This is a genomic window from Agaribacter flavus, from assembly GCF_042646125.1.
Lineage (GTDB): Bacteria > Pseudomonadota > Gammaproteobacteria > Enterobacterales > Alteromonadaceae > Glaciecola > Glaciecola flavus.
Map to the genome: position 1 here is coordinate 1 of NZ_JBHRSW010000023.1, position 57,671 is coordinate 57,671.

The window sequence follows — 57,671 nt, forward strand, 5'->3', positions numbered from 1 at the left end:
CCACACTTGAGAAATTCATCAAATTCCTTTTCAACATGATATGGCAGCGATTTACCTTGCTGTGACAGCATCTCCTTAAATGCTGGATAGTGGCGCTCAACCAATTGATACAGTAATGTATGCTCTGGTCGGTGGCGTTTGTAGGTATGTTATTCAGCGATCTGCATCGATGTTATTGATTTGCTCACTTTCTAGTCAATAGGTTTGATGAATCGTTACTCTGTCGTTTTGAACAAACGAGAGTAACCATACCTATTACAATGAAAAAATTAAAAGACATATTAAGACTTAAATATGGTCAGCAACTGACTCATCGGCAAATTGCCGCCAGTTTATCCATATCAGCGTCAGCCGTATCTCGTTATACCGCGAAAGCCGCTCAAATGGGGATAACTGACTGGCCTCATAGTGAAAAGTGGGACGACGTCACTCTCAAACGGACATTTTTAAAAACAAAAAAGCGAGGGCGAATTGATGCAGTGGCAGGTAGTTCTCTTGTGTTGCGTTATCAGCTCAGTATGCATGAAGGCATGCAGTACGTGGACTTTAGCAAAAGACTGGTAATTGACTATAAGGAGCAGTGGTTGCATTTGTCTAAAAAGTCTAAGCACATTGACAAGCTACTTCCATTGAGGAAAGCACTGATTCGCTTAAAAGAGGCGGGAACCTTAGATTCGGTAATGGAAAAATATTATGATCACGACTGGCGTAGCTTTAGTCGTGAACTTGCAATAATACACTAGGGTCTGCGTTTTTATTTGCATTTTCGATCAATTGATATTAAAGTGATATCAATATGATATCACTTTAAAGGTTTCTTATGATTGCTGAAAAACAAGGGTTTTCCTTAAATGGCTATGTAGTATTGGTTGTTATGCTGGTTGTTGTCGGGCTTATTTCGCAGTTAGCGATGATTTCTCACGCTTCTGCTGTGGTTGGGCTAACAGTGGTTATCTTGACGATTCTGGTTTTAGCCTCATTCGCAGGCTTTTTCATGGTTCAGCCCAATCAGGGCAAAGTACTTTCTCTCTTTGGCAGTTATGTAGGAACGGAGAAAAGGCATGGCCTGCGTTGGACTATTCCTTTCTTTTTACGTAAGTCTGTATCTCTAAGAGTGCGAAACTTTGAAAGTGCAAAAATCAAGGTCAATGACAATCAAGGTAATCCTATTGAGATTGCAGCAATCGTTGTGTGGTCAGTGACAGACACCGCTGAGGCTGTCTATGAAGTAGATGATTACGAGAGCTATGTCACTATCCAAAGTGAAGCTGCGCTTAGAAACTTGGCGAGTATCTACCCCTATGATCCTCGAGATGATGCCGAGGCTGAAATTGCGCTACGCAGTCATCCCAGTGAAATTGCAGAAAACTTACGGAAAGAAATACAAGAGCGCTTGGGGAAAGCGGGTATTACCGTGCTAGAAGCTAGGATCAGTCATTTGGCCTACGCACAAGAAATTGCCAGCGCCATGTTACAGCGCCAACAAGCCTCGGCGATTATTGCAGCTCGAAATCGCATTGTTGAAGGGGCGGTGGGTATGGTTGATATGGCACTAAAACGTTTGTCTGAAAAAGAAATTGTGGAACTGGATGAAGAGCGCAAAGCAACGATGGTGAGTAACTTGCTGGTTGTATTATGTGCAGAAAAAAGCACGCAGCCCGTTGTTAATACTGGTTCGATATATTAGTGTTTTCTGTTTGGTTGATTGTCATTTCAGTGTTAGTAGTGCGAGTAACAGTATTTAATGAGTAAAAAAGCGTACCCCTTGCGTATCAATGAACAAGTATTGTCTGCTATGCAACGCTGGGCGGATGATGATTTAAGAAGTTTAAACGCGCAAATTGAATATGTCTTGCGACAAGCATTGGTAAAGTCCGGACGAGTAAAAGTCACTCAACGCGTCGTTACTGAAATTGAAGAAGTAGACAAACTCGCGCCCAAAAAGTAGTTAGTTGTGTTTTGGGGGATAGCATACAAGGAGCTAGGTGAGGGGATTGAATAACAAAGCCTCAAAGGCATGGATGCCTTTGTGGAGCACCCATGGATGGGGTTCAAAGCGCCTTTGTTATTCAATCCCCTCACCTAGCTCCTTGTGTGCTATCGCTCAATTCGCAATGGCTACGAGGTTCTGACTAACACTGTGATAACTTGGCATAGGCTAACATTAGCCATTTTGTGCCAAAATCATCAAAGTTTACTTGTACCCTTGCGTGTTCATTCGCGCCTTCATAATTGAGCACTGTGCCTTCACCAAACTTTTTGTGTGATACGCGTTGCCCGAGTGTAAAACCACTGTCTGTAAAGGTTTCATGCGAAGCGGCGCTATCAAAGCGGTTGAAAACGGGCTGGCTAACTTGTGAACGTAAACGGATTTCTTCGAGGTATTCCGAGGGAATTTCTCGGATAAAGCGAGAAGCCGTATGGTATTTATCTTGACCATACAATCGTCGGGTTTCGGCGTAAGTGATAATCAGTTGTTGCATCGCTCGGGTCATGCCCACATAGGCTAAGCGGCGCTCTTCTTCAATACGCCCAGGCTCTTCATTGCTGATTGTACTGGGAAACATACCTTCTTCTACTCCCGCCATTACAACCAAAGGAAACTCTAAGCCTTTCGCAGTATGTATCGTCATCATTTGCACGGCGTCTTGATCCGCTTGAGCTTGCCCTTCTCCGGCTTCTAGTGAAGCATGAGCTAAAAATGCTGATAAAGGCGTCATGTCCTCTGCTTCATCAGGTATCTCAAATTGTTTGCAAGCAGTGACGAGTTCTTGCAGGTTTTCTACCCGAGCTTGCGCTTTGTCGCCTTTCTCTGCTTGATACATGGCATATAAGCCACTGGATTTGATCACAGCATCGGCTTGTTGTTCTAAGCTAAGCACAGATGTTCGCTCAGTAATACCATTGATTAAGTCGATAAAGCTCTTTAGGGCATTGGATGCTCGGCCAGTCAGTCTTTTCTCGTTGACCATGGTTTCACTGGCTTGCCACATAGAATAATTGTTTTCCCGAGCAAATAAACGAATATTACTGAGTGTTTTGTCGCCTAAGCCTCTTGCAGGTGTATTTACTACCCGTTCAAAAGCCGCGTCGTCAATTACATTGTTCACCAAACGCATGTAACTGAGCGCGTCTTTGATTTCCTGGCGCTCGAAAAAGCGCAATCCACCATAGATTCGATAGGGTAGGCCTTCATGAATGAGAGCTTCTTCGAGCACGCGCGATTGTGCGTTGTTGCGGTATAGTATGGCTGTGTCCTTCAGGGCGTGGCCGTCTTCAAAAAACTGCTTAATACGAGACACAATAAAACGCGCTTCGTCGAGTTCATTAAACCCTGCATAGAGGGCGATTTTATTGCCTGCTTGGCCTTCGGTCCACAGATCTTTTCCTAAACGTCCGCTATTGTAGGCAATGACGGCATTAGCTGCATTCAGGATGGTACTTGTAGAGCGATAGTTTTGTTCAAGCCTTATGGTTGCTGCGCCATGGTAGTCTTTTAGAAACTTAGAAATATTGGCAACATTTGCGCCTCGCCAACCGTAAATACTCTGATCGTCATCGCCTACAATCATCATACTGTTTTTGGCGCTTTTGAGGAGTTTTAACCAAGCATACTGGATGTTATTCGTATCTTGAAACTCGTCTACCAAAATCGCGCGGAAACGCTGCTGATAATGTTCTTGTAATTCGTCGTTGTCGCGAATGGTTTCATAGCAACGAAGCAGTAATTCGGCAAAATCAACCAAGCCTGAACGTTGGCAGGTTTCCTCATACGCGGCATAAATCTCTTTCATTTTTTGTTGGTTAGGATCGTTGTTGGTAACAACATGTTGCGCACGTAAACCTTCGTCTTTATTGCCATTAATGAACCACTGTATTTGTTTAGGAGGCCAATGTTTTTCGTCTAGGTTCATTGCGCGTAACAGACGCTTTATCAGGCGGTATTGATCATCAGAATCGATGATAGTGAAATTTTGAGGGAGGCTGGCCTCTTCGTAATGCAAGCGCAATAAACGATGGGCCAGTCCGTGGAAAGTGCCTATCCACATCGCATTTAATGCGCCGCCAGAGAGTGCCTCTACGCGTCCTCGCATTTCTTTTGCTGCCTTATTCGTAAAGGTCACCGCTAGGATGCTATATGGCGAAATGTTTTCAACTTCCATCAACCAAGCAATACGGTGCACTAATACGCGAGTTTTGCCACTGCCTGCACCTGCTAAAACCAGCATGTCACTTTGGGGAGCGGCTACGGCTTCGCGTTGCTTATCGTTCATTTGATCTAAAAGTCTAGATACGTCCATCTTTATTTTTGTTGTGTTGTTTTTAGTGCACTATAACAAATTCGTAGTAAAAAAGCTGTGTATTTGTACAGCATGGATATTTGACACGGTCTATATTTTTATTAGACTTAGCGCCATCAGTGTCAAATGGGGTCAGTGTCATGTCACATCATCCTGCAAAAAATCAAGTGCTCGCCAGTGATGAGTTTTGGAAGGCGTTAAAGTCCGAGGCCAAAGAGGTCTCTGAACGCGAACCGCTGCTAGCTAGCTACATACATTCTTGCGTTTATGGACATCACAACTTTGAGACATCCTTAAGCTTTATACTATCGAACAAAGTCAGTGACGATGTGATGCCTGCCATGGCGGTAGGGGAAATCTTTAATGAAGCGTATTTGTTGAATCCCGCGATGGTTGAAGCTGCGATTTATGATGTGCAAGCTGTGGTCGCACGTGATCCCGCCGTCTCGACTTTTTTACCGGTATTGACTCACTTTAAAGGGTATCAATCTCTCCAAGTACATCGTCTTGCTCATTATTTATGGCAAAACGGGCGCAAAGAGTTGGCTTTGTTCATGCAAAGTCGTAATTCGGAAGTGTTTTCTGTCGATATTCACCCAGCGGCAAAGATTGGGCAGGGCGTCATGCTTGATCACGCTACCGGCATTGTAATTGGTGAAACTGCAGTGGTGGAAGACAATGTATCTATTCTTCAAAACGTTACCTTGGGCGGAACAGGGAATGAACAAGGTGATCGTCATCCAAAGATCCGTGAAGGTGTGATGATTGGATCAGGTGCAAAAATTCTTGGCAATATTGAAATTGGAAAAGGCTCTAAAGTTGGCGCAGGCAGCGTTGTATTAAACAACGTAAAATGCGGTGTGACTGTGGTAGGTGTACCCGCAAAAGTAGTCGGTAAGCCTGATTGCAAAATGCCTTGCGATTCAATGGAGCAAAATGTACTTCAAGATAAAGCTAAATAACCTGAACTCGGGATAAGCAACTCCGTCCAGCAGCGCCCTAAATCCCGATCTCTGCGTTACTCAAGCTTAAAATAACTCGTTATTCCTTCACTTGAGCGCCTTGATATCGAGCTTTAGGTCACTACTGGATAGTGGATTAAACGAAAGAAAAATAAATTCAAGAGTTTACAGAATTGCTTATCCCGAGTTCAGGTTAAATAACCTTTACTCAGAATAAAAATCTTCACAACTTGAGAAGCAAAATCAATATGGCTAACAGAACCTAGATTTTACCTTCGAAGTCTTCAGCGCTGTGGCGTTCAGGCAGTTGCTCGCTCTCTTCCCCCCACGAGCGGTTAACAATTCTTCCTCTTTGTACACTGGGACGCGCGGCAAGTTGTTTTGTCCAACGTTGTAAGTGGGTGTAGTCTTGCACTTGTAAAAACTCACCTGCTTCATACAGTTTGCCTTGCGCCAATACGCCGTACCACGGCCAAATGGCAATATCTGCAATACTGAATGTGTCACCGGCTATAAACTCATGTTGACTGAGTTGTTTGTCCAATACATCCAACTGACGTTTTACTTCCATTGTGTAGCGGTTAATGGGGTATTCAAATCGCTCGGGTGCATAATGATAGAAGTGACCAAATCCACCACCCAAAAATGGCGCACTGCCCATTTGCCAAAATAACCAGTTTAGGGTTTCGGTGCGTTTGTCTCCCGATGAGGGGAGGAGCACACCAAATTTTTCTGCTAGGTAAACGAGTATGCTGCCAGATTCAAATACGCGTTGCTTGTGGCCAGTACTATAGTCAAAGAGCGCAGGGATCTTTGAATTGGGATTGGCTTCTACAAAGCCGGAACTAAATTGATCACCTTCAGATATATCGATTAGCCAAGCATCATATTCTGCTTCATTGATGCCAAGGGAGAGTAATTCTTCGAGCATAATCGTGACTTTCACACCATTGGGAGTAGCTAACGAATACAACTGAAAGTCGTGTTCTCCTCGGGGAAGCGCTTTTTCGTGTGTGCTACCTGATATGGGACGATTTATGTTTGCAAATTTTCCGCCGCTTGCTTGATCCCAAGTCCAAACGGTTGGTGGAGTGTATGTACTATCGGACATATTTTTCGCGCCTTAAAATAAGTTGAGTAGAGTAAGAGCGGTGATTAACAGGATAACTTTCATACTGCTTTAGGAAGGGCTTTGATCACCGGTTAAAGCGGTAATGAACTTTTTGTATGGTTCTGCATAACTAGTTGGAAAACGAACAGACAGAGACACGTGTGCCGAATATGTGGCGTCTATTACGGTACCTTGATGGAGTAATAGCCAGTGCCTGACTTTTTGTTCATCACCAAAAGATACATGGCATTGCGTCTCAATGGCTTCGACTAAAACTTGTGTATCTAAGCTACTAAGCACAAGGTTGGTGGCATTTGAATATGCGCGAATCAAGCCGCCTGCACCAAGTTTAATACCGCCAAAGTAGCGACTAATTACGACAACAACATTCCCAACCTCACCGTGTTGTAAAACATTTAGCATCGGCTTGCCAGCAGTACCGCTGGGTTCCCCGTCGTCATTCATGGCGACACTGATTGGTTTGTGTGGGGAGCCTAACAAATATGCCCAGCAATGATGCCTAGCGTCTGGGTATTTCATTTTGCAGGTGTTTACTGCCGCTATTGCGCTAGCACGACTTTCGGCTTTTGCGGCATAGGCATAAAATTTACTTTTCTTTTCTTCAAATAAGCGTTCGCAGGGTGAGGTGGGAATACTATAGCTCACGATTATTTAAGCTTGGCTCTTGATGATTCGCTTTAGCTCTTTTAAATGTTTGAGCTGGACGTTGGGTAAGATTGTGGCGTCACGCTCATCACGCAAGTTCATCTCGCGATCCGCGGCATACCACGCCGTATTGTAGCCAGCATCTGAGGCACCTTTGATATCTTTTTCTAAGTTGTCACCAACGTGCAACATACTGTCCGGTGCGATGCCCAATAGAACCGATGCTTTGTTGAACATATCGGCGGCAGGTTTCATTCTGCCGTCTTTCCCAGCAAGCAAAATATGTGAAAAATACTTACTAATACCTATTTTTTTGCAGTCGACATTGCCATTAGTAATAGCAACGATTGGCAAGCGGTTAGACAAACTTCGCAACAACCGTCGAATACCTTTGGGCACGATAAAGTCACTTCGTTTGCCGTAAAATGCATCAAAACACTTGCTCACCGCATTGGGGATGTCGTCTGCGTTCATTTCAGCAAAAACAAATGCCTTGGTGAGTGTGACTTCTCTGAGGGCACTGACGTGATGAGCAAGTTCTGGTTGCTCTTTTAGCGCTTTTAACTTGAAAAGCGTCCAATCTTGTCTAGAGTAATGTGCGGCCTGAGGGTAGTGTTCACTGATGTAGTGTAATAGGTGTTGCTCAGCTGCCCGAATGTAAGGCCAGTTGTTGTAAAAAGTATCGTCTAAATCGAAGCTGATGGCTTTGATTTTTGGTAGTGGTTTGTGAATAATCACTTCTTCTTTGCCCTAGGGTGTGCTTTGTCGTAGACTTCTGCGAGATGTTGAAAGTTTAAATGAGTATAGACTTGGGTGGTGGATAAATTTGCATGCCCCAACAATTCTTGTACGCCTCTGAGATCTTTACTACTTTCTAATACGTGAGTCGCAAAAGAATGGCGCAATGTATGTGGACTGATCTTTTGGTACAAGGTTTGTGATTGTGCCCATTTGGTTAATCTGTTCGCGACTTGTCGTTGGCTCAGTCGCCGGTTTTGTTTGGATAAAAATAGCGCATTGTGATCGTCAACTGGCTCGACTAATTTGCGTTGCGCTAGGTATTTACTGAGTGCTAGTTTTGCTTTTCTACCGATGGGAATGATACGCTGTTTGCTTCCTTTTCCCGTTACTTTAAGGTCTCCCGAATCTAAAATATCGGTCAAATTTAGTTGGGTTAGCTCGGATAAACGCAATCCACAGCCGTACATTAATTCTAACATTGCCTTGTCTCGTAAACCCAAAAAGCTGTCGTCATCAAAATTGAGTAGCACAGCCATTTCGTCGGCATTTAGCTGCTTGGGTAAGGGCTTTTTTTCTTTTACTGAATGTACTTGTTTGGCTGGGTTGTAGCTTAGCTCGTTGTTTTCTACCAGATATTGGCAAAAGTTTCGAAAAACGCTTAAACGAAGATTAATACTGCGTGGCGATAAGCCTTGTTGCTTGCTCGTGTGCACGACTTTTTTGACCATTTGCGTATTCAACTGAGCCCAAGAAATATCGCCAATAATGGTTAAGCAGGCTTGTAGCTGACGTGTATAGTTACCAATCGTATGCGAAGATAATTGGCGTTCTATAGTCAGTACTTTTAAAAATCGTGTAACAGCTTCATAAGCCGTGAAGTCTTCAACCGATACCTCGTTCATTATCATTAGCTATATAGATAATCAGACTTAGCTGCGTAGTATACGAGGTAAATGGTATTCAAGATATTGTTTTAGATAGTCGAGTAAGCTGGTATCCATGCTCGGTGTAAAGTGCGAAGCGTCTGGACTTGCAACGGCTAATACCACGACCATCTGCTCATTCATGATCTTAATCAATGCTACCGAACCAATGTTTTCGGTATTAAACAATATCTTTTGCTCATGTGGACTAATCCGGCCAAAATAATAGGGCGTATTCGCTAGTTTTTTGTCCAGCAAACTGCGCTGAGGTAGTTCAGGTAGTGATTGTTTTGTATCGTCGTTGATAAAAACAAGATTGGCTTCCAACATGCCCAATTCTTCACATAGGCTTTGGTGCAAAGCAGATTCGACTTGAGCCAGTGTTTGTGCGCAAGATAAGACAAAATTAAGAGAGGCATAACTTTTATAAATGGTTTCGTTTCGCTTGGCGTTGCCTACCAAAGATTCGAGTTGCTTTTTTTGGTGTTTGACTTTTTCTCGGTATTGCTCCAATTGGATTTGCGTGAGAGACACTACGCCTTGATTTTCATGCGAGATTTTTAGGCTCGTTAATAAGGACTTGTGTCGCAGAAAAAAATCAGGGTGCTTCTCTAAATACTCAGCTATTTCGTGTTCTTCCAATGGCTTGCTAGTTTCGTCAAGTCTGTCGGCGGAGGCATGGTTTGTCATAACTGGATCTGCCCATCATAGACGTGTTCTGCTGGTCCCGTCATTTTTAACATAGCGTCGCTCCCTTGCCATTTGATTTTCAATTTACCGCCAGGTAACTCGACTTCGACTTCTTGATCAAGCTTGCCTTGTATCTGTCCAATGGCTGCGGCTGCGCATGCGCCACTGCCACATGCGAGTGTTTCACCTGCGCCGCGTTCGAACACTCTAAGCTTAATTTGTTTGCGATTGATGATTTGCATGAAGCCAACATTCACGCCCTCTGGAAAACGTTCATGTTGTCCCAATAATGCACCAATACCATCAACATCGGCAGTGTCGATATCCGGCACTTCAAGTACGCAATGGGGATTTCCCATTGACACTACGCCACAGAAAAAAGTTTGTTCTTGGTCGCGAATAATATAAGTGTTTTCTTTCTTATTTGCCTTAAATGGAATATCCGCAGGCGAAAAGTTAGGGCGCCCCATGTTAACGGTGACTAAACCCTCGCGCTCAAGGTACAAAATCATTTTACCTGCTTTGGTGCTGACAGTGATTTTGTTCTTGTTGATGAGCCCCTTATTTTTGACAAACCGAGCAAAGCAGCGAGCACCATTTCCACATTGAGACACTTCTGAGCCATCAGCATTAAAAATTCGATAGTGAAAGTCTTGTTCAGGGTCGTAGGGCGGTTCAACGACTAGCATTTGGTCAAAGCCAATCCCAAAATTTCTATCTGATAATTGTTGAATGCGCTCCTTCGAAAAATAGGCATTTTGGGTAATATTATCAATGACGACAAAATCGTTACCTAAGCCGTGCATCTTAGAAAATTGCAGAGTAGCAGTTTTTGGAGCTTTATTATTTTGTGGCATCGCTTACCCGTCCACGGTGTATTCATTTTCGAACAACTGTTCCACCGTCTCACGCGCGCGCACTAGCATTGCTTTGTCGCCATCGACCATGATTTCAGGGGGGCGGCATCGAGTGTTGTAATTGCTTGCCATCACAAAACCATAAGCCCCTGCACTGCGAACAGCAAGTAAGTCATTTGGAGCAATGTTAAGGCTACGGGCTTTTCCAAGGAAATCCCCAGTTTCGCAAACAGGACCGACAACATCGTATATTTCAGTATCGCCTTCACGTACTGAAACCGCTTCTATTTTTTGCCATGCGCTGTAGAGAGCGGGTCTAAGCAAATCGTTCATTGCCGCATCCACTATGGCAAAGTTTTTTTCTTCACCTTGTTTTAAGAACTCGACCTTAGTAACGAGTATACCTGCATTGGCGGCTATCGCTCTGCCCGGTTCTAAAATGAGGGTAAGGTGTTCCCTGCCTTTCATGCAATCTGCCATGGCCGCTGCGTATTCATTGGGATGTGGGGGGGTTTCGTCATCATAGACAACGCCCAAGCCACCACCTACGTCTAGATGGTCAATGTGTATACCCAATGTCGCCAGTTCGTCAATAAGCGAAAGCAATTTGTTTAAGGCGTCAACAAAAGGGGATATATCGGTGAGCTGAGAACCAATGTGACAATCCATTCCTTTTATGTCTAAATGTGAAAGCGTTTGCGCTTTTAGGTATGTTGCTATGGCATCTTCGTGCGCAATGCCAAATTTGTTAGCTTTTAAACCTGTGGAAATATATGGATGTGTTTTGGCATCTACATTTGGGTTAATGCGCAATGAAATAGGTGCTTTTTTATCTAGCGATTTCGCCACGGCATTGATGCGTTCAAGCTCGGGAATGGATTCTACATTGAAGCACTTAATGCCGACGTCTAAAGCATAGGCAATTTCTTCAGGGGTTTTTCCGACGCCAGAAAATACTACCTTTGCTGGATCACCGCCGGCAGCGATAACGCGTGCAAGTTCGCCTGCAGAAACAATATCAAAGCCTGAGCCGAGTTTTGCCAAGACAGACAACACACCCAAATTTGAATTGGCTTTTACCGCATAGCATATTAGGTGTTTGTGGGTACTTACTGCCGAATCAAATGCACGCCAATGCCTCTCAAGCGTGGCTCTAGAATATATATAACATGGGGTGCCATACTCGGCGGCAATATCTGCAACGGCAGTATCTTCTGCAAAGAGTTGTTGGTCTTTGTAATTAAAAAAATCCATTAAGGAGAAACCTCTGCGCTATCGTCATTAGATGCATCAGATTGTGGCGATGTGCGATTGGCTTCAAGTAGGTCTTGGTTTTGACTTTGATTACTTGTTGCCTGTTCGGGTAAATAAAGTGGACCTCGCTGTCCACAAGCACACGCAAGTATCGCAAAAACGAAAATACAGCACACTCTTTTTAGACGCATTTTTAGTCGATAACATTATCATTCAAAATTTCCCTAAAGATGCACGTCATACCGTGAAAAAGCAAGTACTTAGCCTAGATAAAAGTAGATAATTTGGAACATTTGGGCATAAACAGGGATAGATATGTGTATTTTATGGTCTGATGTGGCATTGTAGACCATTGAGAGTCAAATAGACTATGTTTGAGGATATCTTATGAAAATACTTAGGAATCGACCTTTTCTATTGCTTCTAGCGATATGGACCTGTTTTACAGGCATCGTGAGCAGCAATCTTCACGCGGCTGCCATGGATGAAAAGGCAAAAGTCATCGCAGATAAGACTGTAGAGGCTATGGGCGGAAGGGAGAGCTACAACAATACTCGTTACATTTCTTGGGTTTTCTTTGGGCGCAATTTTCATGTGTGGGACAAGTATACCGGCGATGTGCGCATCGAAGCGAATGATGGTCACTTAGTGTTAATGAATATTCATTCTAAAAAAGGCAAAGTGTGGAAAGATGGGGTAGCACTCACGGATTTAGCTTTGATTGAGGAAAAGCTGGAATGGGGATATCGCACTTGGGTGAATGATTCTTATTGGTTGGTTATGCCGTATAAGTTGCATGATGACGGTGTTGTACTGTCTTACTCGCGCGAAGACAAGACAGCAGAAGGAAAACTAGCTGATGTACTTACTATGACTTTTGAAGGGGTAGGGGTCACACCAGATAACAAATATGAGCTATTTGTTGAAAAAGATTCAAACATGATCACGCAGTGGAAGTATTACCCTAAAGCTGAGCAAGAAGAAGCAAGATTTACCATTCCTTGGAAAAACTGGCAGTACTATGGCGATATCATGCTATCTGACGATAGAGGGCAGATGAGTTTGCGCCCTGTAAAGGTATACCAAGATCTGCCGGAAGAAGTAATGCGTTCGCCACTTCCAACTAAAGATATACCAGGCGCTTTTTTACAATAGGAAGCAGTTCAAAATTGGCTTGTTTTTAATATTGATTTCGATGTCGACAAGCCAAACGAGCCTTAAACTTTTTTTCGACACTTACATTCTTTTGAATAACTTAGTGGTACTCTATTGTTACTACTTTGTAAACAGAGAGATAACTAATGCGTTGGAAAAAATGGACGTTCGTCGTGTTCCTTATGACCTTCGGTTCTGTGGGGGTTACCGAAGCGCTAGCTAAAGCAACCCCTAATATTGTACTAATAATGACGGATGATCAGGGATATGGAGACATTGGTGCTCACGGTAATCCTTACCTCAAAACGCCAAATATTGAGAGCATAGGTGCGCAGGGCGTGACAATGCCCACTTTTGTTACCTACCCAAATTGCTCCGCTACTCGCGCAGCACTACTTACTGGGCGTTATCCATATCGAGTAGGCGTGACTGCTGTGGTAAATGTTGATCATTTTATGCATGCTTCTGAAGTAACGTTAGCAGAAGTGCTGAGAGATAACGGGTATCGCACGGGTATATTTGGCAAATGGCACTTAGGCGACAGCTATCCAATGCGCCCATCTAACCAAGGGTTTGAAGAGGTATTAGTGCATAGAGCCGGTGGAATTGGTGCCCCAGGCAATGACATTGCTGGGCCGCCGGGTAATAGTTACTTTAACCCAATCCTCTATCACAATGACGTAGAAAAGACCTTTGAGGGCTATGTTGATGACATATTTACAGATGCCGCAATCAATTTCATAGACCAAAAAAGTAAGGATAACGAGCCTTTTTTTGTTTATTTGGCTAGTAATCTTCCACATTGGCCCCTACAAGTGCCTGACCATCGCGCTGAACGATTCAGGGAAATGGGCTTACACGAGGACAATGCGCTGGTTTACGGCATGATCGAGAACATCGATGATAATGTTGGCCGCGTACTCAAAAAGCTGAAAGACAACAATATTGAGAAGAATACCATTGTTATTTTTATGTCAGACAATGGGCCTCGTCACCGTCGAACAAAAAATGATCCGTTTCCTGGGCGATGGGTGGCAAATTTACGTGGAACTAAAACCAGCGTTTACGAGGCAGGTATACGTGTTCCATTTTTTGTTAGTTGGCCAGGCACGTTACCAGAAAACATAAAAACTGAAACAATGGGGACTGCTCTAGATATTTTTCCGACCTTGTTAGAGATGGCAGGTATTGCTGTGCCTCCTGAACTCAATATAGATGGGCATTCTCTGTATTCAGAGTGGCAAGGTGAACCAGACAAAGGTTTAAATGAGCGGCTTTTTTTCACGCAATTGCATTATGGTTCAACCCCTTTTCAATACATGCATTTTGCAGTTAGAGGCCAAAAGTATAAGCTCGTTGGACCTCACGACAATCCTCACCAAATTTACACACAGCCTACAGATGCAGAAATTCAGGATGTTATTCGTCGTTTGCAACTGTTCGACTTGGAGAACGATGAAAGCGAACGTATAAACATAGCGGCTCAACACCCTGAGATCGTTGATACGTACTTAGAGGCATATGAAAATTGGTTTGATGATGTCACTGATGAGCTATCGAAAAAAGGCATTCAACGTATTTATCTTGGCACCAAGGAAGCGCCGAATGCGTATTTATCTCGATATGATTGGGGTGGTCCAAGAGGTGTCTTTACGCGAGGAAATGCTGGGTTTTGGCGAGTGAGCACAGTAGCAGGAAAATACCAAATCAAAGTAACTTTGCCCTTTATCAAAAAAGATGGCTTTGTCCATCTGAAATATCAAGATTTGCATATAAAAAAGAAGGTAGCCAAGGGGCAAACAACGCTTACTTTTGAAGATGTCAAGCTACAGGCCGGTGAGGGTAATCTGCGGATTTATGTAAAGACAGAGCGCTTACCGGTTGGTCCGTTGTTTGTGAAAGTTGAAAAACGCTGATAGATGGATGAATATAGAATGTAGCTAGGCAGGGTAAATGCATCTAGGCTTGTGTAAAAGTACACAAGCCTAGATATATACCATTAGTGTTTAGCTACCGGATACATTGCTAAATTAAAGGCTGTCTCTATCTGTGAACGTCGTTGCAATTTGCGGGTTGCTGTTCTTAATAATGAGAAGCTATATCTAGCACTCTTCCTCTTATCTTCCGCGCAAAACTGTTAGCTTCTTCGTGCGTTTGCATTTGGTTTTGATTACGGCTTGGAAATATCCCCATACCGGCCAGCAAGACATACCAAGAAGGTTCTGAATAATACATGGTTATGTTTTGTCGTTTTAATTCAGCGTCAAGGTCTTCCCCTTGGCACCATACTTCCATGATTGCTTGCAAGGAATCTGAGAGTTTAATTTCGTTTCTGCATGTCGCCCAATACGTCGAACCGGCTCGGCTATTGGTCAAGTAGTGCAATACTATGTAGTCGCGAATGTGCTCAAAAACGTTGTTTACGCCATTATTGAAGTACTCTTGGTACTGAGTGGTGTAGTTTCCGCGCTGATATTGTGTGAGGAACTCTTCGATACTGATTTGCACAATTTGTAGTGCTGTTGCTTCGAGCGGTTCAATGAATCCTTGGGACAAGCCAATCGCTACACAGTTTTTGTGCCAGTGTTTGTCCATCCTGCCAACGCGCATATCAACATGATGTGCTTGTGCGTCCTCTAATATTGTGTCGCCCAATATATGACGAAGCTCAGACTCAGCCGAGGATTTTGATTGAAATTGGCTACTGTACACATAGCCATTTCCCTTGCGTTTGGTTAATGGTATTTCCCAACGCCAGCCATTGCTCATCGCCGTTGATATAGTTTGTGGCGAATAAGTGTTGTCTATCTTTGTGGGTATTGCGACGGCAGCGTCATTTAATAAATTGTCTTTAAATGAGTGGAAAGGTACACCAAGCGTTTTGCCAATTAACATGGCGCTAAAACCTGTGCAATCGACAAAAAGGTCGGCTTGAATTTCACCAGAGTGCTCAGTTTCAACGGATAAAATATCACCAGATGCAGCAGTATTTACGCGAATTACGTGGTCGACTATGTGTTTCACGCCAAGTGATCTTGCCACCTTTGCAAGGTAAAGACCGAGTTTAGCTGCATCAAAATGGTAGGCATAAACATTTTGTCCTGACTCGTCATGTTGTAAAAACGGTAATTTACCTTGTTTAACCAGTGTCGCTTGCAAAAAATAGTCGTTGGGGTGAACAGGCACATCGTAACCGTGATGCCTAAGGCGAGTGATCTGTTTAAAGGCCTCTATAGCCTCGCTATCATGCTGACTATAAAAGGGGTGAAAATATTGTGTAAAGCCAGGAGTAGTTGACCATTCAGCAAAGGTAATACCGCTTTTGTAGGTAGCATCGCACTCGGGCATCCACTCTTGTTCGGAAATATTTAGGGATTCGAACAGGCGTTTGATATAAGGAGTAGTGCCTTCTCCCACGCCTACTGTGGGTACATTGTCAGATTCAATAAGTGAAATTGAAAAGCCTTTGTCAGAAAGTTGCTTGGCAAATAAATTGGCGGTCATCCAGCCAGCCGTGCCACCGCCTACGATTAACACTTTCCGAGTTTTTTCGTTTTCCACTTGCATAACATCACTACTTCAGAAGTTTATTTATTGTGTAATAAGCCTTGGTAGTGGTGGGCGTGCGCCCATCCTGATCCTTCAATTTTTCGAAACTAAGTGCGACAACGGTATTAGTTTGCAATGGTGAAGCCAAGCTTATACGGATAGTACGCCGATCGTCTAAAAGACTCAACGATGAGATATTCAAGTCTTGTTGATTGGTCTTGGGCGAACCGTAAGCACTACTGTATTTATATGACCATGAGGACAATGAAAAATCTGCGTTGTTGACAGACTCGCTATCTAAGGCTTCTGTAAAGGTGACATCAAAGCCTTGAGTGTTAAGCTTCATATCCAACAATTCAAAGGGGTTTGTCCCATCCCAAGTGACCTTTTGCAAGCCAAACGGTTTGTCTCCCTTTGCGCCCCAACCTCGGGCAGTTTGTCCTACCCAAAGTTGTCCTGTCATGTCAAACTTAATACGTATATTTCCACTCTGAAAACCATTCGCAAAATTGACAACTGCGCCTTGTAGTTGACCGTTTACTTCTTCTAGTATCACCCTGAACAGGCTGGATTGTGTTAGGTCTGCAATAAACATCTGTCCAGCAAATGGGCCAAATTTTCCTTGGGTCACGTCCCACTCTGGGTTGCCTGGTGAATTGGCGACTTCCACATGGGGTATCCATACTACTGGTTTTTCTCGCATTTTATCCCAATAATCGAAATCCTTTTGTTTGCTGAGAATTTTTTCTACATCAAAATCCGGGTGATCCCGTAAACTGACTGGGTGGCCGTAAAATTTTCCAAATTCGAGCAAATGCAGCTTAGAGGTTTCTACCCAATCTCCTTGATTGTCAGTGAAAAACACTTGGTCATCGGGACTAATACCGATGCCGGCTGGCGATCGCAAGCCCGACGCAAAGGGAACAAACTTGCCATGCTTATCGATTTTATAAGCCCATCCTCTGTAGCCGCCGCTGCTCCCCATTGCCCCGAGTTTTAGCTCATTAGGGCTTCCGTGCCCAAGGTTTAAGGTGCCGTACAAGTTGCCGTCACTGTCTTTGACTGGCCCAAAGTTAAACTCATGGTAATTGTCATGAAATGACCAATCATCAGCTAGATTAATATACTCGTCGAACACACCGTCATTATCCACATCCACCAATCGCGTGAGTTCTGGTTTTTGCGCAACAAGTAAGCTGCCATCATCATCCACTAGTAGTCCAGTTGGTTCATGAAAACCGTCGGCGGCTTTTAACCAGTTACTTCCTTGCAAACGCCATACGTCTCCAAAACGCGTCGCTACATAGACATCACCATTATTATCGATATCTAATCCAGTAATATGAAAACGTGCCTTGTTGGGGGTATCAATTGTTTCTATTGCGTAGCCGTCTGGAATATATACGTCAGTTTGCTCGGAAGAAGCCTGATATGCGAAGACCAAAGCAATGAGTGCCGTGCTATAAATCAATCCTTTTTTCATTGTTTTGTCTCTGTATTTGTGTCGATTTCGATCTGCCATTCATGTTGTCCAATAGCAAGTGAGGGCTCGTTGATAACCGTGCCGGATTTGGGGTCGCTAAGGACAAAGTTAAGGCCTTGGGGGAGAGTAAAATTGAGTGGGTGCTTAAGTTCGTCTTTGTTTCCCAGCAACGCATATTGCAAATGTAATTTGTTTTGACCACTGCCAACACTCGTGAGCGAGTAACTTTGCCCTTCTTGCTCAAAAACAATTGTCGGTTGTGGCGCAGCAGAATATTTAATCAGGCGGCACTGGCTTTCTGAAGAAATACCCAATACCTTTGGATATTTAAATAACCATGTGCCTAATGGAATACTGGCATCTCTGCCACGTCGTTCGACATTGGGACCCACATTGAGTAAATCGCCTGACCATGCCCCCACAATCTGACATGTTTTGGTATTAAAGGCAAAGTTGAGCTTATTAGGGTGACCCACAGCAATGGAATTGGCGGGCAAGTCGACAATTTTCTTTCTGACAATCTTAGCCTTTGTGTTCGACAAAACAGGCACTTTAGTTTGTGCCATAAAACGCTTACCGCTTTCAGATACGGCAAATAACTTTTGTGTCACGCTTTCGTTGACTATGTACATGTCTAATTTGGGTGTCGCTGCTCTTTCGTGCCTGACTCTGAAAAAACGCAAGGTGACGTTGTGTTTACCTTGAGCAATCGGCCATAATCGGCGTTGCCAACGATTGACGGCTGGCTCGACCGCTTTGCCGTTAATTTCTAGCTCTATTCGGTGTCGTTTGACCGCCGCAGCGAAGAGATAAGTGGGTTGTGTTATTGGGTTGTGCAAAATACCACTATATTCAATGATGTAATACGGCGCTTCAGGAATACTAAAATCAATGAGGTTATCGCGTGCCACGCCTGTTTTTGTTGGTGCCATGCTTGGGTCAAATTGGTATTCGACAGTATTCGGGGCTTCATCTACGGCATAGATTTTGTAACTCAGTTTACTAAAGCCTTGACGTTGAGATTGGATATACTGCGCGACGTTTTTTATCTCCTCGGTACTAAGCATATGTTTGAATGCCGGCATACCCGCATTTGGAAACCCCTGACTGATGTTGTTAATGAGTGCTGTTGTGCTGTCTCCATGCACCCACTCTTCGTCCTTTAGGTTAAATCCCGCACCGCCGGATAAGTCTTTAGCATGACAAGCCGCACAAATTTTATCGTAGGTCGCTTTTCCTGCTGCCAAAATATCTGTGTTAGTCGAAGCGAAGGTTGACATGCTGCAAACCAACAGTGCGCAACTAAGCACCACTCCGTGTGAGATATTCACTGATTTTTTGAATGCGATCGTGAAAAAAAGTAATGACAATTTTCGCGCCCTAGATGTTAATTTTTTGCTAAATTGTAATTTAATTATTGTAAATATGATGCAAATGTTTAACTGGTAAACATGACAAATTCGGCGATGTTGTGTTTTTAATAAGCGACGCTTGTAAGGAAATATAAGATGAAAGTGCTATTGGTATTGCTAAGTATTGCGATTTTTTCAGCCCCAGTATTGGCTAATAAACCTAATGTCTGGGTGATCAGTGATATTTGCGATCCGTCTGACCGCAGAAAAGGTGGTCATCCTAAAATGGATCCCGATGACATCGTATCTATGGCTTCGCTATTGCTGTCTGCGAACAAGTTTCATATCGAGAACATAGTTGTCGCTTCTCGCCCTGGTACAGTAAAAGATCCTATCCCTTTTATGCGTGAAACCTTTGTCGAAGCATATGAGCATGATATCAAAGGCATGAATAAACGCTTCCCAGGATTTCAAGACACCATTCCTTTTACTTGGTCTTCGATAACACAGGGCGAACGTGGCGTGCAGTTCAACCCCGATGGTGATTATCGCGATATCTCAGCCTATTCGTCTATTGTTTCGTTACGCGACTACGCTAAAAACAACGAAGTTTATGTATTGTCATGGGGGCCGCTAACTGAGTCTGCGATCCTTGTTAAGCATTTACTTACTCACGAAGATTATCGCACCCTAAACAATCTTAATTTTATTTCGCATTGGACTAAATCATACCTTAGTAGTTACGTAAAAGACGGTGGAAAACAATATCCATTCAGGGTGTCAAATTGTCGTGGTGATTATAAGGCTTGTACGTTTTTGCACGACGCAGCGCAGGCTCATGATTCGGTGAAGTTGATGGAGTTGGGAGCAACAGGTCAGCGCGGCTTAGTCGATGGTACCAAGGGCTACAAAAACATCCTATTATTTGAAAACAGCCGGCTAGGACAGATATTTTTACGCGGTAAAGCCTTCAATTTTACGCCTGATCAAAGTGACGCAGCGACGCACTGGGTTCTATCAGGGGAGCATGGTATTGGTTTGGAAGACTATGCGTGGGATGGCAGTTTAAATGAGCAACAAGAAACCAAAATTCGCGATGCGTTTTTGTCTAACGCTGAAGCCATGATGGATGATTTACTGGCGCGCGCCCATGCTGCGAATTCTGATGTTTTTGCAAAATCAATGGTGGCGCAGCACTATACTTATGTTTACAACAAGAATGATAAGTATGGCATTTACACCCCTTATGACACTGCTTACAAAATTTATGATGTGAATGACAACTTAGTACAATCCGGCAATGTGGAGTTTGGCGCAAACCGAATCAAACTACCAATTAAAGAAGAAGGGTATTACAAGGTTGAGTTGTTTTATCCTGGCAATACCTTAACTTTTAGCCTTTAGAGCGCTAAGTTTAGCCTTTGTCACTCATATAGCTGGCTAGTTGATCAACGTGCCCTTTGGTTTCGTCAATTAGGGCACTGATTTCTTTTGCTGATTCGGTGGTGCTTTTGGCAAGGTTTCTTACTTCATCGGCTACAACAGCGAAACCGCGTCCAGCTTCCCCTGCGCGCGCGGATTCGATAGCAGCATTTAGCGCGAGTAAGTTGGTTTGATCAGAAATCCCGTTAATAGATTGAATAATACTACCAATTCGATCTAACACTTGGGACATGGCGCCATGTGTTTGAGATATCACGGCGTTTCTTTCTGAAACATCCGAGCCAAACATTAAAATTTTATTCATGACGTTTTCCGCATCCATTACTGGCGAGATTGCGACATCTAGTCGTATACTCGCGCCGTTTGTGAGCGCTAAGGTTAGCTCGGTGTTGATTATCTTGCCGGCTTGAATATGTTCCCATTGTTCTGAACTGAGGTGTTCAGAGAGCAGGCCTACCTTGCTTTTTAATTGCGCCACATCATTTGTGTCGCAAGCGTTTGTTGCCAATTTATTCGCGAAAGTCAGTTGCCCATCTGGAGAAAATTCCATAACTATGTTGCTTTGGCTGACCGCGTTGAGGCGCACGTCATTTTCGAGTGCTTGTTTTTTTGTTTCATCGATGTTGGCTTGGATAGAAATAAATTTGCTCAACTTTCCATTTTTATCGAAGACGGGATTGATCGCTAGACTGATCCAATATGCGTTTCCCTTGTTGTCGTAATTGAGGATTTCGTCATAGAACGCTTTTTGTTGCGATAGCTTTTCCCTGATGCGTTTTTTAGTTTCAGGGCAGGTGTGTTTTCCTTGAAGTATTTCCCCTGGTTTTTTACCTTTTACATCTTCAAAACGATAACCAGTGAGCTTGGTGAAGCCTGGGTTTATGTACTCGATGTTTTCGTTTGCATCAGTGATGATTACAGAATTGTCGGTTTCGTTGGCGACTAGAGACATCGTGGCGAAGGCTTCATTCTTGAGCTTTTCTTCTGTGATGTCTTTGACAAAAGCGGTATAAAGAATTTTTCCGCCGCTTTTAACTTTTGATAGTGACAGGTTTGCCCACAGTGATCGTCCATCGAATGTCTCGATTTGGATGTCTCGAGATGTGCCGACAATTTTATCTACGCCGGTATCTCGGTTGGCATTGACTAACGAATCATGCTTGGCTTGAATACTCTGAGGCACGAGTATTTTGACGTTTTTTCCTATCACTTCCTCTCTGTTGATCCCCCAGAGTGTCTCGGCTGCTCTATTGAAAAAAATCACATGGTTGTTTTCATCAATCGTGACGACAGCATCGATACATTGTTCAAGTGTTTGGTCAATTCTATCAATGGCTTCTTTTTGTTTGGTAATGTCTTTAATAAAGGCGGTGTAATGAATTTTACCGTCAATGTGCACTTTAGACAAAGCTAGGTTGCACCATACATTGCTGCCATCTTTACGTGGAAGTTGAATATCTCGTGACGTGCCGACAATTTTGTTTTCACCCGTTTGTCGATTGCTGTTCACAAAATCGTCATGTTTAGATTGGATGTCGATGGGCACCAGCATTTTGACGTTTTTACCGATGACTTCGCTTTTTTTGTAACCCCACAATAACTCGGCCGCTTGGTTAAACAGGGTGACATGATTATTTTCATCGATACTCACAACAGCATCGATAGCTTGCTCTAGAATAGTATTTTCGGTTGCTGTCCTTGCAGAAAATAAACGCTTTAACATAATAAAAAACCTTAAAATAAACGCTTTTATAGCTGTCGCCGTTTAACCGCTCGATAAGCTGTGTATCGGCACGGCTTAAATTTGCTGAACCCTCAAAAATTGAATAGAAAAGGGTAGAAGACCCTAACAGTGCGAGCCCGCTAGGATTCGATTTCTTTATCGTGCAGGCTCAAACGTGCGCTTATTCATTCCTTTTACCGCAGGCACTTACTTTTGAGACACGCTATTGGGCATGTAAATTGAGGCCCATGCTATCAATGATGTGGCGACATATTCCGCTGCGCCAGGTTGAAACAGCAGATGATCGGCTTTGTCAAGTGACAAAAAACTTTTGGGGTGTTTCGCTGCCATAAAAATCTCCGCAGCATGCTCAATACTTACGGTGTCGTCTGTCGCACTGTGACAGATGAGGAGCGGTTTTTTTAGTGAGCCTAACGTTTCGAGAACATTTTGATTTCTGGCGTCGTCTAAAAACTGTTTTTTCATTTTAAAAGTGCGCCCTGCGAGGCTGACTTCTGCCTCACCTTCTTGTTCTATGGCATCGAGTTGCGCGCCAAATTGTTTTTCAATATTTGTCGCATTTGAAGGCGAACCTATCGTTACTACTACTTTTGCTTCGGGTACTTGCTTTGCCGCCAACAGTGTTGCTGTGCCACCCAGGGAGTGACCTATCATGAGTGCAGGCGCTTGAAAATATGTTCGCATGTAATTGGCTGCGGCAATCAGATCCTGCACGTTGGAGCTAAAATTGGTGTTCGAAAATTCGCCTTCACTTTGGCCAATGCCGGTGAAGTCAAATCGCAATACAGCAATACCGTTTTCATTGAGTGCCTGCGCTATTTTATTTGCTGGTTTTAATTCTTTTCCACAGGTAAAGCAATGCGCGAATAGGGCATAGGCTTTAATGTCAGCATTGGGTAAATCCAGTCTCGCCGCAAGTTCAAAACCTTGTGAACCTGTAAAGGTAATTTTTTGCATCGTTTGTTCCATAGCTAATTCGATTTTGTTAGGGTCTGTTGACCTTTGGTTTGGACAATAAACTTAATTTTGAAAGTATTCAATGAGTAGCGGAGGCTGGAATAGTGAGTAAGGATTTATTTGCAGCCACAAAGAAGTGTGGCTGCATGTTGAAAAGTGTATATTTAATACAACTTAAGCGTACTGAGGTGTTTACTGGTACCTAAATTGTTGGCTTGTAGCGTTATTATTACAGGTCGTTTGAACCAGTTTTACACCGTTTTGTGTACCATTTCCTTGTGCAGTTAGGCATTTATTGCTGTTGCGGTTTTGCAATTGGAACCAGCCCCCACCTCTATTCACTGTTCTGAATTGGAATAGATTGTTATCAAAACAGCTCCATTGCAATAGTTCCGCATTGTTTGCAGTTGAGCCACCCGCAATGCCCACGCACTTGTTGTGTTTGGTCTTTATTTCATACCAACCGGAGCCTTTTGATACAAAGCTAAAATCTTGATTGGTGTTGTTGGAGCCGCATGCCCATTGTTGAATCTTAGCACCATTGTTTGCCGAACCTGCACTCAAATCTGCACAACGATTACTATGACGCAGCTTCAATGAAGTCGCCGAAGATGGCGGCGTGACGCCACTGCCTGTATTGGTGTTGTTGTCAGAGTTGTTATTACTTGCAACTGGCTTATATACCCGTACCCAATCGATCCAGTAGATATTTTTATTGCTCGAGTCACTTAGTTCTGCTGCTGTTGGAATGATACCCGCGTCAGTGCGCCATGATTGCTGTTCCATGTTAATGATAAGGTGCATAGGTTTACTTAAACCGGTATCTTTAGAATAGTTGTACTTATCAATGACATTAAAGCTTGTATTGTGGCGTTCGATTCAACCATTTTGATTTCGGTATGAATACGAGTATTTGTCTAAGGTTCTGACCCAACGCCCGTTGATGTAGTACTCCAAGTGCCAAGGATCACGCCAATATACGCCAATTGTGACAAAGCCATTCCGCCAGTTACTTCTGCCACTTTCCCAATACCATGTGCCAAATACATTTTCTTCGTCCCGGGGTTGGTAGTCTAAAAACGGGTCAAAACTGTGATCAAGCATATGGTGACTAAGGTGAATGCGTTCATCAAACCACTCTTGCCCAGGGCGGCTACTTGGATACGTTTCCAATACGTCAATTTCCTCATTGGAATCAGCACTTAACATCCAAAAGTTATTTGCAGTAGTGAGATCTGATAGTTTTACTCTAGCCTCTACATAAACCGGATACTGCACGGTTTGTTTTGAGGTAATACTACCCATTAAAATTTTATCACTACCGGGTTTTTGATGAGCCTGAATAGCAAGCAAATCACCATTTGACCAAACATGACCTGGGTTCCATTCGGTCAAAGATGGCCCAGTCCATGGGTTTATAAAGCCTTCTTTCCAGCGTGTGGTAAATTGCGACGGCCTATTGTTATATGATGAACTGTAGTTGAAATCATCGGAAATAGATTGGAGCTGCCAAGTTTTCCCTTGTCCAGGATTTGCAGGGACAGGAATGCCGTCCCATTCAGCAGCGATAGAGTGTGTGCTAATAGCGGCACTCGTTACTAAAAGTAAAGTTGCCAGTTTCATAGTGTCTCCTAACTTGTGCGATGGTTGAACGTTGTTGTAATACTATTAAAGTAAACAAATTAATGTTAACAATTTACATATATTACAATTAATTAACATGTCACAAATTTTTACAAAAATCCAAACTTTTTATGGATTGCTTGTTAAATAAACAAAAAAGTTTGGCTGTTTACACTTTAGTATATGAAAAATAGGTGAAAATATTTTTGTTAGTATGGATGATGCTAGGTTATTTCGACTTGAAATTACGCGATGGCGTTTTCGAATTAAGAACAGTATGTGTTAAAAATAACAATTAATTTACAAAATTCGTGAGTCTTTTTTTGACTTCAGGTGGAAATACTACATGTTGCCATAGGCGTTGACAGATATTTTCAGCTTTTGCCCAATTGCCTTCTGCAATCCAATCGACAAATGCACTGCAGTCAGAAGGGTAATCAATTTTTACGCCTTTTTTAACTTGTAGCCATTCATCAATTTCTTCGGCATTGAGTGAATGAATCACATCGCACAAACCAAGTGATTTTAGTGTATAGGCATTTGAAAGCTGCTCGTACTGACGTTGTAAAGGCTTGACCAATAGCGGTTTGCCAATGCTCAAGCATTCTGTAGACAACTCGAAACCGCAATTGCTAATCACCCCTGAACAGTTGGACAAGTAATGCTTGAAAGCGGGTGTAGACAAAGGGTGCCAATCGATATTTTTGTCTTTTGCAATACTGGTTGCTTTTGGATGGAAGCAAACAAAACTGTATTCACTCAATGTTTGCAGTTGCTCGCGTATTGCATGGATGTTTTCAAAGGGGAGATAAACAAGAATAAACGCATTTTTACTGCTATTCACTGTAGATTGGTGCACAAGGTCTTTGGCGACAAAAGGAGGAATAATATTGTAGCCAAAATGATACCAATGTGTCCCTAAACTGTGATCCGTGGGGGCAAAATGTTTTGTAATAAGTTTGTCCATTGCACCTTGCTGCTGTTTCGGCACATGATAAAGATAAGCAGCTTGATGGCTGACAGACAATGAAGGCACGCCTGCCAATTTGGCAGCCCACGCAGTTACTGGTTCAAAGTCATTGATCACGAGATCGTAGTCTTTTATGACTAAGCTTCTGACTTCTTTTACAAAAGAGAATAAATTGTTTTCTGTGAGCGTTTTACGGTGTTGTATTCGACCGTTGTTGGTACTAAAAGTTAAGCCTCTTGCACTGCGGTAATTGCCAAAAGGTTCCATATCAAAGTAGTCACCTTTGTCGCGCCCCGTAAAAAAATAATCTACCTGAATGTCTTGTTTTGAACATAGGCCTTTTGCCAAATGCCTTGCGCGCGTAATGTGTCCATTCCCTGTGCCTTGCACACCATACAATATCCGCATCTTGATTAACCCAAAATATTAATACTCACCAGCGCAACTGCAGAACCTAGAGCCGCACCAATGATCGTATCTAGTGGAAAATGCACACGGAGCACGACACGTGAGATACCCACTAGTGAAGCCCAAGTGTAAACAAGCACACCGACGGAGGGGTAAAAATGTGCGATGATGGTGGCCATTAAAAACGCCGCCGCAGTATGACCAGAGGGCAAGCTAAACTTGTCTGCGGGGATCACTATCGCATGAAAGTCGCGCAAAAGATCACACGGCCTAGCGCGTTTGAAGAGTCGTTTTAAAATGATATACATTGGAATTTCAAAGCTGTACGCGAGCAGGGCAGTATAAAAAAACAAAGCGCCATGTTGCTTATCGAGGTAGTAAAGGATGCCGGCTAGCACAAAATACAAATGGCCGTCACCGGTTTTTGATACCCACTTAAAAATAGGCATGACAATTCGCCTTTCTTGGCTAGATGTCTGGTTTGCAATCCATTCGAACACTTGCTGGTCTAAACTGGCGAGACGTTTCATACGGGAACTTAATACTCTCGATGTTTACGCCACACCTTAATGCTGAATTATTAAACAATCGTGACAGTAATACTAAAGGATTATGACAGTGTTTGATACTGGGTTAGATTTATACGCCCATCGCGAAAACGGCTATCCACATCCAACAGAATTAAAATTTGTTTTTCATGGAGGAAAAACTAAAGCGTATATGGATATACTGGCAGCGATTTTGATACGTCCAGGTGTGAAGGGTCGTTCCGCAATCCTTACCTTACTTGGAACATTGGTCTCAATATTTGTAGTTTACACTGAATAAAATTTAAACTAGTGTACGCAGTGTATGCACATAAAAACTCAGGAATGCCATTAAATGGAATACAACACTTCAGAATTATGCGACTTGTACTCGGACAGCATTGATGTCGTCGATCCAATTTTTGTCAGTTATGGCGGACGGTATTCCTATGCGGGTGAAGTTACAACCATAAAGTGTTTTGAAGACCGAGGTTTGGTGGATAAAGTACTCGCCTCAGATGGGCAGGGTAAAGTGCTATTGATTGATGGCGGCGGTTCACTGCGCCGTGCCTTGGTCGATGCAGACAATGCTCAACTTGCGTTAGACAATGGCTGGGAGGGTATCGTCTGCTTTGGCGCAGTGAGGGAAGTCGACTTACTGGAAGAGTTAGACATTGGCATTCATGCGCTTAACGCTATTCCCGTTGCTGCAAATGCCCGAGAAATTGGTGATTTAGACGTGGCTGTTAACTTTGCTGGTGTCACGTTTTTACCCGAGGATTTTGTATACGCAGATGGCACTGGCATTGTACTCTCGCCAGAGCCTCTGGAAATCACTGAGTAATTTATTTTTGCGGTGCGAGTGCGTTTATATAAGCCGCTATCCTCACCCCAGCCATTTGTAGGCGTTTTTTAGCTGTAGGTAAATGGTCATATAAATACTGCCAAGATAGCTTACGATCGCCCTCTGGATAGATAGTGTCCCTGATGGCAATACTCTCTTCGATGTATACAAGCGGGTCTGTTGTTGTCCATTGTTTTACCTGATTTTCGGTGATTTTTTTCCCTAACCAATCACTCCACTCTGTGTAAGATAGTTTGCGACGGTCTAATAGACCGGAATCCCACACTCGGTGAAGGTTAGAATCTTCCCAAAAGAATTCCACAATAAAGGTGTTGCCACCTCTGTCTCTGCCATTGCCTGCATGCAAGGGTTGGTGTAAATCGCCGATAATATGTATCGCAAAGCGTAACGCAAGCTGCTTGTCTTCTAAACTGGCATTAGGATCTTTCAGAGTTTGAGTAAAGCTTTCCAAAGCTGAGACTGCGTTGCCCTGTTTGGGTACCTCAGTTTCTTCGTATTTTTTACCCTTCGGTACAGTGACATAATGGTACGGACCAGCCTGTTTTTGCCAAAAGTCACTGGGGTTAGAGCGCATTTCATCCGGATAAGTTGATGCTTCGGCCAAACTCTCATTAGGCAGTATTTCAGCTACCCATTGCTTGGCATCTTCGCTTAGATAATTTTCAGCAAGCTTACCCGTGACCCTGTGACCCGTTTGTCCCCAAGCCATGACCTGTTGCGTGCTTATACAAAAGAGTAATGCACTTGCTAACGCTTTTAGTTTCATCTGTCATTCCTGTCTATTTAAATCATATTATTTTTTATAAATTCGAGCTTAAAGAGAACTTACCCTATTTTTTATATCCCCAGCGCTCGACTATGCCTTGGTCGATGTGCAGATGGTCTAGTATTCTGGCAACAACAAAGTTGACTAAATCATTGATTGTTGTCGGCTGGTGATAAAATCCTGGTGAAGCTGGCATAATTGTCGCGCCAAGATTAGAAAGCTTCAACATGTTTTCTAGGTGAATACTTGAATATGGCATTTCTCTGGGCACGAGTATTAATTGTCCTCGCTCTTTAATGACCACGTCTGCTGCTCGTTCGACCAAATTGTCGCTAGCACCGTTGGCAATAGCGGACAGCGTGCCAGTAGAACAGGGGCAGACCACCATTTGTTTGGGGGCAGCCGAGCCTGATGCCACGGGAGAAAACCACTCTTCTTTGCCACAAACAGTGATTTGGTCGTTTTCGGCTTTTGTCAATTCACAAAAAAATGCTTGCGCTTTTTCTTTTCCACTGGGTACTTGGATGTTTTCTTCTGTTGCAAATACGACTTTTGCTGCTGACGAAATCAGTAAAAACACATGGTATTGTTGTTGTACCAAGTGCTTGAGTAAGCAGAGTGCATAAGGCACACCGGATGCTCCTGTTATGGCCAATGTTATAGACTGTCTTTGCATTTATGTATGCTCCAAACGAGACAGCAGTTTCTCGTGAATACCATCGAAACCGCCGTTGCTCATGATCAACACATGATCGCCCGTACTCAAGGTCTTGGCAAGGGCAGTAATAATGTCATCGACCGTTTTGTATAAACACACCGGTGCTTCACTGTTCTCAATCATTTCACTCATAGACCAGTCTATCGAGTCGGGTTCCAATAAATGTACTTCATCAGCTACTTGCCAAGATTGTGATAATTCGTTTTTATGTACCCCCATACGCATGGTGTTTGACCTTGGTTCTAGAACAGCAACAATTTTTTGATTACCAATTTTATTTCGCAAACCAGCCAAGGTGGTTTCGATGGCAGTGGGATGATGTGCAAAGTCATCATAAACCGTGACACCTTTGCTAACACCTTTGATTTCCATTCTGCGTTTTACATTTTTAAATGTAGTCAGTGCGCGGATGGCATCTTCGATCTTTACACCACCGTGATGTGCTGCCGCGATAGCCATCAAGGCGTTGTGCATATTGTGCTCGCCAATCAGTGACCAACTAAGCTGGCCTACCGTTTTATGATGATGGAGCACTTCAAACTGACTACAGTCAGATTTTATTGGTTTGGCTTGCCACTCCGCTTTTTTTGCATTTCCGGCATACTGCTTTTCACTCCAACACCCCATTGCAATGACCGATTCAATATTGGCTTCGGCAGCTTGCGCTAACACCAGACCATTTGACGGCACCGTTCGCACGCAATGGTGAAACTGGCGTTTTATGGCATCTAAATTATCGAAAATATCTGCATGATCAAACTCTAAATTATTGAGTACCAAGGTGCGAGGACGATAGTGAACAAACTTAGAACGTTTATCAAAAAATGCACTGTCGTACTCATCGGCTTCAATAACAAAAAATGGCGAATCCCCAACGCGAGCAGAAATACCAAAATTTTCGGGCACGCCTCCAATCAAAAAGCCAGGGTTCAATCCAGCGTCTTCCATAATCCAAGCCAGCATGCTACTCGTAGATGTTTTACCGTGTGTACCTGCCACTGCCATCACCCAGCGATCCTTGAGTAAATGCTCAAGTAACCACTGCGGTCCGCTGGTGTAGGGAAGATTTCTGTCCAGTACGTATTCGACGGCGGGATTACCACGTGCCATGGCGTTGCCAATCACGACGATATCTGGTTCTGGATCAAATTGGCTTAAGTCATAACCTTCGGTTAACTCAATGTCTAGTGTTTCTAGCTGTGTGCTCATCGGCGGGTAGACATTGCGGTCTGAGCCGGTCACCTTGTAACCCAGACTCTTGGCCAATGCCGCTATACCGCCCATAAAGGTGCCACAAATACCAAGGATATGTATGTGTTTCATATAAACTTTTTTTAATTGCAGTATCCAGAGTGTAGCAGAAGTAAGAGGCTAATCTGAATATCTCATTTCAATAAATAGGTATTAGCGATACACTCTAAACTCGGGACGAGCAAATCTGCAAAAGTTACTAGGGTCTGTAAACCAAAGGTCAACGGACCCTAGCCGAGTGAAGGTAAATCTACTAATTTGTGAATACATAACAATCAGGAACAGTTGACATGAAGCGCCTCAATTCTCAATTACAGCAAGACGGAGCACAGCTAGAGTTAATTTTGTTAATTCGAACGCTTCTTGCAGCGTGCAAAGAAATATCATTTCGAGTGAGTCAGGGGGCATTGGCTGGTGTATTGGGCTCAACACTATCGGAGAATGTACAGGGCGAAACACAAAAAAAGCTGGATGTCATCTCTAACCAAATTATCAAAGACACACTTTGTGAGTCAGGGTACGTTAAGGCGATGTCTTCGGAAGAAGAAGAGCACGTTGTACCTTGTGATCCGAACGGCAAATATCTGGTGAGTTTTGACCCCCTAGATGGCTCGTCAAATACTGAAATCAATAGCCTTATTGGCACAATATTTTCGATATTTCATGCGCCTCAATGGATGGAGCCTGATGATCCCTCTGCGTTTATTCAGCCCGGCACACAAATGGTGGCAGCCGCTTATGTACTCTATGGCCCTTCGACGATGCTAGCCTTAACGACTGGGCGCGGAACTCACTTGTACACTCTAGATAAAACACATGGCGGTTTTTTGTTGACGCAGGCGAATATCAAGTTACCTGTTCAAACCTCAGAATTTGCCATTAACGCGGCAAACCAGCGGCATTGGTCAGCACCGATGCAGGACTATGTAGCGGGCTTGATGGCAGGGAAGGATGGCCCTCGCAACAAAGACTTTAACATGCGTTGGGTTGCAGCCATGGTGGGTGACATTCATCGTGTTTTGTGCCGTGGCGGCATATTTATGTATCCGGCTGATAGCAGAGAGAGGGCTGAACACGGCAAGTTGAGATTATTGTATGAAGCAAATCCCATGGCATTTTTGATTGAACAGGCCGGTGGCAAAGCGTCGACAGGCGAGAAAAGAATAATGGAAGTCGTGCCCACTGACATACATCAACGCGTTCCCGTAATTATGGGTTCAGCAGAGGAAGTGGCGTACTGTTTGTCGTGTTTTTCCGACGACGTATAGCGTAAAACATTGCTTTAATGCAAAACGAAAATTCACTATACTTGCCCTCAGTTTGGTTCCGTAAGGCAACGTTCCCATAAAGTAGGCTCCGATACCAAAATAAAGCCGCCTTAAACCCATCATTGAGGGCTTCACAAAGGCTTCCATGCCTTTGAAACTTTATTTTGGTATCGGAGCCTACTTTATGAGAACGTTGCCTTATTCAAGTGTAAACAAGTTTTTATTAAAGGAAGTTTAATGAGTCTTAGTAATGTGCCTGCGGGCGAAAAATTACCTGATGAAGTCTTAGTTATCATTGAAATCCCAGCGTTTTCTGCACCCATTAAGTATGAAGTCGACAAAGATACGGGAGCATTGTTTGTGGATCGCTTTATGGGTACATGTATGCAGTATCCTCTTAACTATGGGTATGTAAACAATACACTCTCTGATGACGGTGATCCCGTTGATGTGTTGGTTATGACCCCGCATCCTTTGATTGCAGGCTCGGTTATTAAATGTCGTCCAGTTGGTGTGTTGAATATGACCGACGAATCTGGTCAAGATGCTAAGGTGATTGCTGTACCGGTATCCAAACTTTCACCTATCTACGACAATGTGCAAAACATCGAAGATGTGCCAGAGTTGACAAAACAACAAGTAGAACACTTTTTCTCGCATTATAAAGATCTAGAAAAAGGCAAGTGGGTTAAAATTGAAGGCTGGGGCGATATTGATGCGGCAAAAGCAGAAATTAGTTCTAGCGCAGAGCGTTTTGCCAAGGGTTAAATTTGTTTGTAAATGTAGCATATAAGCCTTTGTTGCATTGCCTTTTAGCGGTACTTTTACTAAGTGCCGCAGTATCCATTCATGCCAAAGCACCGAAAGAACTCTATTGGGAAGATTTAGCGCCTGAAGACTTTGTCATTCCTGATGCTCCTCCTCCTTCGGTTGATCACGAGGGGAATATGACCCAAGCTCAACCAGATGCGCCTTTGGTGGAGAATCTTGATGGCGAATTTGTGAAAATTCCAGGATTTGTTGTACCGCTTGAGGGTGATACCACAGGTATGACAGAATTTTTACTCGTTCCTTATTTTGGCGCCTGTATTCATGTTCCTCCCCCACCTTCTAATCAGATCGTCTATGTAAAATTTTCTGAACCTGTGCCGATAGATAACCTGTATGATGCAATTTGGGTTACAGGCACGCTGTCAACAAAGGGCTGGCGAGGCGATATTGCTTCGGTTGGCTACCGACTTTCAGGGATGGAAATTAGCGCTTTTTAAACACATTGATGCATCTCCTTTATTAGTTAGCTCTAAGGTGGAGTATGAATTTTCTAGCAAAACTATCAATAGCTCAAAAGCTGTTTCTGATCCCCATTGTTGGTATCGTCACATTCTTTATTTACGTAGCCATAACCTTTAACACTGCAAATACTAATGTTCGTTTGTTAGAAGAAGTACGGGATGTGCAGTTTCCTGCATTGCTTGAGTCTAGAAACGCATTGGTAAAAATAGAAAATGTTAAGACACTGTTGAGTGGAGCGGTCACAACCGGTGACGAGGAGATGCTGAGCAGCGCAGAAGAAGAATCAACCTTGGCAATACAAAGTCTTGACAAAATATCAGCCTTAAACACAGAACTTAGCGCGGAAATAAGCCAAATTATTCAGGATTTTGAAGGCTACTACAGTGTGGCTTTTAAAGTCAGTAAATCGATGGTAGACAATACCGCAGATTTTTCTAAACTTGCCGCGCAAACACAGCAAATGAACTCTTTGTTCGACAGTGCTACCCAAGAGCTAAAAGCATTCAGTGATAGTCATCAAGGTTTGTTTAGCTCTGCGATTGAAGATGCCAATACGGGGGCGCAAAAGCTCAGTATGGTGGGCTTGATTATGGGCGCCTTGGTGGCAGTATTGTTGATAGCCATCTCCCTCCCAATCGTACACAACTTGCGTAGTAGTATTTTAAATGTAGTGAACTCACTGCGAGATATTGCGCAAGAGGATGGTGATTTAACCGTTCGTATTGTCACGAACAACAAGGATGAAATTGGTGATCTTGTGCATTGGTTTAACCAATTTGTTGAGAAGTTACAGAATGTTGTCCGTGATATTGGTAATGCGAGTCAGCCTTTAAGTAATTTGGCGCAAAACCTAAATGATGTGTCTGACAATGCTCGCAATACTATTGCTGCACAGCAGCTGTCTGCTAGTGATGCTAAAGCCGCTGTAGATGAAATGACCGTCAGTGTTGATGCAGTTGCCAAGAGTGCTAGTGATGCAGCAGGTGCTGCAAGTGAAGCATCAGGCGCGGCAGATCAAGGACAGCGAGTCGTTAATCAGACTGTCAGCAGCATTCAAACCTTAGCTACTCGGGTGGATGAAACCGCAATTGTTATAAAGAAACTTGAAGAAGACTCCAATCAAGTAGGCGTGATCCTTGATGTGATTAAGGGCATAGCGGAACAAACTAACTTGCTAGCCTTGAATGCAGCCATAGAGGCGGCCAGAGCGGGAGAGCAGGGGCGAGGTTTTGCTGTTGTCGCTGATGAAGTGCGTACACTGGCCTCTCGAACACAGCAGTCCACAGAAGAAATTCAATCGACAATTGAACAGCTTCAAAATGCAGCGCGATCAGCGGTTAGCGAAATGGCTAAGGGTACTGAACAAGCCGCCAAATCGGTAGATGAAGCCAATCAAGCGGGAAGTAGCTTAGGTGCGATAACGGATACAATCAGCCGTATTACAGCAATGAATGATCAAATAGCGCAATCGACGGGCGAACAGCAAAAAGTGGGCTTGTCCATCGCGCAAAATGTTGATGATATATATAGTCGTACCGAAGATACCGCGAATAGCTCTGAAAAACTTACTAATGTAAGTCAGGAACTAGAGCAGTTATCCGAAGATTTCGGCAGAATAATGAAGCAATTCAAGTATTAAGAATCTAAGCCAATTGCTCGGTATAAAACCGAGCTTTGGCTATCGCGATTCATCGCCTGTAACTATTCACCCCAAGTTTTACCTATCATTGGCGCTAAAAACCTTGCAGTGTGCGATGCTTTGACACGGCATACCTGCTCGGGTGAGCCTTGAGCAACAATGGTACCGCCTCCTGAGCCTCCTTCAGGTCCAAGGTCAACGACATAGTCAGCCGTTTTTACCACATCTAGATTGTGCTCTATCACCACTACGGTATTACCGTGATCCCTGAGTCGGTGCAATACCTCAAGTAGCTGCTTGATATCATGAAAGTGCAAGCCAGTAGTGGGTTCGTCAAGTATGTATAGGGTTTGTCCGGTGTCGCGTTTTGATAGTTCTTTGGCTAATTTCACGCGTTGTGCTTCACCGCCCGAGAGAGTGGTCGCTGCTTGTCCAAGTTTAATATATGACAAACCGACATCCATTAATGTTTGCAGTTTCCGTGCAATTGCGGGAATTGCATCGAAGAACACGCGCGCATCTTCAACAGTCATGTCTAAGACTTCATTAATGTTTTTGTCTTTGAAGCGAATTTCCAAGGTTTCGCGGTTGTAACGTTTTCCGGCACATACATCACAGGGAACATAAACATCAGGCAAAAAGTGCATTTCGACTTTAATGACACCGTCACCCTGACAGGCTTCACAACGTCCACCTTTGACGTTAAAGCTAAAACGTCCTGGTTTATAACCTCTTGAACGCGCCTCTTGCGTGCCCGCGAAGATTTCTCTAATTGGCGTAAAAATACCTGCATAAGTGGCGGGGTTTGATCGCGGTGTGCGACCAATCGGACTTTGGTCAATGTCGACTACCTTATCGAGATGCTCTAGGCCTGTGATACTTTTGTAGGGAGCTGGCTCATTTGTCGTCGCACGGTTTAACTCAGTTTGCGCGATACGGTAAAATGTATCGTTAATGAGTGTTGACTTGCCCGAGCCGGATACGCCCGTAATACAGGTCATGAGACCTGTTGGTATTTTCAAATCGACGGATTTAAGGTTGTTGCCGCTTGCCCCCTTTAACTCAATCCAAGGTTTGCCTTTGGCGCTATGGCGTTTCTGTGGCACAGCGATTGCCTCAACGCCGGATAGATACTTGCCCGTTAGGGATTGTTCGCAGCTCTTGATATCTTCAAGAGTACCCGACGCAATGATTTCACCGCCATGCACCCCAGCACCAGGACCAATATCGACAACAAAATCAGCCTCTCTGATGGCATCTTCGTCATGCTCAACAACAATTACAGTGTTGCCTAAATCACGCAAATGCCTGAGAGTCAGAAGTAAGCGCTCATTGTCCCGTTGGTGGAGACCAATACTCGGTTCGTCAAGCACATACATGACGCCAACCAAGCCCGCACCAATTTGACTTGCCAAGCGTATGCGCTGGGCTTCTCCCCCAGATAGGGTGTCGGCACTGCGATCCATGGATAAATAATTCAGCCCAACATTCACCAAAAACTGCAAGCGATCGATAATTTCTTTTAAGATTTTTTCGGCTATCTTCGCTTTTTGACCACTCAAGGCTAAGCCATCAAAGAAAGATAGGGCATCAGCGATTGAGCGTTCTGTAATCGCCGGTAGATTGGTATCTTGAATAAATACGTGACGTGCTTCCAAGCGAAGTCGTGAACCTGAGCACGATGAGCAAGGCTGTTGAGTTAGGTATTTGGATAACTCTTCACGCACAGTATTGGACTCTGTCTCTCGAAAGCGTCTTTCCATATTGGGGATAATGCCTTCAAAAGGATGCTTACGCTCCATGACATCACCGCGTTCGTTAATGTATTTAAACTTTATTGATTCGCCTTTTGAGCCATTAAGCACAATATCTTGGGCTTTTTCGTCAAGTGCATTAAATGGGACTTTGAGATCAAAGCCATAGTGCTCAGCCACGGACATCAACATTTGAAAATAGTAGTAGCTGCGTTTATCCCAGCCTCGGATGGCACCACCTGAGAGCGAGAGTTCGTCATTGCTGACTACACGAGTGGGATCAAAGAACTGGCGAGTACCCAGACCATCGCAACTTTGACAAGCACCGGCGGGGTTGTTAAACGAGAACAAACGCGGTTCCAATTCGGCAATGCTATAGCCGCAATGTGGGCAAGCAAAGTTAGCAGAAAAAACAATTTCGTCTTTGCTATTGTCATCCATGTAAGCGACTTTTGCGTTTCCTGCAGCCAAGTTTAATGCCGTTTCAAATGATTCGGCTAGGCGGAGCTGGAGGTCATCTCGCACTTTAAACCTATCGACCACTACTTCAATGGTGTGTTTTTTACGTAAATCCAGCTCTGGTGGGTCGGATAAATCACAGACCTCACCGTCTATTCTTGCGCGAATAAAGCCTTGTGCAGCAAGCGCCTCTAGTGTTTTGACATGCTCGCCTTTACGCTCGTGCACAACGGGGGCGAGTAACATTAGCTTTGAACCCTCTGGCAAAGCGAGAACCTTGTCGACCATTTGAGAGACAGTTTGGGCGTCGAGGGCAACATCATGATCAGGACACTTCGGCGTGCCAACACGAGCAAACAACAAGCGCAAATAATCATAAATTTCTGTAATTGTGCCCACCGTAGAGCGCGGGTTATGACTAGTGGACTTTTGTTCAATCGAGATAGCTGGCGACAAGCCTTCGATGTGGTCAACATCGGGTTTTTCCATCATGGATAAAAATTGGCGCGCATAAGCTGAAAGGCTTTCAACATAACGCCTTTGTCCTTCCGCATACAAGGTATCGAACGCGAGAGACGATTTACCTGATCCAGATAAGCCTGTGATGACTACTAGTTTGTCGCGCGGAAGTTCAATGTTGATATTTTTTAGGTTGTGGGTTCGAGCACCCCTTACTTCAATTTTATCCATAGTTCCTTTGACGAATGGCAAGCGAGCTAATCAACTAGTATGCCATATAATTGCAAAAAGGCTATGTTCCTGTTCACGATTACGGCGGAATGATACTGGGCTGAATAGAGGGCGACAAGAATCAAAATTTGTTTTTCACGGATGAAAAACTAAAGCGTATATGGATATACTCGCAGCGCTTTTGATTCTAGTCGTCCTCTATTCAGCAAGGTATTATTCCGCCGCACGTTTAAGGCCTGATGATCCTAACTAGCTCTTACCAAATAGACAAAAAAACAGTAAACTGCGCAACCGGTGTTTTCAATAGACATAGATTCGAAAATAACCAACAGTCAATACTTGGCTTTTGGTCTCATTTATTAGGCGTAGTTAGAAGGTCCATGAACGATAAAGAGTTAACTTCAACGGAACTAGGCTCAGGTTTGAGCCTTGCTGCTGTGTATGTGTTTCGTATGCTTGGCTTGTTTATGGTCATCCCTGTTATTGCGGTTGCGGCAATTGAATACCCTGACTACTCTCCTTTACTGGTGGGACTGGCCATTGGGGGTTATGGCTTAACGCAAGCAATATTGCAAATACCCATGGGAATAATGTCGGATAGACTAGGGCGTAAACCGATAATATATCTTGGTTTAGCCTTGTTTGCTTTGGGTAGCTTGATAGCGGGTATAGCTGAATCCATGACTGTCCTTATTCTAGGGCGTGTGCTGCAGGGCGCTGGCGCGATTGCGGGTGCGGTGATGGCTTTGGCTTCTGATGTGACTAGAGAGTCACAACGCACTAAAATTATGGCGCTCATCGGTGTGTCTATCGGTTTATCTTTTTATCTTGCGCTGTTGCTTGGGCCCCTTATCGCTGCCAATTATGGTGTGTCGGCAATATTCTACCTTACAGCCGCTAGCGCATTGTTTTGCTTCCCTCTTGTAAAATTTGGGGTGCCAAATGTACAACCGTCATCCGCAACCGGCGACGCGTTGCCAAAAACAGAATATTTGTCTGCCTTGTTTTCGCACCCTCATCTTTGGCGCTTAAACCTTTTAGTGCTTGTGCTGCATCTACTGATTACCAGTTTTTTCGTGCAAATTCCTGTTTTATTAACGGATATTGGTGAGCCTTTAGCGAGGCATTATCAAGTGTACGGTGTGGTTTTGTTGATATCTGTTGCAATCTTAGTTGTATTAATTCGCATGGCGAATGTATTGACTACGCAAAACATGTTCAATATTACTTTGTTACTGATGGCGGTGGGCTTGGTACTACTCACTCAAGTACCGACCTATTGGCTCATTGTTGCTGCGGGAATAAGTTTTTTTGCTGGGTTTAATTTTTTAGAGGCTAAGATGCCTGCCATGGTTTCGTCTATTGCGCCAGCCGGTCAAAAGGGCAGTGCGATGGGTATTTATGCTAGTTTTCAGTTCTTGGGTGCCTTTGTAGGTGGTATGTTGTCTGGTGCAATGAATGCGTATTTCGACACTAAAACGACATTTGTAGTTTGTTTGCTGTTTATATTCTTGGCCAGCTTAGTGGCAAGAGGCTTAGCAAATGTAGAACGAGTTAAGCGAGTAACCTTGGGCTTTTCAGAAAGCACAGGTATGGATGATGACAGCATCAACCATGCAATGGCTTTGTTGATGGCAATCGAAGGGGTCAAGGATGTCAGTGCAGATCCCGAAGCAAAGGCCTTTTATTTGAAAGTAGATGCTAAACTATTTAATACACAGTTAGCCCTAGACAGCCTGCACAACACACAAAAATAAAAGCTCGTACTTAAACTAACACCGAAAATGAAACCATTACGATGGTCAAGTATAAATGTGTTTTGGGCGAATTTAAAAACTGCTGTGTTTGACAAAGGGTACCGCAAGATTGCATGGTGTTTTCGGCTTGTATAGGCATATTTTTTCTCTTTTTTATTGTGAATAACTACTCGTGACCATGCTTACTTTAGCGTCACTTGCATAGCGAGTCTTCACAAAGGTATAGTCTATTTATCACACTTTTGTAACAACTCGGACTACGGTTTAGCTATGCTTGCTCCTGTTGCAAAGCAAAATGCAGCGAATGACTGAACGTTTATTCAGTCGAAAATAGCACGCTGTTTTGATAACTTGTGGTGGTACACATGTGCTATCAAAAGTTAGATTTGACTAGCCTAAGTCGGTCAAAACGGGATACACTATAATGAATAACGAAGAAGGTTTCGCTGTAGAATATTGTGGCTTCTGATAGGTGCCTATTACCTAGCTCAGAGCGATTGCGGAACAAGAAAACAAAGGAAAAACAATGGCCTCTCGTGGTGTAAATAAAGTAATTTTAGTCGGCAATTTGGGGAATGATCCCGAGATACGTTATATGCCAAATGGCGGAGCAGTAGCTAATTTGAGTCTGGCAACCAGTGAAAGTTGGAAAGACCAGCAAGGTCAACAACAAGAGCGCACCGAATGGCACCGCATTACTATGTACCGCAGATTGGCTGAAATAGCGGGAGAGTACTTAAGAAAAGGCTCGCAAATCTACATCGAAGGTAAATTGCAAACTCGTAAATGGCAAGATCAACAAGGTAATGATCGTTACACCACGGAAATTATCGCCGATCAAATGCAAATGCTAGGAGGTCGAAACGACAACCAAGGGCAAGGGGGTGGCTATCAGCAAATGCCAAATCAAGGTGCCAATCAAGCGCCACAACAAGGCGGTTATCAGCCAGCTCCACAGCAAAACAATTACCAACGCCCTCCTCAGCAGTCGGCTCCTCAACAGCAACCGGCGCAAGCGCCTAAAATGTCAGAGCCAAGCTTTGATTATGATGATGATATTCCGTTTTGACCTAAGACAAAAATGAAAATGTTGAAAACAATGTAGAAAGCAGCTAAATAGCGGCTTTATTAGTTTTACATCAAAACTATTTGAACAGAGGTGCTTTGGGCTGATTGTACCGTCGAGTAATATATACAATGCAGTCCGTGTTACTTTGATTGGTAAAACTCCGTTGCGATTCAATTGGTGTGGAAAAATTATCTCCCTTTGTCAGTACACATGATTCTTCATTCGATGTAACGGTTAGTTGTCCTTGATGTACAAACAAAACTTCTTCTTCAAAACGAATATGCAGTGGGATACTGGCTCCTGGTTCTAATTTTAGTGCCCGTACGACAAAGCCGTGATTCCAGCCAAGCTTCGAAGCTGGTAAGCCTTCCGCTGAATTTTTACCGCCAACTAATGGGGTTTCGTATACCCCCTCGAATTGAGAGAGCGATGTATCTTGTAGCCATACAAAGCTTTCAGTTCGATGTACTATTGTTTTCAGTTCATCGCTATTCACCACTCTGTGTTCTTCGATTTGAGCTTGTGACGTAACCGGCATCGGTGATTTATCTTCTGGGATCGATTGGCCTTGAGTTGTGTCTATTAAGCTACCGTCTTCAAGCAGAACAAGCCCAAACTCTTCGGCCATTTTGAATACCTTTGGAGACCACAAAACTCGACCTGGATCATCACCGCCCAATATGGCATGAAGGTATCCTAAGCCTTTTTCTTCTCCCTCGGCAGCGCCTGCAATACATTCAAAACCACGAAAAACATCTGTAGGAATGGAAATCACATCTCCTGGCTTAAGCGTGATGCGGCCATCATCGGCATTAACACCTGAAATAAAATCCCAAGTGCCTGTGTGCACGACAAACACTTCTTCGGTCAAGTGACTATGTTGGGAATTCAAGCAACCAGCAGGTTGCCTTGCTCCACCGATGTTGAACCCGTGTGGAATAGAAATATGCACGTGCTGATCAGGGTTTTCAGCTACGCCCGGCCCTATAACAGTAAAGTTTTCTTTTTTGTCTGAACCTGGGCTTCTGGTATCGATGAAAGCTGTGGTACAGGGAATTAATTCTTTATATTTTACAATACGAGATGTTAGTGACATGGAAATTCCTTAAAATCGAATTTACTACCTTGCCGTCCAACCTCCGTCAACCTTAATTGAGGTGCCGGTGATCATTGACGAAAGATCGCTGAGTAAGAAAGTACAAGCGTTAGCGACATCGCTAGTCGTGGCTAATTTGTTAAGAGGGATCATGTCGAGTACGAATTGTTTAAATTCAGGGTCTTCTAACATGGGTTGTGTCAATGGTGTTTGCACAAATGTTGGGGCGACAGAGTTAACGCGAATATTCGACTCCGCTAATTCTACAGCAAGTGCTTTCGTAAACCCTTCAACACCGTGTTTCGACATGCAATAAAGGGTTCGTCCTGCTGAACCGACAAAACCCATTTGCGAGGACATGTTGACGATAGCGCCCTGATTGGCTTTTCTCATTGGCGTAATGGCCGCCTTGGTTGTTCGGTACAGTGATTTTATGTTCAAGTCGATAACGGTATCCACGTCTTCCAGTGGCTGTTTCTCGATAGGTGATACTTTATTGGTACCGACGTTATTGACGAGTCCATGCAATATATCTAGTTGATTGAGTCGACGGATAAATTGATCTGAAGATACATCCTCGCACCAACATTCTATTTGTTTTGGATAGAGACTTCGCAATTCGTCCAAATCACTTTGAGTACGTGATACTGCAATTACACTAGCGCCCGCTTTTGCCGCGTGGCGAACGCAATCAAAGCCAATTCCCTTTCCTGCGCCCGTTACCAAAACTGTCTTCCCCTTCAATAAGCATGGAGAAAATCCAAACATATACCCTCTTAGCTATTATTATTGCATTCGAAGTCATTATTAAGTACGATAAATTTTTATGCAAGAAAAATCATTCTATTCATTGGAAATATCTGGAGCAACGATGATTAATTATTTAAAGAAAGGTCCCTCAAAACAAGAGAAGGCGGAATCAAATAAAGAAGTTCAGCGTATCGTTGAAAACATTATCTCTGATATTGAAGCGAATGGTGATCAAGCGGTACTTTCTTATTCCGAAAAATTTGACAGATGGACTCCGGAGTCATTTAGATTGACTCGGGAGCAAATTGAAGCTTGTTATACTGAACTGGAGCAACAAGTCATCGATGACATTCGTTGGGCACAACAGCAAGTAAAGAATTTTGCGAAAATACAACGGGATTCAATGAAGGACGTAGAGGTAGAAACGCTTCCCGGTGTTACCCTCGGCCATAAGCACATCCCTGTAGAGAGTGTAGGTTGTTATGTACCAGGCGGAAAGTACCCACTAGTGGCCTCTGCGCATATGAGTGTGGTTACTGCAAAGGTAGCGGGTGTAAAACGTGTCATTGCTTGTGCTCCACCTTTTGAGGGCAAGCCGTCTGCCGCTATTGTTGTCGCCATGGATATGGCCGGCGCTGACGAGATATATTGTTTTGGTGGTGTTCAAGCCGTTGCAGCAATGGCGATAGGCACTGAGAGCATTGCTCCCGTGGATATGATCGTTGGACCAGGAAACGCATTTGTAGCCGAGGCGAAACGTCAACTCTTTGGTCGTGTCGGGATCGATTTGTTTGCAGGTCCAACTGAAACCCTTGTTATTGCCGACGAATCTGTAGATGGTGAGTTGTGTGCTGCAGACCTGTTGGGCCAAGCGGAACACGGGGTCAACTCTCCAGCGGTGCTACTGACAAACAGTGAAAAGCTAGCGAACGAGACGATGAAAGAAGTTGAGCGTCAGCTCAAGATATTACCTACTGGTGAAATCGCGGGACGTGCATGGCGTGATTTTGGGGAAGTGATCGTTTGCGATACCTATGAAGAAATGCTGAATGTGGCAAATGAATTGGCCTTTGAGCATGTTCAAGTGATGACAGAAAACGTGGATTACTTTAAAGATAACATGCAAAACTTTGGGGCATTATTTTTGGGGCCAGAAACTAATGTGTCCTATGGAGATAAGTGTATTGGTACTAACCATACGCTACCAACAAAACGAGCCGCATGCTACACTGGTGGATTATGGGTAGGTAAATTCATCAAAACTTGTACATTCCAGCGTGTAACTGAACAGGCTTCTGTTTTAGTCGGTGAGTATTGTTCTCGTTTGTGTGCAGTTGAGGGATTTGCTGGTCACAAAGAACAAGCCGATATTCGTTTGCGTCGGTACAAAGATAAATAATAAATTAAACTATGTCCACCAACGATAAGAAGCGCGTAACATCTTACGACGTCGCCAAAGAGGCGGGTGTTTCTCAATCTGCTGTCTCTCGAGTGTTTTTAGAGGGACGCAGTGTATCAAAAGCAACGCGTAAAAAAGTCTTAGCAACAGCCAATCGCATGGGCTATAAACCGAATGCAATAGCGAGGATGCTGATAACCAAGCGTTCAGGTATGGTTGCGGTAATCATGTCGACTACAGCTAACTTGAATTATCCGGAAGTACTGAGTCTGGTGAATGAGAATTTGAGGCATCGCAACGAGAGACTATTGCTTTTTACTCTTGACGACGAAGCTGGCTTAAGTGCTTTACTGGAACAAATTTGGACATTTCAGGTTGATGGGGTTATCGCATTGGCGGCACATTTTGACCACCAGACACTGACCCAATTCAAAGAGCACGGCATACCTGTGGTTTTGTACAACAGAAAAGTGTCCGATCAATCAGCAAATTCAGTTTGCTGCAACCACGAACACGGAATTGGTCTGCTCATAGATTTACTCATCGATCACAATCATAAGAACTTTCTAATTGTATCAGGTCCTTCTGTATCTGAAGTCGGTCGTGAACGCCGAGCTGTCGCCGTTACTCACCTAGAGAAAAAAGGATTTAGTGATGTTCCAATTGTAAGTGGTGACTATTCTTACGATTCTGGAAGGCAGGCACTGCGTCAACACGATCCCGTTAAAAGTAAAACAACCGCTGTAATTTGTGGGAATGATGCAATGGCTCTAGGCGTGATTGATGAAGCCCGTGAAACGTTTGGTTTAAAAATACCAGAGGATTTATCGGTTGTTGGATTTGACGGTATAAATCCAGCTAATTGGTATAGTTATCAGTTGACTACAATAAAACAGCCAATTGAACAAATGACCAAAGCAGCGATTGATATTCTTATTGAACAGATAGAAGATCCTACAAGCCCTGCGCAGTTGAGAATGTGGTCGGGCAAATTGATAGAAGGAAATTCCGTTGCTAAAGCAAAATCATAAGTAGTCCTATGTCAGTACAATGTATTGTTTTTATCCCAGGTACACTATGTACCTCTCAAATGTTTGATCAAATTATTGAACAGTTTGCACATCAATATACCGATACAGACTTTATTGCGCTGGATTTCGTTGAAGAATCTACATTGCAAGCAATGGTTGATACACTCAATAACGCGATCAATGGGCGTTCGTGTGTACTAGTCGGATTTTCAATGGGGGGGATGGTTGCCATGCACGCATTGCGCTCACGCATACCCAATTGTCAGGGCTTAGTGTTACTGAACAGTAATAGCCATGCTGATTTGGAAGGTAGAGAGGCAATGCGCCAAGCTCAAATAAATGAAGCCAAACAAATTGGCTTTCAAACGCTATTTGAAAATTCGTTCCTACCAAATTACCTTTTCAGGGAAACTGACAATATTCGGCAACAAATATGGCAAATGGCAAAACAACTCGGCTTGAGTACTTTTGAAAGGCAGTCAGCGGTGTTAGCTGAGAGACCTGATTCTTTATCATTGCTAGCGTCTCTCGACATACCCGTGCTGATTCTCGCAGGAGAGCATGACGTGTTATGTGCTGCTGAACATCAGAATGTAATGGCCGCTGCGATAAAAAAATCAACATTGGTATTTATTCATAATGCAGGCCATTTCGCTATTTTAGAGCAGTCAAAATTGGTAACGACTGAGCTAGAAAACTGGCTTAACTTCAATAAATTAATTGGATACACAGAATCGTGAACCTAAAACAGCGTTTACAAACGCGTGAACCTACTTTAGGCACCTTTGTAAAAACGACACACTACCATAACACTGAAGTATTAAGTCGTACTGCGTTACATGTGCTATGTTTAGATGCAGAACATGCTCCCTTCGATCGCAGTGATCTTGACAAATGCGTGCTTGCAGCGAGAGCAAGTCAAAAGCCCGTATTGGTTAGGATCCCAGATAGCGAGAGTGCAACCATTCTCAACACTCTTGATATTGGTGCTACGGGGATCGTCGTGCCCCATGTAAAAACAGCGGAGCAGATAAATGATATTATCAAGTATTGTTACTTTGGCGATGGTGGCAGAGGTTATGCTGGCTCCTCTAGATTTGCAGAATATACTACATCAACTATTGCTGATAATTTAGCAAAAAACCGGTCACAAACGTGTGTCATTGCGCAAATTGAAGACTTGTGTGCTTTGGATCAGCTGGATGCAATTTGTCAGGTCGAACATTTAGATTGCTTGTTTATAGGCACAATGGACTTAACAGTGGCACTAAAAGCAAACTCGCCAAAAGACGCGAGTGTCGAAAGAGTTATCACAAATATTGTTGAAACTGCGCGTCGCCACAACGTTACTTTAGGTATGTTTGTATCCGATTTAAACGAACTACCAGATTGGTTAAATAAAGGAGTTAGCTTGTTTCTTTTGGGGTCAGATCATAGTTTTATTCTGTCTGGCGCTAAGCAGCTTAGTGCTACATTTGATGCAGCACAGAGCACTATTGCTTAATTGGGTTTAGGATAGAGGTTGTTCGTTCGATGATATCGAGGCCTTGTTGTTTTAACCAATAAGGAATATCAATTAATACCCAGTTTTCTTTCAACTTGTCGTCTTCTCTAGAGTAAATATCTGCAACGCGCATATCTGCAGGCTGGCTGCCACCGGGTAGACCAAGAAAACCCCCTGTCGAAGTATTGGTTAGGTTTGGCCAGCCAAAGAAGCAGGCGAATTCCCCTTCAGCTATTCGGCAAACATGACCATTGAATTTTTTGTCTTTCAGTTGTTGTCTGAACGGATAACTATGCTGTTGCTGATATCGTGTGATTGTATAGCTTGCGCCAATTCCTGCGGGGCCATACCACTCCATATCCTCATGCCACGTTTTGGCTAAAATAGCAGGCGGATAGTTGTCATTAGCCGTTATGTTTAATGTACTTAAGTCATCTATCATTGCTTCAACTAGCTTTAAGGTTTTCACCCCTGCTTCAGGAGATTGCACTTCAGTGAGGATACCATTGTGTTTGCGCGGACCGGGATAAACAAAATAATTGCCAGTTGTTGGAGGCAGTGGGTTCATTCCCACCATTTGCATAAAGCCGATAATGTCAAAGAATAGACCAGATTTAAGAATTTTGTCATTTTCGATGCAAAAAAACTCTGCATATCTAAGCATCGTCATTTTTTGCGTTGCTCGAATATTGAGCCAATCACGATCAAAGAGTCCCAAAAAATGACCCATGCTCATTACCCAGACTTTTCCGTCATATTCATTTCGACCAGCCATGAATATGTCCTGACGCCTTTGTAAACGACAAAATGCTTTGTGCAAAGGCATCCACACTTTGTCTATAGCCTCTTTTTTGCTGCTCATCTGGTTAAATGGATACACCGCGAAACATTCGAATTCGTCCGAAACGAATTCATCAAAAATGCTTTCTATCGCATGGCTGGGTGCTTGTTCCAGTTTATTTAAATAATTGTTTATTAGCGATTTTTCACGTTGAAAGTTAGCCACTATAAGTCCTAAAAGCTATATCGTTGCAAACAAATGCTATTTTCTAATGACTTCGAAGTCAAACGGTATTATAGTGATATTAGATATTTGATAAAAACAAATAACAAAGCAGAGGTCGTACATGACGGAATTCGGCACGATAAACTGGACAATTTTGATCGTTTACATCATCGCTAACCTTTTGCTCGGGCTAGTGATTGGAAAAAACATCGAGTCTGATGATGATTTTTATCTAGGAAAGAAAACGACCCCTTGGTGGGCAATAGGCATTTCAGTCGTTGCGACTTATGTAAGTGCCATGACTTTTCTCGGCGCACCCGCTTGGGCTTACAAGGATGGTTTATCTGTCATTGCAATCCATTTGAATTATCCGCTTGTCATTATGGCTGTGATCATATTTTTCTTCCCATTCTTCTACAATGCCGGCGTCGCGTCTATCTACGAATATCAGGAAAAACGGTTTGGTAAACGCGCTAGAGGGACTATTTCTGCTATTTGGTTGGTGTCTCAAACTATGAGTAGTGCGGCTGTGCTTTATGCAACGTCTGTAGTACTGAGTTTTATTACCGGCATTCCAGTTGTAACAGCTATTATTATTGTCACCATTATTGCACTGATATACACGGTCATGGGGGGGATCACGGCGGTAATTTGGACTGATGTGATTCAATCTTTTATCTTGTTTGCAGGTGCCGGCATTATCTTTTATGCACTGGTTACACAAGGTGACTTTTCAGTAGAAAGCTCCTTAGCTGCACTAAAAGCAGAAGGCAAACTTGACCCGCTTAACTTTAGTTTTGATTTTGATACGACTACCACGGTTTGGAGCGGGATTTTAGCAATGACGCTGTATCACATTACCGTATACGGTACCAATCAAATGATGGTGCAGCGCACCTTAGCAGCTAAGAATATTGGAGATGCGAAAAAGTCATATTTATTAATGGGGTTTGCTGCATTTTTTATCTACTTATTCTTTATCGCATTAGGCGTGTTGTTTTACAGTTACTACGACGGCAAAACATTTGAGAATGAAAATACCATTATTCTACAGTTTGCCTCAGACTACGGTTTACCTGGGCTAATGGGGGTTATCGCTGCCGCTGTTATGGCTGCGTCGATGTCTAGTTTAGACTCTGCATTCAATTCTCTATCGACTGTTACCACTATCGATTTTTATAAAAAATATTGGGCTAAAGATAAACCAGAAAAACACTATCTCACTATGACCCGTATTTTCACTCTCGTCTGGGCGCTTATCATAATTATCCCTGCGATTGGTTACCACTTGCATAGTACTGGCTCTATTCTCGAAGTGTTGAGTAAAGTGGGATCTTTCTTTGTTGGCGCTCAACTGGGCATGTTTGCGCTTGGTTTTTTCTCTAAACAAGCGACTGAAAATGGCTTATTGGTGGGCACTGCTGCTGGCTTTATTGTGGTTACCGTCACCGCAACTAGCACTGATGTTGCGTGGCCTTGGTATGCTGCGATCGGAGCTGGTACCAATGTCATTGTAACTATCTTGGCTAGCCTACTCATTGACGGCAAACAAGAAGAGTACTCCGAATATACTGTTGTTGGGCAAAAAAGAATGTTTGCTAAAGAGGGGCTACCAGAGAAAGAAAATGGATGGTACCGAATACCAGGTAAGGTCGATCCAATTAACTATTATCTTTTTGCTTTTTTCGTGACTACATTGATGTTTTTGTGGTCAATACAATATTGGGTATAGGAGATGCATGTGAGTGTCGTTGAACAGTTTTATAAGGCTGTGATTATAAACTCGACTGAAGTAAACGACTTCGTCGACAAAAATACCAAATGGCATGTATCTGCGCCAGTGAATGAAGTTTCGAGCATGGACGATTGGATTCAAGCTTGCTGGTTGCCATTGACAAAAGCCTTTGAAGGCATAGAGCGCAGAACCTTTATCTCGTTATCGGAAGTAGAGAATGACGTTAAGTGGACTTTTTCCACGGGGGTGTTTGTTGGTAATTTCAACTCGCCATTATTTGGTATCCCCCATACAGGCAAAGCGGCTTACCTAAGATTTACCGAGATGGTGGCAGAAAGAGACGGCAAAATTATAGAGGGCTACACCATACTGGACATGCTTGACTTGATGGAGCAGGCAGGGGTTAACCCACTGCGTAAATCATTGGGTAAGTCAGGGACAATTTTGCCACCTAGTACTCTAGATGGAGTTAACCCTCCTTTTGACTCGAAAGAGCAGGGGCAAATCACCAAGCAGCTAGTTATAGACATGTTGAATGAGCTTGGACGCTTTGACGGAGAATCGCTGTCTAGTATGAAGCTTGAAAATTATTGGGATCCTAATTTTATCTGGTATGGCCCTGCTGGCATAGGCACGACTCGAGGTATCGAAGACTTCAGACAGCAGCATCAAGGCCCGTTTGTATTTAGTTTTCCAGACCGGATTGTAGATCATCATACTGCGTTCATTGCACAGGGCAACTATGCCGCAACAGGCGGGTGGCCGCATATGCATGGCACCCATTCATGCGGTGGTTGGCTTGGACTGCCACCTAGCGGTAAGTATTTAGAGTTGAGAGTTATGGATATTTGGCGTCGGGAAGGAAATTTATTAAAGGAAAACTGGGTTGCGATCGATTTGGTTCATATGTGTGAGCAAATGGGATTGGACGTATTCGCAATGATGCATACGCTATCAAACGGTAATAATGGGGCAAATTGTGGTGACTGATTGTCTTACGAACAAAGTGACACAAACCTATTGGAAATCATTACCCGAGTTGCTCAATCCGGTAGGACCAAATACACAAAACTTAGAAGGGTTCGATCCTGAGTTTATCGATATCGTCGATTATATCATCCGAATCACGCATCGCATTTGGGAGCAAAAAGATTTTGGTCTATGTAAGAAGTACTACGCCGACTATTGTCCTGTCTTTACCTTAGGAGGGTACTCTGATGATGTTGAAACGGTTATTCAAAATACACTTAAAACCGTTGCGGCTTTTCCAGACCGCTCACTGATTGGTGACAATGTAGTCTGGCGAGATTTAGGTGAGGATGGATACTACTCATCGCATCGCATTACAAGCGTTATGACAAACAAAGGCCACTCTGAATTCGGCTCTGCAACGGGGCAAACCGGGCGCGTGACAACCATTGCTGACTGTATTTGTAAAGACAACAAAATAGTCTATGAATGGTTAATGCGCGACAATAGTTTCCTCCTCAAGCAGCTCGGTATAGATATCCATGATGCTGCTAAACACATGTTGAAAGTCGCCCCACACCCAGTCTTCTTAGAATGGATGGAACAGGAAAAAATTAGAGTAAGAGCTATGCAAGCCTCTCCTCACCAATGGTCAAGCTATGTTGATGCAAAGTGGTCGAGTTTTGCGGGTAACTGGATAGACACTATTTTCAATCAAAAACAATTTAGTCAGTTAACACAATTCTATGCACTGAATGCTTCAGTGCAATGGCCCGGAGGTCGTCTCAGTGTTGGCATTCCGGGAATTGCGGGGATCTTTATCCAATGGTTGCGAGGTTGCCCTGACGCAAAAGCGACATGTGATCACGTTGGTGTGGTTGAATTTGATGATGAGACAACCGATATTGCAATTCGCTGGAGTTTAACAGGCACTGCAAGCATGAATAATCCTACATATAAGCTCTATGAAGGGCTAGATTATTTTGTTTTGGGGGCGAGCCACCTAAGAGTAAAAAACGGTTTGATCATTAATGAATGGACTGTTTTTGATGAAGTGGCGATCTTAGTCAACTTGATGCGGGAACATCAGAAAAAGCTAGGCCTGAGAGAGGAACCAAAACGTGATTAACAACTTCATTCGTTTTTATGAAGAAGGCGATATAAAGAATCTGACTTCAGTTTTACTTCATTCATGCTCTTGGCAGCAACATGGATTTAAAGCTTTTGGTTCCTCACAAATTAATACCGTGTTAACTCATTGGCTCAGTTTAGTCGGGAGAAGTCAAACAGAGATTGTCAGTCAGGTAAATTCTGAGAATATGTCAACGGCCTTGATCAAACTCTACCCCTACTCGAACCAATCGAGTCAAGACAAGGTTGTTTTATTATCGCTTGCCGTTGAACACAACGGAAGAGTCGTTAAATCCGTTGATTGCGTGGTCAATACTCAACTTGTAGCAGATAGAAAGGGAGTCGATATATTAAGCTTAAGTCAGAGCTTACCTAATCCAGATCCACTTGTTTTATCAGAATATGATCATCAAGATCATTTGCAAAACAACCTAGCGCTGCCATCAAACTTAGTCCGTAATAACAATGTAGACACCAGCTTACTGGATAAATGGTGGCAAATTCACTCAGTTGGACAGCTAAGTAATATTGACGCTTTGTATTCGGAAAATGCCTCCATCGTAGCGCTTTCCAGTGGAAGAACAATTATTAAGAATGAGCTGTTTACGTCTCTGTGCCATTTCCGAACGCAGTTTTTACGTCCATTTTCCCAGCTTGAATCAGTGACTACTGAGGACAATTTCGTTGCCATTGTGTGGCTTTTTGAGGGGGATGATACGGATACTTCAGAACGAATGAGACTGCGCGTTGTTTCCCATCTTGAGCTTGTTGATGGACATATTATCAATGAATCCAGCGTGTTTGATTTGGCTGCACATTTCAAAAGGTACCCAAATAGTACATTACGACTCTCGGGCATTTAATTCATGATAAGCAGTTGTCAGCACGCGACCAATAAACGAGTAATACACACCCTATCCAAAGCCATGTATGACTTTAATGTCAAAGAAGTCACTCAATTGATTAAGCATATTTTTGCGGATAAACCTTTACTGCAAATGTGTTACCCGTTTGAAACTATGGAAAGTCTTGATTCATGGTTGAATGACGTACTATTAACGCTTCACGAGGCATTGCCTGATATAGAAAGACGCGACAATATCATTATCTCAGGTGAAGCAAGTGATAACGGTATGTGGGTGGGTTGCAATGGTAACTACACTGGCACCTTTACTAAGCCGTGGTTAGGTATTCCGCCCACAGGCCGTTCTGTATCAATGCGCTATACCGAGTTTTATCGGTTTGTTGACGATAAAATTGTTGAAATGCAGGCTATATGGGATATTCCCGAGCTAATGATGCAAGCTGAGGTTTGGCCTCTTTCGCCTAGTATAGGGCGCGAGTGGCAAGTGCCAGGACCTGCAACCCAAGATGGTTTGTCGTTAGCTGATCGCTGTGCAAGTACCTCAATGAACTCGCTGAAAATTGTTTCTGACATGTGTACAGCCTTAGGTAATCACGCCTCTGGAGGTGTTGATGCAATGCGTTTGGAAGAATTCTGGCATCCCAAATGCAGCTGGTATGGACCAGCAGGTATTGGCAGTACTCGGACGATCGCAGGTTTTAGACACTGCCATCAAATACCTTTTTTGAACGGTTTACCTGATAGGGGACCCATCAGTGAAAATCATAAATTTTTTGCTGATAATAATTATGTTGCCGTGACCGGTTGGCCGGCGGGAATGAGAATGACCGTTAGTGACGCTGGGTGGCTTGGTATAGCACCAGGCAGGCAAAAAATCACAATGCGCAGTTTAGACTTTTGGCGTGTGCAAAACGGGCTAATACGAGAAAACTGGGTGCTCATTGACCTATTGTCAGTGTATGCGCAGTTGAATGTCGATGTACTAGCCAGAATGAAAGAGATGACTTCGAAGTATATCTAGAAATCTTTGCAATTCCGTAATTCTTTGATGCATTCTTTTTCTTTTGTACTTTTTATTGACTTCGAAGTACATAATCGATAGTTTGGTATTTAACAACCGTATTTGACCCTTTAGCGAAAAATATTGAAATACAAAAAATAAAATACTAAAACCTCATCGGAGAATACCATGTCTAAAGAAATGCAAGCTTTTCACAATAAATTCAGGCAAAAACGATCGTTAATCTTTGCATCTGTTATGCTTGCTTTGACTTCGCAGTCTTCATTTGCTCAGCAAGACGAAGAAGTTGAAGAAAGTGTTGCTATCGAGCAGATAGTCGTCACTGCGGAAAGAAAAACCGAAACGCTGCAAGAAGTGAGTATTTCTGTATCAGCTTTTGGAGAGGATGCCTTAGCTAAAGGAGGGATTAACGATGTTTCTCGCCTTGAGTTGCAAGTGCCAGGCTTAAATTTTGCCTTTGCAGGTAATGACGCTAAATTTAATGTGAGGGGAGCTAACTCTTCCAATACGTTTGGTGATAACAGTTCAATCGTAGGTGCTTTTGTTGATGGTGTTTATAAAGCTCGAGCTTCTCAACAAACCCGTGCTTTTTTCGATGTTCAATCGGTAGAGTTTTTACGCGGCCCTCAAGGCACACTTTATGGAAGAAACACGTTTGCTGGTGCGCTTAACTTATATACTAATCGTCCAAATTTTGAAGGTGTAAGTGGTGGCTTCGATATCAGCTACCAAGCGTTTGACCGAGTTCGTACTGAGGGGTTTGTCAATCTGCCATTGAGTGAAGAGCTTGCCCTTCGTGTCGCAGGATTTTCCGATAAGAGTGACGGCTATATCGAGAATTTAGCCGGACCAGATGTGGGAGCGCAAGATGACAAAGCCGTCCGAATATCTTTGCTGTACGAGCCGTCAGAAGATCTATCGATGTTATTGCAATATTCTCATAGTGCTGAAGATGGTAATGAAGCAGGTTTGTTTGGATACACATTTTTGTGCCGTAACGAAACTCCAGACGGCTTGACCGATCCTTTTGGTAGTACTCGGAATTGCGCCAACCCTATTCGAGGATCAGGTGGTAGAGGACCCGCATCAAATGGCCCTGGGGGTGACCCTTATTTAATTAGCCAAGACTACGTGCGTCCAGTTGACCTAACTGAAGATGTACTTGCCTTCCACGTCAATTATGAATCAGACAACTTCAGTATCAAGTCTATCACTTCATACACTGATTTTTACAATGATATTAACTTTGATTTTGACTTCAGCCCTACGCCCAGTCAAAACGGCGGATTTTTAGAGACTTCAGAAGTCTTTAGTCAAGAAATTCAAATTTCATCGAATAATGATAGTGCTCTGCAATGGACAACAGGTGTTTATTACTCTGACCAAGAAGATTCAAGCAGTTTTTCAATTTACAACCAAACGGTGAGAGATGATTCTACTCGCGCCACAGTTGTTAATGAATTAGGTGAATTTACCCAGCTATCAGGCACAGATATCGTCTCTCTCGACCGGAATTTTAATGGTTTTTTTGCTGATAATGCTATCATTGATACTGAATATTTTGGGATCTTTGGTCAAATCGAATACTCGCTTAGTGATGAGTTACGCCTGATTGCAGGTATTCGTTATAATGACGAAACCAAAAGCTTAAGTTGTGGTGGTAGTAACTTTACTGGCGATGTAAACGGCGATGGTAGCGTTGACCGAGTGGTCAATGTATTGCCTGGCGTAGCGGGAAGTTCACCACTTATTTTACCCAATAACTCGCGAGATGTGTTTTCGTTCAACTGTAACGCTGCTGATGCGCTTACTAGTGCAAATGTCCATGACGGCGATCCAAGTTTTTCCAACGTAACTTGGAGAACAGGTGTCGAATATGATCTCCAAGACGATGTAATGTTGTACCTCTCTGCTTCAACAGGTTACCTCTCCGGCTCGGTCAATACCACTACGGCTACAGAAGAGCAAGAGTCACAAGTTATTGAAGCGGGTTTCCGTAGTCGCTTTGCCGATGATACGCTGCAGTTTAATGGCGCGTTTCATTTCACAGAGTACACCAATTTGCTTACTCAGCTGCAGCGCATTGAAGGAGGCTTAGCTATTACTTTCTCTGAGAATGGCGGCAACATCGATGCTATGGGCGCAGAATTTGATGCGGTTTGGTTGGCTACAGATAACCTTCAACTTACCGGTACTTTGGCATATTTGAACTCTGAATTTGGTACTTTCGGTCAGGGCAACCCCTATCAGTTATATAATGGAGAAATTAGAAGTTTCATTGACCAAAATGGAAATAGAACACCGTGGTCCCCCGAGTTAACTATTGGCGGTAGTGCTTCATATTTAATTGAATTGAACAAAGGTATGGGGACACTAACACCACATCTACAGTTCTACTATTCCGACGAGTACAATACATCCAACTTGCTTGCAAATGACCCAGCTCATCAACAAGCATCTTTTACCAAAACTGATTTTCGCTTGATTTGGGAGTCTGAAGACCAAGACTACATCGTCGAGGCGTTTGTTGAAAACATAGAGGATGAAGCGGTTTTAGCTCGGGGTAACAATAATAGCGACGATATTGTACAGTCTGGTTATCTTTATCCTCGCAATTACGGTGTGAGAGCAAAAGTACGCTTTTAAATTAGCGGCAAAAATTTATACATAACTCACAATAATTCAAGATGGGAAAAGCAAGTGCTTTTCCCATTTTTTAGTTATTTATCCCGCATTGAGGTTATTTAGCGCTGACTTGTTGCTTTAAGCGCTCAAATAAGTCAACGTTAAATTGTCGAAACAGGTGAACCATATCAACAAACACCCAATTTTCAACTAATTGCTCTCCCTCTCTTCGCCACCAATCTAATCCATTTATTTCAACACGATTGTTAGTGGCGTTAACGCCTTTGTATTCTCCTGTATGAATCGCAATTACACCCGCCCAGCCTGGCCCACCACTGTATCTACCCTCTGCTATTAGTGCGTTTAAATCCTGTACTTCACGGTCAGGAAATGCGTGCAACCAGATTTTTTGGTGATAGTCTTCAAATTCTTTCAGACCGTAACAAGCGCCTATGCCTCCAGGGCCATACCACGTGACGTCGGGGTGGAAAAAATCAGCCATCCCCATGCTTTCAAGTGCGGATTCGTCGTAGCTATTTAAGCCTTCATAAATAAATTTGCGCATATGATCGAGTGTGTATGCAGAATAATCTGGATCCATCTGATCACGCAATATACCGTCTTGTGCTTTTGGTGCAAGGTACATACCGTCCTTGCCATGACTGGGAGGGAGTACATCAAAACCCGCTTGTTGCATCAAATCTATGTAATCCAGAAGATAATATATATGGGTGATTTTATTATCTTCTACTCTGCAGAACTCTCCCCAACGAATACTAACTTGTTTACCACTGGCGGGTATACCCAAATAATCGCGAGCGAATGTGCCAACTAGATTTCCAGTACCAGTTACCCAATACGCTCCGTCTTTGTTGATGTCACCGTCTTTTCGACCATTGGATACTCCGCCAAAGAAGATAAAAGTCTCACGGCTTAGGTCAGGGAAAGAGTGCTTTAGTGGCTGCCAAAAGCCTTCAATATATTGATTAGCTCCTTGCAATTCGTTAATGGGATCAGGACCAAATGTTTGTGTGGTCTCATCAATATAGGGTTTGACCTTATTCAATACGTCCGACGAGTTACAGGTATCTAAGCATCGCCAAAAGTCCCAAACTGTGTTTTTATTACATTGATTTAGCTCTAATTTATCTAGCATTGGTTGTCCATTTTTGCATTCGAAGTCATTTTTGATTTTACGCGACTAGTCAAAAAGATACCAGATAATTCAAATGCAGAAGAAAACGTGAACCACGACTTAATGAGCTATGCGAACATTGCGCAATTGCAGCCTAAACCTAAGCATTCAACACTGTGCTTAAAACTCTCTCAAAATTTTGTTATCGTCATTACTACAAGAAAAAAACCGATTCGTAAAATCACACGCTGTGAAACATTTAAAAATTCTAGCTTTCAGCCTTTCTGCTCTATTGGCTACGTATATTGGTTTGGGTAGCGCCTATGCCAAGGTTGGCGATCCTGCGGTCGATTTACTCGCCAACAAGATAGATCGCATACTGAAATCTGACTCTCCCAGGAAATTTAATGGCGTTATCTCAATTGAGAAAGATGGCAAAAACATCTATGCAAAGGCGCAGGGCTATGCAGACTTCGATAAGCAAGAGCGGCTAAAGCTACACGACAATTTTAGAATTCAATCTAATAGCAAACAAATTACGGGAGTGTTAATTTTAAAAGAGGTCGAAAAAGGTAGTATCGATTTAGCGCGCCCTGTAAGTGAGTATTTGCCTACTTTGCAAGTTGATTGGGCTAAGCTGGTCACGGTGCATCAATTAGTAAATATGTCTGCTGGTATCGTTGCTCTCGACAAACCTTTGCTTTTCCAACCCGGAACTGGCTTTCATTACAGTAACCCTGCATATGCTTTGCTCGGCAGGATCATTGAGCAGGTGTCGGGCAAAAAATACAGCGAAGTTGCTAACGCATTCTTCAAAGAGATAGGAATGCACAATACTTTTTGCTACGACTATGATGAGAATGAGCAGGCACTAGTCAATGGGTATCAATGGGCGCAAGATAAATATCAGCTCGTAAACTTTAACAAACTGGGGTTTACGCCGGCAACGTGGGAAGACTTTATACCCACGGGCGGTATTATATCCAATGTGCAAGATTTGCACATCTGGGATACTAAGCTTCACAATGGTGAGTTACTTAGCCGCCATTCCTACGAAATAATGACTACGTCGAATGTGCCAGACACATTCACGCCACTGAGTGAAGATGAAATTGCTTACGGTTATGGTATCAATATCATAAATGCGCCCATTTCTTTC

General features: G+C 43.3%; 51 protein-coding genes and 1 pseudogene (1 of these 52 running past the window's edge). 26 read left to right on the forward strand and 26 right to left on the reverse strand.

The window, feature by feature from the left end; translation table 11 throughout:
• Positions 1 to 260: 260 nt before the first annotated feature.
• The 3 genes and pseudogenes from ACFOHL_RS12465 to ACFOHL_RS12475 form a co-directional block, all read left to right on the forward strand.
• Positions 261 to 458, forward strand: a pseudogene (locus ACFOHL_RS12465) (sigma factor-like helix-turn-helix DNA-binding protein); the annotation flags it as partial.
• A 362-nt stretch (positions 459 to 820) separates the two neighbouring features.
• Positions 821 to 1,687 (forward strand): SPFH domain-containing protein, encoded by an 867-nt coding sequence (locus tag ACFOHL_RS12470; RefSeq protein ID WP_376920568.1) that lies wholly within the window; start codon positions 821 to 823, stop codon positions 1,685 to 1,687.
• A gap of 57 nt (positions 1,688 to 1,744) precedes the next feature.
• Entirely contained in the window at positions 1,745 to 1,948 is a 204-nt protein-coding gene (locus tag ACFOHL_RS12475) for a hypothetical protein (RefSeq protein WP_376920569.1), read from the forward strand.
• Between the two features lie 184 nt (positions 1,949 to 2,132).
• On the opposite strand, the gene uvrD is transcribed toward ACFOHL_RS12475, so the two are convergent.
• On the reverse strand, positions 2,133 to 4,301 hold the full coding sequence (uvrD, locus tag ACFOHL_RS12480; RefSeq protein WP_376920570.1) for a DNA helicase II: 2,169 nt from the start codon (positions 4,299 to 4,301) through the stop codon (positions 2,133 to 2,135).
• Between the two features lie 140 nt (positions 4,302 to 4,441).
• On the opposite strand from uvrD, the gene cysE reads away from it, so the two are divergent.
• Entirely contained in the window at positions 4,442 to 5,263 is an 822-nt protein-coding gene (gene cysE / locus ACFOHL_RS12485; protein ID WP_376920571.1) for a serine O-acetyltransferase, read from the forward strand.
• Positions 5,264 to 5,525: 262 nt separating this feature from the next.
• Here cysE and yghU read toward each other — a convergent pair whose 3' ends face one another.
• From yghU to lptM, 8 genes are all read right to left on the reverse strand, one after another.
• The gene (gene yghU, locus ACFOHL_RS12490; protein WP_376920572.1) at positions 5,526 to 6,374 is read right to left on the reverse strand and encodes a glutathione-dependent disulfide-bond oxidoreductase; all 849 of its coding nucleotides are present in this window, start codon (positions 6,372 to 6,374) and stop codon (positions 5,526 to 5,528) included.
• A 69-nt stretch (positions 6,375 to 6,443) separates the two neighbouring features.
• The gene (locus tag ACFOHL_RS12495) at positions 6,444 to 7,040 is read right to left on the reverse strand and encodes an IMPACT family protein (protein WP_376920573.1); all 597 of its coding nucleotides are present in this window, start codon (positions 7,038 to 7,040) and stop codon (positions 6,444 to 6,446) included.
• Positions 7,041 to 7,046: 6 nt separating this feature from the next.
• A complete protein-coding gene (locus ACFOHL_RS12500) occupies positions 7,047 to 7,778 on the reverse strand; it encodes an HAD-IA family hydrolase (RefSeq protein ID WP_376920574.1) in 732 nt (243 codons plus the stop codon).
• Positions 7,775 to 8,683 (reverse strand): tyrosine recombinase XerC, encoded by a 909-nt coding sequence (locus ACFOHL_RS12505; RefSeq protein WP_376920575.1) that lies wholly within the window; start codon positions 8,681 to 8,683, stop codon positions 7,775 to 7,777. The genes ACFOHL_RS12500 and ACFOHL_RS12505 overlap by 4 nt, the downstream gene beginning before the upstream one ends.
• 27 nt (positions 8,684 to 8,710) lie before the next feature.
• A complete protein-coding gene (locus ACFOHL_RS12510) occupies positions 8,711 to 9,394 on the reverse strand; it encodes a DUF484 family protein (RefSeq protein WP_376920576.1) in 684 nt (227 codons plus the stop codon).
• Positions 9,391 to 10,251, reverse strand: coding sequence for a diaminopimelate epimerase (gene dapF / locus ACFOHL_RS12515; RefSeq protein ID WP_376920577.1), 861 nt, complete (start codon positions 10,249 to 10,251; stop codon positions 9,391 to 9,393). The genes ACFOHL_RS12510 and dapF overlap by 4 nt, the downstream gene beginning before the upstream one ends.
• 3 nt (positions 10,252 to 10,254) lie before the next feature.
• A complete protein-coding gene (gene lysA / locus ACFOHL_RS12520; protein WP_376920578.1) occupies positions 10,255 to 11,505 on the reverse strand; it encodes a diaminopimelate decarboxylase in 1,251 nt (416 codons plus the stop codon).
• A complete protein-coding gene (lptM, locus tag ACFOHL_RS17560) occupies positions 11,505 to 11,696 on the reverse strand; it encodes an LPS translocon maturation chaperone LptM (protein ID WP_449189029.1) in 192 nt (63 codons plus the stop codon). The genes lysA and lptM overlap by 1 nt, the downstream gene beginning before the upstream one ends.
• A 196-nt stretch (positions 11,697 to 11,892) precedes the next feature.
• On the opposite strand from lptM, the gene ACFOHL_RS12530 reads away from it, so the two are divergent.
• Both ACFOHL_RS12530 and ACFOHL_RS12535 read left to right on the forward strand, forming a co-directional pair.
• A complete protein-coding gene (locus tag ACFOHL_RS12530; RefSeq protein WP_376920580.1) occupies positions 11,893 to 12,660 on the forward strand; it encodes a hypothetical protein in 768 nt (255 codons plus the stop codon).
• A 146-nt stretch (positions 12,661 to 12,806) separates the two neighbouring features.
• Positions 12,807 to 14,576: an arylsulfatase gene (locus tag ACFOHL_RS12535; RefSeq protein WP_376920581.1), complete on the forward strand. Its 1,770-nt coding sequence runs from the start codon at positions 12,807 to 12,809 to the stop codon at positions 14,574 to 14,576.
• Between the two features lie 166 nt (positions 14,577 to 14,742).
• Here ACFOHL_RS12535 and ACFOHL_RS12540 read toward each other — a convergent pair whose 3' ends face one another.
• From ACFOHL_RS12540 to ACFOHL_RS12550, 3 genes are read right to left on the reverse strand one after another with little or no spacing between them, the layout of a single operon-like run.
• Positions 14,743 to 16,227, reverse strand: a complete 1,485-nt coding sequence (locus ACFOHL_RS12540) for a tryptophan halogenase family protein (RefSeq protein ID WP_376920582.1) — start codon at positions 16,225 to 16,227, stop codon at positions 14,743 to 14,745.
• Between the two features lie 7 nt (positions 16,228 to 16,234).
• Positions 16,235 to 17,731 (reverse strand): hypothetical protein, encoded by a 1,497-nt coding sequence (locus ACFOHL_RS12545; protein ID WP_376920583.1) that lies wholly within the window; start codon positions 17,729 to 17,731, stop codon positions 16,235 to 16,237.
• Entirely contained in the window at positions 17,689 to 18,972 is a 1,284-nt protein-coding gene (locus ACFOHL_RS12550; protein ID WP_376920584.1) for a c-type cytochrome, read from the reverse strand. The genes ACFOHL_RS12545 and ACFOHL_RS12550 overlap by 43 nt, the downstream gene beginning before the upstream one ends.
• Before the next feature lie 228 nt (positions 18,973 to 19,200).
• On the opposite strand from ACFOHL_RS12550, the gene ACFOHL_RS12555 reads away from it, so the two are divergent.
• The gene (locus tag ACFOHL_RS12555; RefSeq protein ID WP_376920585.1) at positions 19,201 to 20,448 is read left to right on the forward strand and encodes a nucleoside hydrolase-like domain-containing protein; all 1,248 of its coding nucleotides are present in this window, start codon (positions 19,201 to 19,203) and stop codon (positions 20,446 to 20,448) included.
• Positions 20,449 to 20,458: 10 nt separating this feature from the next.
• Here ACFOHL_RS12555 and ACFOHL_RS12560 read toward each other — a convergent pair whose 3' ends face one another.
• The 6 genes from ACFOHL_RS12560 to ACFOHL_RS12585 form a co-directional block, all read right to left on the reverse strand.
• Positions 20,459 to 22,210, reverse strand: coding sequence for a PAS domain S-box protein (locus ACFOHL_RS12560; RefSeq protein ID WP_376920586.1), 1,752 nt, complete (start codon positions 22,208 to 22,210; stop codon positions 20,459 to 20,461).
• Between the two features lie 207 nt (positions 22,211 to 22,417).
• Positions 22,418 to 23,188 (reverse strand): alpha/beta hydrolase family protein, encoded by a 771-nt coding sequence (locus ACFOHL_RS12565; protein ID WP_376920587.1) that lies wholly within the window; start codon positions 23,186 to 23,188, stop codon positions 22,418 to 22,420.
• Positions 23,189 to 23,380: 192 nt separating this feature from the next.
• The gene (locus tag ACFOHL_RS12570) at positions 23,381 to 23,992 is read right to left on the reverse strand and encodes an RICIN domain-containing protein (protein ID WP_376920588.1); all 612 of its coding nucleotides are present in this window, start codon (positions 23,990 to 23,992) and stop codon (positions 23,381 to 23,383) included.
• 75 nt (positions 23,993 to 24,067) lie between these two features.
• Positions 24,068 to 24,811, reverse strand: coding sequence for a beta-agarase (locus ACFOHL_RS12575; RefSeq protein WP_376920589.1), 744 nt, complete (start codon positions 24,809 to 24,811; stop codon positions 24,068 to 24,070).
• A gap of 295 nt (positions 24,812 to 25,106) precedes the next feature.
• The gene (locus ACFOHL_RS12580) at positions 25,107 to 26,189 is read right to left on the reverse strand and encodes an MJ1255/VC2487 family glycosyltransferase (RefSeq protein WP_376920590.1); all 1,083 of its coding nucleotides are present in this window, start codon (positions 26,187 to 26,189) and stop codon (positions 25,107 to 25,109) included.
• 5 nt (positions 26,190 to 26,194) lie between these two features.
• The gene (locus ACFOHL_RS12585; RefSeq protein ID WP_376920591.1) at positions 26,195 to 26,719 is read right to left on the reverse strand and encodes a phosphatase PAP2 family protein; all 525 of its coding nucleotides are present in this window, start codon (positions 26,717 to 26,719) and stop codon (positions 26,195 to 26,197) included.
• An 88-nt stretch (positions 26,720 to 26,807) separates the two neighbouring features.
• Here ACFOHL_RS12585 and ACFOHL_RS12590 point away from each other — a divergent pair, with 88 nt between their 5' ends.
• Together ACFOHL_RS12590 and rraA are read left to right on the forward strand one after the other, a co-directional pair.
• Positions 26,808 to 27,017: a hypothetical protein gene (locus ACFOHL_RS12590; RefSeq protein WP_376920592.1), complete on the forward strand. Its 210-nt coding sequence runs from the start codon at positions 26,808 to 26,810 to the stop codon at positions 27,015 to 27,017.
• A 54-nt stretch (positions 27,018 to 27,071) separates the two neighbouring features.
• Positions 27,072 to 27,560 carry a ribonuclease E activity regulator RraA gene (gene rraA, locus ACFOHL_RS12595; RefSeq protein WP_376920593.1) on the forward strand — a complete coding sequence of 163 codons (489 nt, stop codon included), beginning with the start codon at positions 27,072 to 27,074 and terminating at the stop codon, positions 27,558 to 27,560.
• 1 nt (position 27,561) lies between these two features.
• On the opposite strand, the gene ACFOHL_RS12600 is transcribed toward rraA, so the two are convergent.
• From ACFOHL_RS12600 to mpl, 3 genes are all read right to left on the reverse strand, one after another.
• Positions 27,562 to 28,347, reverse strand: a complete 786-nt coding sequence (locus ACFOHL_RS12600; protein ID WP_376920594.1) for a S1/P1 nuclease — start codon at positions 28,345 to 28,347, stop codon at positions 27,562 to 27,564.
• A 64-nt stretch (positions 28,348 to 28,411) separates the two neighbouring features.
• Positions 28,412 to 29,023, reverse strand: a complete 612-nt coding sequence (locus tag ACFOHL_RS12605) for a flavin prenyltransferase UbiX (RefSeq protein ID WP_376920595.1) — start codon at positions 29,021 to 29,023, stop codon at positions 28,412 to 28,414.
• Positions 29,024 to 30,388: a UDP-N-acetylmuramate:L-alanyl-gamma-D-glutamyl-meso-diaminopimelate ligase gene (gene mpl / locus ACFOHL_RS12610; RefSeq protein ID WP_376920596.1), complete on the reverse strand. Its 1,365-nt coding sequence runs from the start codon at positions 30,386 to 30,388 to the stop codon at positions 29,024 to 29,026.
• 218 nt (positions 30,389 to 30,606) lie between these two features.
• Here mpl and ACFOHL_RS12615 point away from each other — a divergent pair, with 218 nt between their 5' ends.
• From ACFOHL_RS12615 to ACFOHL_RS12630, 4 genes are all read left to right on the forward strand, one after another.
• On the forward strand, positions 30,607 to 31,584 hold the full coding sequence (locus ACFOHL_RS12615) for a class 1 fructose-bisphosphatase (protein ID WP_376920597.1): 978 nt from the start codon (positions 30,607 to 30,609) through the stop codon (positions 31,582 to 31,584).
• Positions 31,585 to 31,821: 237 nt separating this feature from the next.
• Positions 31,822 to 32,352 carry an inorganic diphosphatase gene (gene ppa, locus ACFOHL_RS12620; protein WP_376920598.1) on the forward strand — a complete coding sequence of 177 codons (531 nt, stop codon included), beginning with the start codon at positions 31,822 to 31,824 and terminating at the stop codon, positions 32,350 to 32,352.
• A 2-nt stretch (positions 32,353 to 32,354) separates the two neighbouring features.
• On the forward strand, positions 32,355 to 32,852 hold the full coding sequence (locus ACFOHL_RS12625; RefSeq protein ID WP_376920599.1) for a DUF3299 domain-containing protein: 498 nt from the start codon (positions 32,355 to 32,357) through the stop codon (positions 32,850 to 32,852).
• A gap of 44 nt (positions 32,853 to 32,896) precedes the next feature.
• Positions 32,897 to 34,516 carry a methyl-accepting chemotaxis protein gene (locus ACFOHL_RS12630; protein ID WP_376920600.1) on the forward strand — a complete coding sequence of 540 codons (1,620 nt, stop codon included), beginning with the start codon at positions 32,897 to 32,899 and terminating at the stop codon, positions 34,514 to 34,516.
• A gap of 62 nt (positions 34,517 to 34,578) precedes the next feature.
• Here ACFOHL_RS12630 and uvrA read toward each other — a convergent pair whose 3' ends face one another.
• The gene (gene uvrA, locus ACFOHL_RS12635) at positions 34,579 to 37,419 is read right to left on the reverse strand and encodes an excinuclease ABC subunit UvrA (RefSeq protein WP_376920601.1); all 2,841 of its coding nucleotides are present in this window, start codon (positions 37,417 to 37,419) and stop codon (positions 34,579 to 34,581) included.
• Between the two features lie 380 nt (positions 37,420 to 37,799).
• Between uvrA and ACFOHL_RS12640 the strand changes: the two genes are divergently transcribed.
• Together ACFOHL_RS12640 and ssb are read left to right on the forward strand one after the other, a co-directional pair.
• Positions 37,800 to 39,176, forward strand: a complete 1,377-nt coding sequence (locus tag ACFOHL_RS12640; RefSeq protein WP_376920602.1) for an MFS transporter — start codon at positions 37,800 to 37,802, stop codon at positions 39,174 to 39,176.
• A 526-nt stretch (positions 39,177 to 39,702) separates the two neighbouring features.
• On the forward strand, positions 39,703 to 40,245 hold the full coding sequence (gene ssb / locus ACFOHL_RS12645; protein ID WP_376920603.1) for a single-stranded DNA-binding protein: 543 nt from the start codon (positions 39,703 to 39,705) through the stop codon (positions 40,243 to 40,245).
• A gap of 76 nt (positions 40,246 to 40,321) precedes the next feature.
• Here ssb and ACFOHL_RS12650 read toward each other — a convergent pair whose 3' ends face one another.
• Complete coding sequence (locus ACFOHL_RS12650) at positions 40,322 to 41,341, reverse strand: cupin domain-containing protein (protein ID WP_376920604.1); 1,020 nt, start codon at positions 41,339 to 41,341, stop codon at positions 40,322 to 40,324.
• Between the two features lie 24 nt (positions 41,342 to 41,365).
• Complete coding sequence (locus ACFOHL_RS12655; RefSeq protein WP_376920605.1) at positions 41,366 to 42,109, reverse strand: SDR family NAD(P)-dependent oxidoreductase; 744 nt, start codon at positions 42,107 to 42,109, stop codon at positions 41,366 to 41,368.
• Between the two features lie 103 nt (positions 42,110 to 42,212).
• Here ACFOHL_RS12655 and hisD point away from each other — a divergent pair, with 103 nt between their 5' ends.
• Genes hisD through ACFOHL_RS12675 form a run of 4 tightly spaced genes read left to right on the forward strand, consistent with a single transcriptional unit; the run spans position 42,213 to position 46,025 of the window.
• On the forward strand, positions 42,213 to 43,490 hold the full coding sequence (gene hisD, locus ACFOHL_RS12660; RefSeq protein ID WP_376920606.1) for a histidinol dehydrogenase: 1,278 nt from the start codon (positions 42,213 to 42,215) through the stop codon (positions 43,488 to 43,490).
• Between the two features lie 11 nt (positions 43,491 to 43,501).
• Positions 43,502 to 44,521, forward strand: a complete 1,020-nt coding sequence (locus tag ACFOHL_RS12665) for a LacI family DNA-binding transcriptional regulator (protein WP_376920607.1) — start codon at positions 43,502 to 43,504, stop codon at positions 44,519 to 44,521.
• An 8-nt stretch (positions 44,522 to 44,529) separates the two neighbouring features.
• Complete coding sequence (locus ACFOHL_RS12670; protein ID WP_376920608.1) at positions 44,530 to 45,261, forward strand: alpha/beta fold hydrolase; 732 nt, start codon at positions 44,530 to 44,532, stop codon at positions 45,259 to 45,261.
• A complete protein-coding gene (locus ACFOHL_RS12675) occupies positions 45,258 to 46,025 on the forward strand; it encodes an HpcH/HpaI aldolase family protein (protein WP_376920609.1) in 768 nt (255 codons plus the stop codon). The genes ACFOHL_RS12670 and ACFOHL_RS12675 overlap by 4 nt, the downstream gene beginning before the upstream one ends.
• Here the strand turns inward: ACFOHL_RS12675 and ACFOHL_RS12680 are convergent.
• Complete coding sequence (locus tag ACFOHL_RS12680) at positions 46,015 to 47,031, reverse strand: nuclear transport factor 2 family protein (protein WP_376920610.1); 1,017 nt, start codon at positions 47,029 to 47,031, stop codon at positions 46,015 to 46,017. The two genes, ACFOHL_RS12675 and ACFOHL_RS12680, sit on opposite strands and share 11 nt — an antisense overlap.
• Before the next feature lie 121 nt (positions 47,032 to 47,152).
• On the opposite strand from ACFOHL_RS12680, the gene ACFOHL_RS12685 reads away from it, so the two are divergent.
• The 6 genes from ACFOHL_RS12685 to ACFOHL_RS12710 all read left to right on the forward strand — a co-directional run bounded on the left by ACFOHL_RS12685 (position 47,153) and on the right by ACFOHL_RS12710 (position 55,398).
• Complete coding sequence (locus ACFOHL_RS12685; protein ID WP_376920611.1) at positions 47,153 to 48,763, forward strand: sodium:solute symporter family transporter; 1,611 nt, start codon at positions 47,153 to 47,155, stop codon at positions 48,761 to 48,763.
• A 9-nt stretch (positions 48,764 to 48,772) separates the two neighbouring features.
• Positions 48,773 to 49,756 carry a nuclear transport factor 2 family protein gene (locus ACFOHL_RS12690; RefSeq protein WP_376920612.1) on the forward strand — a complete coding sequence of 328 codons (984 nt, stop codon included), beginning with the start codon at positions 48,773 to 48,775 and terminating at the stop codon, positions 49,754 to 49,756.
• Complete coding sequence (locus ACFOHL_RS12695; RefSeq protein WP_376920613.1) at positions 49,749 to 50,864, forward strand: nuclear transport factor 2 family protein; 1,116 nt, start codon at positions 49,749 to 49,751, stop codon at positions 50,862 to 50,864. Before ACFOHL_RS12690 ends, ACFOHL_RS12695 begins: the two co-directional genes overlap by 8 nt.
• Complete coding sequence (locus tag ACFOHL_RS12700; RefSeq protein WP_376920614.1) at positions 50,857 to 51,729, forward strand: nuclear transport factor 2 family protein; 873 nt, start codon at positions 50,857 to 50,859, stop codon at positions 51,727 to 51,729. The genes ACFOHL_RS12695 and ACFOHL_RS12700 overlap by 8 nt, the downstream gene beginning before the upstream one ends.
• 3 nt (positions 51,730 to 51,732) lie before the next feature.
• Positions 51,733 to 52,752, forward strand: coding sequence for an ester cyclase (locus ACFOHL_RS12705; protein ID WP_376920615.1), 1,020 nt, complete (start codon positions 51,733 to 51,735; stop codon positions 52,750 to 52,752).
• A gap of 168 nt (positions 52,753 to 52,920) precedes the next feature.
• On the forward strand, positions 52,921 to 55,398 hold the full coding sequence (locus ACFOHL_RS12710; protein ID WP_376920616.1) for a TonB-dependent receptor: 2,478 nt from the start codon (positions 52,921 to 52,923) through the stop codon (positions 55,396 to 55,398).
• Between the two features lie 94 nt (positions 55,399 to 55,492).
• Here the strand turns inward: ACFOHL_RS12710 and ACFOHL_RS12715 are convergent, their stop codons facing one another.
• Positions 55,493 to 56,533, reverse strand: coding sequence for an ester cyclase (locus ACFOHL_RS12715; RefSeq protein WP_376920617.1), 1,041 nt, complete (start codon positions 56,531 to 56,533; stop codon positions 55,493 to 55,495).
• A gap of 229 nt (positions 56,534 to 56,762) precedes the next feature.
• On the opposite strand from ACFOHL_RS12715, the gene ACFOHL_RS12720 reads away from it, so the two are divergent.
• Positions 56,763 to 57,671: the 5' portion of a serine hydrolase domain-containing protein gene (locus ACFOHL_RS12720; RefSeq protein ID WP_376920618.1), read on the forward strand. Its footprint extends 171 nt past the window's final position; the window shows 909 of its 1,080 coding nt (coding positions 1-909); it begins with the start codon at positions 56,763 to 56,765; its stop codon lies beyond the right edge, outside the window.

Bases quoted from the DNA above. Each gene is read 5' to 3' on its own strand.
- ACFOHL_RS12470 (WP_376920568.1), top strand. From the start codon at position 821: ATGATTGCTGAAAAACAAGGGTTTTCCTTAAATGGCTATGTAGTATTG.
- ACFOHL_RS12475 (WP_376920569.1), top strand. From the start codon at position 1,745: ATGAGTAAAAAAGCGTACCCCTTGCGTATCAATGAACAAGTATTGTCT.
- uvrD (WP_376920570.1), bottom strand. From the start codon at position 4,301: ATGGACGTATCTAGACTTTTAGATCAAATGAACGATAAGCAACGCGAA.
- cysE (WP_376920571.1), top strand. From the start codon at position 4,442: ATGTCACATCATCCTGCAAAAAATCAAGTGCTCGCCAGTGATGAGTTT.
- yghU (WP_376920572.1), bottom strand. From the start codon at position 6,374: ATGTCCGATAGTACATACACTCCACCAACCGTTTGGACTTGGGATCAA.
- ACFOHL_RS12505 (WP_376920575.1), bottom strand. From the start codon at position 8,683: ATGAACGAGGTATCGGTTGAAGACTTCACGGCTTATGAAGCTGTTACA.
- ACFOHL_RS12510 (WP_376920576.1), bottom strand. From the start codon at position 9,394: ATGACAAACCATGCCTCCGCCGACAGACTTGACGAAACTAGCAAGCCA.
- dapF (WP_376920577.1), bottom strand. From the start codon at position 10,251: ATGCCACAAAATAATAAAGCTCCAAAAACTGCTACTCTGCAATTTTCT.
- lysA (WP_376920578.1), bottom strand. From the start codon at position 11,505: ATGGATTTTTTTAATTACAAAGACCAACAACTCTTTGCAGAAGATACT.
- lptM (WP_449189029.1), bottom strand. From the start codon at position 11,696: ATGCGTCTAAAAAGAGTGTGCTGTATTTTCGTTTTTGCGATACTTGCG.
- ACFOHL_RS12530 (WP_376920580.1), top strand. From the start codon at position 11,893: ATGAAAATACTTAGGAATCGACCTTTTCTATTGCTTCTAGCGATATGG.
- ACFOHL_RS12535 (WP_376920581.1), top strand. From the start codon at position 12,807: ATGCGTTGGAAAAAATGGACGTTCGTCGTGTTCCTTATGACCTTCGGT.
- ACFOHL_RS12540 (WP_376920582.1), bottom strand. From the start codon at position 16,227: ATGCAAGTGGAAAACGAAAAAACTCGGAAAGTGTTAATCGTAGGCGGT.
- ACFOHL_RS12545 (WP_376920583.1), bottom strand. From the start codon at position 17,731: ATGGCAGATCGAAATCGACACAAATACAGAGACAAAACAATGAAAAAA.
- ACFOHL_RS12550 (WP_376920584.1), bottom strand. From the start codon at position 18,972: ATGTCAACCTTCGCTTCGACTAACACAGATATTTTGGCAGCAGGAAAA.
- ACFOHL_RS12555 (WP_376920585.1), top strand. From the start codon at position 19,201: ATGAAAGTGCTATTGGTATTGCTAAGTATTGCGATTTTTTCAGCCCCA.
- ACFOHL_RS12560 (WP_376920586.1), bottom strand. From the start codon at position 22,210: ATGTTAAAGCGTTTATTTTCTGCAAGGACAGCAACCGAAAATACTATT.
- ACFOHL_RS12565 (WP_376920587.1), bottom strand. From the start codon at position 23,188: ATGCAAAAAATTACCTTTACAGGTTCACAAGGTTTTGAACTTGCGGCG.
- ACFOHL_RS12570 (WP_376920588.1), bottom strand. From the start codon at position 23,992: ATGCACCTTATCATTAACATGGAACAGCAATCATGGCGCACTGACGCG.
- ACFOHL_RS12575 (WP_376920589.1), bottom strand. From the start codon at position 24,811: ATGAAACTGGCAACTTTACTTTTAGTAACGAGTGCCGCTATTAGCACA.
- ACFOHL_RS12580 (WP_376920590.1), bottom strand. From the start codon at position 26,189: ATGCGGATATTGTATGGTGTGCAAGGCACAGGGAATGGACACATTACG.
- ACFOHL_RS12585 (WP_376920591.1), bottom strand. From the start codon at position 26,719: ATGAAACGTCTCGCCAGTTTAGACCAGCAAGTGTTCGAATGGATTGCA.
- rraA (WP_376920593.1), top strand. From the start codon at position 27,072: ATGGAATACAACACTTCAGAATTATGCGACTTGTACTCGGACAGCATT.
- ACFOHL_RS12600 (WP_376920594.1), bottom strand. From the start codon at position 28,347: ATGAAACTAAAAGCGTTAGCAAGTGCATTACTCTTTTGTATAAGCACG.
- ACFOHL_RS12605 (WP_376920595.1), bottom strand. From the start codon at position 29,023: ATGCAAAGACAGTCTATAACATTGGCCATAACAGGAGCATCCGGTGTG.
- mpl (WP_376920596.1), bottom strand. From the start codon at position 30,388: ATGAAACACATACATATCCTTGGTATTTGTGGCACCTTTATGGGCGGT.
- ACFOHL_RS12615 (WP_376920597.1), top strand. From the start codon at position 30,607: ATGAAGCGCCTCAATTCTCAATTACAGCAAGACGGAGCACAGCTAGAG.
- ppa (WP_376920598.1), top strand. From the start codon at position 31,822: ATGAGTCTTAGTAATGTGCCTGCGGGCGAAAAATTACCTGATGAAGTC.
- ACFOHL_RS12630 (WP_376920600.1), top strand. From the start codon at position 32,897: ATGAATTTTCTAGCAAAACTATCAATAGCTCAAAAGCTGTTTCTGATC.
- uvrA (WP_376920601.1), bottom strand. From the start codon at position 37,419: ATGGATAAAATTGAAGTAAGGGGTGCTCGAACCCACAACCTAAAAAAT.
- ACFOHL_RS12640 (WP_376920602.1), top strand. From the start codon at position 37,800: ATGAACGATAAAGAGTTAACTTCAACGGAACTAGGCTCAGGTTTGAGC.
- ssb (WP_376920603.1), top strand. From the start codon at position 39,703: ATGGCCTCTCGTGGTGTAAATAAAGTAATTTTAGTCGGCAATTTGGGG.
- ACFOHL_RS12650 (WP_376920604.1), bottom strand. From the start codon at position 41,341: ATGTCACTAACATCTCGTATTGTAAAATATAAAGAATTAATTCCCTGT.
- ACFOHL_RS12655 (WP_376920605.1), bottom strand. From the start codon at position 42,109: ATGTTTGGATTTTCTCCATGCTTATTGAAGGGGAAGACAGTTTTGGTA.
- hisD (WP_376920606.1), top strand. From the start codon at position 42,213: ATGATTAATTATTTAAAGAAAGGTCCCTCAAAACAAGAGAAGGCGGAA.
- ACFOHL_RS12665 (WP_376920607.1), top strand. From the start codon at position 43,502: ATGTCCACCAACGATAAGAAGCGCGTAACATCTTACGACGTCGCCAAA.
- ACFOHL_RS12670 (WP_376920608.1), top strand. From the start codon at position 44,530: ATGTCAGTACAATGTATTGTTTTTATCCCAGGTACACTATGTACCTCT.
- ACFOHL_RS12685 (WP_376920611.1), top strand. From the start codon at position 47,153: ATGACGGAATTCGGCACGATAAACTGGACAATTTTGATCGTTTACATC.
- ACFOHL_RS12705 (WP_376920615.1), top strand. From the start codon at position 51,733: ATGATAAGCAGTTGTCAGCACGCGACCAATAAACGAGTAATACACACC.
- ACFOHL_RS12710 (WP_376920616.1), top strand. From the start codon at position 52,921: ATGTCTAAAGAAATGCAAGCTTTTCACAATAAATTCAGGCAAAAACGA.
- ACFOHL_RS12715 (WP_376920617.1), bottom strand. From the start codon at position 56,533: ATGCTAGATAAATTAGAGCTAAATCAATGTAATAAAAACACAGTTTGG.